The organism is Massilia solisilvae, from assembly GCF_024753215.1.
Classification (GTDB): domain Bacteria; phylum Pseudomonadota; class Gammaproteobacteria; order Burkholderiales; family Burkholderiaceae_D; genus Telluria; species Telluria solisilvae.
Genome location: NZ_JANUGV010000007.1, coordinates 224,879 through 266,510 on the forward strand (window position 1 = coordinate 224,879; position 41,632 = coordinate 266,510).

The 41,632-nt window shown below is 64.7% G+C and carries 35 protein-coding genes (1 of these 35 only partly in view); 22 read left to right on the top strand and 13 right to left on the bottom strand.

From position 1 onward, the window contains the following. The 10 genes from NX773_RS20730 to ftsZ all read left to right on the top strand — a co-directional run. Positions 1-706, top strand: the 3' portion of a protein-coding gene (locus NX773_RS20730; protein ID WP_258858169.1) for a UDP-N-acetylmuramoyl-tripeptide--D-alanyl-D-alanine ligase. It extends 674 nt beyond the left edge of the window; 706 of the gene's 1,380 nt are visible here — the last part of the coding sequence; its start codon lies off the left edge, out of view; the stop codon is at positions 704-706. A 1-nt stretch (position 707) separates the two neighbouring features. Further along, positions 708-1,877, top strand: a complete 1,170-nt coding sequence (gene mraY / locus NX773_RS20735; RefSeq protein ID WP_258823908.1) for a phospho-N-acetylmuramoyl-pentapeptide-transferase — start codon at positions 708-710, stop codon at positions 1,875-1,877. A 1-nt stretch (position 1,878) separates the two neighbouring features. Further along, positions 1,879-3,378, top strand: coding sequence for a UDP-N-acetylmuramoyl-L-alanine--D-glutamate ligase (gene murD, locus NX773_RS20740; protein WP_258858170.1), 1,500 nt, complete (start codon positions 1,879-1,881; stop codon positions 3,376-3,378). Next, positions 3,378-4,598 (top strand): putative lipid II flippase FtsW, encoded by a 1,221-nt coding sequence (gene ftsW, locus NX773_RS20745; RefSeq protein WP_258858171.1) that lies wholly within the window; start codon positions 3,378-3,380, stop codon positions 4,596-4,598. Before murD ends, ftsW begins: the two co-directional genes overlap by 1 nt. Continuing rightward, positions 4,595-5,674 carry an undecaprenyldiphospho-muramoylpentapeptide beta-N-acetylglucosaminyltransferase gene (gene murG, locus NX773_RS20750; RefSeq protein ID WP_258858172.1) on the top strand — a complete coding sequence of 360 codons (1,080 nt, stop codon included), beginning with the start codon at positions 4,595-4,597 and terminating at the stop codon, positions 5,672-5,674. Before ftsW ends, murG begins: the two co-directional genes overlap by 4 nt. Then, complete coding sequence (gene murC / locus NX773_RS20755; RefSeq protein WP_258858173.1) at positions 5,671-7,065, top strand: UDP-N-acetylmuramate--L-alanine ligase; 1,395 nt, start codon at positions 5,671-5,673, stop codon at positions 7,063-7,065. Before murG ends, murC begins: the two co-directional genes overlap by 4 nt. Then, entirely contained in the window at positions 7,062-8,030 is a 969-nt protein-coding gene (locus tag NX773_RS20760) for a D-alanine--D-alanine ligase (RefSeq protein WP_258858174.1), read from the top strand. Before murC ends, NX773_RS20760 begins: the two co-directional genes overlap by 4 nt. Before the next feature lie 20 nt (positions 8,031-8,050). Then, positions 8,051-8,875 (top strand): cell division protein FtsQ/DivIB, encoded by an 825-nt coding sequence (locus NX773_RS20765; protein WP_258858175.1) that lies wholly within the window; start codon positions 8,051-8,053, stop codon positions 8,873-8,875. A gap of 15 nt (positions 8,876-8,890) precedes the next feature. Further along, on the top strand, positions 8,891-10,123 hold the full coding sequence (gene ftsA / locus NX773_RS20770) for a cell division protein FtsA (RefSeq protein WP_258823915.1): 1,233 nt from the start codon (positions 8,891-8,893) through the stop codon (positions 10,121-10,123). A gap of 137 nt (positions 10,124-10,260) precedes the next feature. Further along, the gene (gene ftsZ / locus NX773_RS20775; RefSeq protein WP_258858176.1) at positions 10,261-11,460 is read left to right on the top strand and encodes a cell division protein FtsZ; all 1,200 of its coding nucleotides are present in this window, start codon (positions 10,261-10,263) and stop codon (positions 11,458-11,460) included. Between the two features lie 130 nt (positions 11,461-11,590). Here ftsZ and NX773_RS20780 read toward each other — a convergent pair whose 3' ends face one another. Beyond that, a complete protein-coding gene (locus NX773_RS20780) occupies positions 11,591-12,889 on the bottom strand; it encodes a class I SAM-dependent methyltransferase (protein WP_258858177.1) in 1,299 nt (432 codons plus the stop codon). A gap of 142 nt (positions 12,890-13,031) precedes the next feature. Here NX773_RS20780 and NX773_RS20785 point away from each other — a divergent pair, with 142 nt between their 5' ends. The 4 genes from NX773_RS20785 (at position 13,032) to lpxC (ending at position 15,914) form a co-directional block, all read left to right on the top strand. After that, entirely contained in the window at positions 13,032-13,535 is a 504-nt protein-coding gene (locus tag NX773_RS20785) for a peroxiredoxin (protein WP_258858178.1), read from the top strand. A gap of 26 nt (positions 13,536-13,561) precedes the next feature. Beyond that, positions 13,562-14,029, top strand: coding sequence for a GNAT family N-acetyltransferase (locus tag NX773_RS20790; protein WP_307728722.1), 468 nt, complete (start codon positions 13,562-13,564; stop codon positions 14,027-14,029). 35 nt (positions 14,030-14,064) lie between these two features. Continuing rightward, positions 14,065-14,907, top strand: coding sequence for a DMT family transporter (locus NX773_RS20795; RefSeq protein ID WP_258858206.1), 843 nt, complete (start codon positions 14,065-14,067; stop codon positions 14,905-14,907). Positions 14,908-14,978: 71 nt separating this feature from the next. Next, positions 14,979-15,914, top strand: a complete 936-nt coding sequence (lpxC, locus tag NX773_RS20800; protein WP_258858179.1) for a UDP-3-O-acyl-N-acetylglucosamine deacetylase — start codon at positions 14,979-14,981, stop codon at positions 15,912-15,914. A gap of 111 nt (positions 15,915-16,025) precedes the next feature. On the opposite strand, the gene NX773_RS20805 is transcribed toward lpxC, so the two are convergent. Continuing rightward, entirely contained in the window at positions 16,026-16,526 is a 501-nt protein-coding gene (locus NX773_RS20805) for a DciA family protein (protein ID WP_258858180.1), read from the bottom strand. A gap of 218 nt (positions 16,527-16,744) precedes the next feature. Here NX773_RS20805 and secA point away from each other — a divergent pair, with 218 nt between their 5' ends. Beyond that, entirely contained in the window at positions 16,745-19,522 is a 2,778-nt protein-coding gene (gene secA, locus NX773_RS20810) for a preprotein translocase subunit SecA (RefSeq protein ID WP_258858181.1), read from the top strand. 139 nt (positions 19,523-19,661) lie between these two features. Here secA and NX773_RS20815 read toward each other — a convergent pair whose 3' ends face one another. After that, positions 19,662-21,335 (bottom strand): tyrosinase family protein, encoded by a 1,674-nt coding sequence (locus tag NX773_RS20815; protein WP_258858182.1) that lies wholly within the window; start codon positions 21,333-21,335, stop codon positions 19,662-19,664. Positions 21,336-21,675: 340 nt separating this feature from the next. Here NX773_RS20815 and NX773_RS20820 point away from each other — a divergent pair, with 340 nt between their 5' ends. Beyond that, a complete protein-coding gene (locus NX773_RS20820; RefSeq protein ID WP_258858183.1) occupies positions 21,676-23,853 on the top strand; it encodes a hypothetical protein in 2,178 nt (725 codons plus the stop codon). Positions 23,854-23,895: 42 nt separating this feature from the next. Here NX773_RS20820 and NX773_RS20825 read toward each other — a convergent pair whose 3' ends face one another. After that, complete coding sequence (locus NX773_RS20825) at positions 23,896-24,954, bottom strand: AI-2E family transporter (protein ID WP_258858184.1); 1,059 nt, start codon at positions 24,952-24,954, stop codon at positions 23,896-23,898. Positions 24,955-25,137: 183 nt separating this feature from the next. Here NX773_RS20825 and argJ point away from each other — a divergent pair, with 183 nt between their 5' ends. The 4 genes from argJ to NX773_RS20845 are packed head-to-tail and all read left to right on the top strand — an operon-like array spanning position 25,138 to position 28,991. After that, on the top strand, positions 25,138-26,364 hold the full coding sequence (gene argJ, locus NX773_RS20830) for a bifunctional glutamate N-acetyltransferase/amino-acid acetyltransferase ArgJ (protein ID WP_258858185.1): 1,227 nt from the start codon (positions 25,138-25,140) through the stop codon (positions 26,362-26,364). 4 nt (positions 26,365-26,368) lie between these two features. Then, on the top strand, positions 26,369-27,259 hold the full coding sequence (locus NX773_RS20835; protein ID WP_258858186.1) for an ATP-binding protein: 891 nt from the start codon (positions 26,369-26,371) through the stop codon (positions 27,257-27,259). Next, a complete protein-coding gene (locus NX773_RS20840; RefSeq protein ID WP_258858187.1) occupies positions 27,252-27,668 on the top strand; it encodes an NUDIX domain-containing protein in 417 nt (138 codons plus the stop codon). Before NX773_RS20835 ends, NX773_RS20840 begins: the two co-directional genes overlap by 8 nt. Before the next feature lie 21 nt (positions 27,669-27,689). Continuing rightward, positions 27,690-28,991: a D-amino acid dehydrogenase gene (locus tag NX773_RS20845; RefSeq protein WP_258858188.1), complete on the top strand. Its 1,302-nt coding sequence runs from the start codon at positions 27,690-27,692 to the stop codon at positions 28,989-28,991. 153 nt (positions 28,992-29,144) lie between these two features. On the opposite strand, the gene NX773_RS20850 is transcribed toward NX773_RS20845, so the two are convergent. The 5 genes from NX773_RS20850 to NX773_RS20870 all read right to left on the bottom strand — a co-directional run bounded on the left by NX773_RS20850 (position 29,145) and on the right by NX773_RS20870 (position 32,922). Further along, positions 29,145-30,086, bottom strand: coding sequence for a LysR family transcriptional regulator (locus tag NX773_RS20850; protein ID WP_258858189.1), 942 nt, complete (start codon positions 30,084-30,086; stop codon positions 29,145-29,147). 295 nt (positions 30,087-30,381) lie between these two features. Continuing rightward, the gene (gene yacG / locus NX773_RS20855; RefSeq protein WP_258858190.1) at positions 30,382-30,564 is read right to left on the bottom strand and encodes a DNA gyrase inhibitor YacG; all 183 of its coding nucleotides are present in this window, start codon (positions 30,562-30,564) and stop codon (positions 30,382-30,384) included. A gap of 10 nt (positions 30,565-30,574) precedes the next feature. Then, the gene (gene zapD / locus NX773_RS20860; RefSeq protein WP_258858191.1) at positions 30,575-31,330 is read right to left on the bottom strand and encodes a cell division protein ZapD; all 756 of its coding nucleotides are present in this window, start codon (positions 31,328-31,330) and stop codon (positions 30,575-30,577) included. A gap of 79 nt (positions 31,331-31,409) precedes the next feature. Further along, positions 31,410-32,042 (bottom strand): dephospho-CoA kinase, encoded by a 633-nt coding sequence (gene coaE / locus NX773_RS20865; RefSeq protein WP_258858192.1) that lies wholly within the window; start codon positions 32,040-32,042, stop codon positions 31,410-31,412. A 7-nt stretch (positions 32,043-32,049) separates the two neighbouring features. Next, a complete protein-coding gene (locus NX773_RS20870) occupies positions 32,050-32,922 on the bottom strand; it encodes a prepilin peptidase (RefSeq protein WP_258858193.1) in 873 nt (290 codons plus the stop codon). A 202-nt stretch (positions 32,923-33,124) separates the two neighbouring features. Between NX773_RS20870 and NX773_RS20875 the strand changes: the two genes are divergently transcribed. After that, positions 33,125-33,625: a flavin reductase family protein gene (locus NX773_RS20875; RefSeq protein ID WP_258858194.1), complete on the top strand. Its 501-nt coding sequence runs from the start codon at positions 33,125-33,127 to the stop codon at positions 33,623-33,625. A 15-nt stretch (positions 33,626-33,640) separates the two neighbouring features. Beyond that, positions 33,641-35,017, top strand: coding sequence for an MBL fold metallo-hydrolase (locus NX773_RS20880; protein ID WP_258858195.1), 1,377 nt, complete (start codon positions 33,641-33,643; stop codon positions 35,015-35,017). Positions 35,018-35,066: 49 nt separating this feature from the next. Here NX773_RS20880 and NX773_RS20885 read toward each other — a convergent pair whose 3' ends face one another. The 4 genes from NX773_RS20885 to NX773_RS20900 form a co-directional block, all read right to left on the bottom strand. Further along, complete coding sequence (locus NX773_RS20885) at positions 35,067-36,707, bottom strand: methyl-accepting chemotaxis protein (protein ID WP_258858196.1); 1,641 nt, start codon at positions 36,705-36,707, stop codon at positions 35,067-35,069. 204 nt (positions 36,708-36,911) lie between these two features. Next, a complete protein-coding gene (locus tag NX773_RS20890) occupies positions 36,912-38,144 on the bottom strand; it encodes a type II secretion system F family protein (RefSeq protein ID WP_258858197.1) in 1,233 nt (410 codons plus the stop codon). A gap of 7 nt (positions 38,145-38,151) precedes the next feature. Next, the gene (gene pilB / locus NX773_RS20895; RefSeq protein ID WP_258858198.1) at positions 38,152-39,840 is read right to left on the bottom strand and encodes a type IV-A pilus assembly ATPase PilB; all 1,689 of its coding nucleotides are present in this window, start codon (positions 39,838-39,840) and stop codon (positions 38,152-38,154) included. A 339-nt stretch (positions 39,841-40,179) separates the two neighbouring features. Continuing rightward, on the bottom strand, positions 40,180-41,478 hold the full coding sequence (locus NX773_RS20900; protein ID WP_258858199.1) for an HlyC/CorC family transporter: 1,299 nt from the start codon (positions 41,476-41,478) through the stop codon (positions 40,180-40,182). Positions 41,479-41,632 lie beyond the last annotated feature (154 nt).

Sequence of the window (41,632 nt, forward strand, 5' to 3'; positions counted from 1 at the left end):
CTATACCGCCTTGTGGCAGGAGCTGGCGCAAAGCCGCGGCGAGCGCCGCACCGTCACCTTTGGCCTGGATGGCGCGTGCGACGTGCACGCCAGCTACACACCCACGGGCTTTGGCAGCGAACTCACGGTCGGCATGATCGACGCGCAGTTCACCGTCAAACTGGCGGCGGCGGGGGAGCACAACGTGCGCAATGCGCTGGCCGCGATCGCCTGCGCGCTTGCCGCCGGCATCGAGCAGGACGCGATCGTGCGTGGGCTGGAGAGCTTTGCGCCGGTCGGCGGGCGCCAGCAGCGCAAGCAGGCCGCGAACGGCGCGACCGTGATCGACGACAGCTACAACGCCAACCCGGATTCGGTGCGCGCCGCGATCGACGTGCTCGCGCAAGCGCCGTCGCCGCGCATCCTGGTGCTGGGCGACATGGGCGAAGTCGGCACGCAGGGGCAGCAGTTTCACGAAGAGATCGGTGCTTACGCCAACAGCCGCGGCATCGACAATGTGCTCGTCACCGGGGACCTGACCCGTCACATGGTCGGCTCGGGCGCGCGGCACTTCGAGCAGTTCGACGAATTATTGGCAGCACTGGATACACAACTGGGCAGCGAATCAACCGCGACTGTGCTGGTGAAGGGCTCGCGCTTCATGAAGATGGAGCGCGTGGTCCAGCACCTCGTCGGATCACAAAACACAGGGAAGGAAGCCCACTGACATGCTGCTTTGGCTGGCACAATACTTTCAGCAGGATTTTAGCTTCCTGCGCGTTTTTAACTACATCACTTTCCGTGCGGTGTTCGCCACCATCACGGCGATCACGCTCGGCCTGGGCTTTGGCCCGGCGGTGATCCGCAAGCTGACCGCGATGAAGGTCGGCCAGGCAGTGCGTACCTACGGCCCGCAAACCCACCTGCAAAAGCACGGCACCCCGACCATGGGCGGCGTGCTGATCCTCATTTCGATCGGCATTTCGACCCTGCTGTGGTGCGACCTGTCCAACCGCCTGATCTGGCCGGTGTTCGTCGTCACGCTCGGCTTTGGCGCGGTCGGCTGGGTGGACGACTACCGCAAGGTGGTCTACAAGGACCCCGAGGGCATGCGTTCGGGCGAGAAGTACTTCTGGATGTCCCTGATCGGCATCACCTCGGCGCTGTACCTGGCGTTTTCGGTGTCGGCGGCGACCCCGTGGCAGGTGTGGGAGCTGTTCTTCGCCTGGGTGCAGTCGGGCTTCTCGATGGACCTGCCGCCCAAGGCCGACCTGATCGTCCCGTTCTTCAAGACCATCAGCTATCCGCTGGGCGTGTGGGGCTTCATCGCGCTGACCTACTGCGTGATCGTGGGCGCGTCGAACGCGGTCAACTTCACCGATGGCCTGGATGGCCTGGCCATCATGCCGACCGTGATGGTGGGCGGCGCGCTGGGCCTGTTCGCCTACCTGACCGGCAGCGTCACCTATTCCAAATACCTGTTCATCCCGCACATTCCGGGCGCCGGCGAGCTGCTGGTGTTCTGCGGCGCGATGGCGGGCGCGGGCCTGGCCTTCCTCTGGTATAACGCGCACCCCGCGCAGATGTTCATGGGCGACGTCGGCGCGCTGGCGCTGGGCGGCGCGCTCGGCACCATCGCGGTCATCGTGCGCCAGGAGATCGTCCTGTTCATCATGGGCGGCATCTTCGTGGCCGAGACGCTGTCGGTGATCATCCAGGTCGGCTGGTTCAAGTACACGAAAAAGCGTTACGGGCAGGGGCGCCGCGTGTTCCTGATGGCGCCGCTGCACCACCACTTCGAACAGAAGGGCTGGAAGGAAACGAAGGTCGTGGTCCGCTTCTGGATCGTGACCATGATGCTGGTACTGGTTGGTTTGTCGACCCTGAAACTGCGCTGACATGAACTATCAAGGCAAATTCGCACTGGTGCTGGGGCTCGGGGAATCCGGGCTCGCGATGGCGCAATGGCTGGCCCGTTGCGGCGCGCGCCTGCGCGTGGCCGACACCCGCACCGCGCCGGACCGCCTGCCCACCTTGCGCGCAATCGCGGCCGACGCCGAATTCGTGGGCGGTCCGCTGGAGGCCAGCCTGCTCGACGGCGTGGACTTTGTCGCCGTCAGCCCGGGCCTGGGCCCGAACCGCGAGCTGGCAGCGATCGCGCCGGCAGCGGCCGAACGCGGCATTCCGCTGTGGGGCGAGATCGAACTGTTCGCGCAGGCGCTGGCCGCGCTGAAAGAAGAGCGCGGCTATGCGCCCAGGGTCATCGCCATCACCGGCACCAACGGCAAGACCACAGTCACCAGCCTGACCGGCCTGTTGTGCCGCCGCGCCGGCCTGACCACCAGGGTGGCCGGCAACATCAGCCCGGCCGCGCTGGACGTGCTGCGCGAGGCGCTGAACCTGGACGAGCTGCCGCAGGCATGGGTGCTGGAGCTGTCGAGCTTCCAGCTGCACACCACCTATAGCCTTGACGCCGATGCCGCCACCGTGCTCAACGTGACCCAGGACCACCTGGACTGGCACGGCAGCATGGCGGCCTATGCGGCAGACAAGGCGCGTATCTTTGGCGAGCACACCGTGCGCGTGCTCAACCGCGACGACGCGACCGTGATGCGCATGACCGCGCCGGATGCGAAGGTCGTCACCTTCGGCCTGAACGAGCCCGATGCGGCCGACAGCTCTGGCCTGGTCAACGAGCGCGGCGTGCTGTGGCTGTCCTCCGGTGTCGCATCGAGCGACGAGCCCGAGAAAAAGCGCAAGAAAAACGAGCCGGCCCCGCCGGTGGAGTTCACCATCAGCCGCCTGATGCCGGCCGACGCGCTGCGCATTCGCGGCCTGCACAACGCCTCCAACGCGCTGGCCGCGCTGGCGCTGTGCCGCTCGGTCGGCCTGCCGCTGGCGCCGCTGTTGCACGGCCTGCGCGAGTACGCGGGCGAGCCGCACCGCGTCGAGCTGGTCGCGTCGATCGACGGCGTGGACTACTACGACGACAGCAAGGGCACCAACGTGGGCGCCACCGTGGCCGCGCTGCAGGGCCTGGGCAAGGCTTTCACCAGCGAAGGCCAGCAGATCGTGCTGATCGCCGGCGGCGACGGCAAGGGCCAGGACTTCTCGCCGCTGGCCGAGCCGTGCTCGCGCTACGTGCGCGCGGTGCTGCTGATCGGCCGTGACGCGCCGGCTGTGCGCGAGGGAATCGAGCCGTCCGGCGTGCCGATGTTCGACCTGCCGGGCCTGGCCGAAGCAGTGCGCCGCGCCAGCGGCCTGGCCAAGCCGGGCGACGCGGTGCTGCTGTCGCCGGCCTGCGCCAGCCTGGACATGTTCACCAACTACGCACACCGCGCGCAGGTGTTCGTCGAAGCCGTGCGCGAGCTCGCGCTGGAGAAGGGGCAGGACATCTGATGGCCTTCCAGATCCCCTTCAGTTTCGGCGGCGGTTCCAGCGACGCGGTCGCGGCGGCGAGCGCCGCCCGTCCATCGCGCATGATGGAGTACGACCAGCTGCTGGTCTGGGTCACGGTGATCCTGATGCTGTTCGGGATGGTGATGGTGTATTCGGCCTCGATCGCGCTGCCGGATTCGCCCAAGTTCTCCTACCTTGGCAACAAGACCAGCTACTTCCTGGTCCGCCAGGCCCTGTTCATCGGCATTTCGCTGCTGGCCGGCCTGCTCGTGTTCCGCATCCCGATCGCCACCTGGCAGCGCCTGGCGCCGCTGATGTTCGTCGCCACGCTGCTGCTGCTGGTGGTAGTGCTGGTGCCGGGCGTCGGCGTCTCGGTCAACGGCTCGCGCCGCTGGCTCTCGCTCAAGGTGTTCAACCTGCAGCCGTCCGAAATCATGAAGATCGTCGCCGTGCTGTACGCGGCCGACTTCACGGTGCGCAAGCAGCAGTACATGCACAAGCTGACCAAGGGCTTCATGCCGATGGCGGTGGCCATGGGCGTGGTGGGCATGCTGCTCCTGCTCGAGCCAGACCTGGGCGCATTCGGCGTCATCGTCTGCATCTCGATGGGCATCCTGTTTCTGGGCGGCTTCAACATGGTCTGGTTCGGCGGCATCGGCGCGATCCTGGTGCTGGTGTTCACCTCGATCATCGCGCTCTCGCCGTTCCGCCGCGCCCGCATGTTCGCCTACCTCGACCCCTGGCAGGAAGGGAACGCGCTCGACAAGGCCTACCAGCTGACCCACTCGCTGATCGCCTTCGGCCGCGGCGAGATCTTCGGCGTCGGCCTTGGCAACAGCGTGGAAAAGCTGCATTACCTGCCCGAAGCGCACACCGACTTCCTGATGGCCGTGATCGGCGAGGAGCTTGGATTGGTTGGCGTGCTGGTCGTCGTCGGCCTGTTCTACTGGCTGGTCAAGCGCGCCTTCGACATCGGCCGCCAGGCCATTGCCCTGGACCAGACCTTCGCCGGCCTGGCCGCTAAAGGCATCGGCATCTGGATCGGCGTGCAAACCTTCATCAACATGGGCGTGAACCTGGGCCTGCTCCCGACCAAGGGCCTGACCCTGCCGCTGATGAGCTACGGCGGCTCGGGCGTGCTGTTCAACTGCGTGGGCCTGGCCATTTTGCTGCGCATCGACTACGAAAATCGCGTGCGCATGCGGGGAGGCCGCCAATGAAGCGCCTGATGATCATGGCAGCCGGCACGGGCGGGCACATCTTCCCCGGCATCGCGATCGCGCAGACGATGCGCGAGCGCGGCTGGGAAGTGAGCTGGCTCGGCACCGCGCACGGCATGGAGCGCGACATCGTGCCGCGCCACGGCATCGAGATGGACGTGATCGACTTTGCCGGCATGCGCGGCAAGGGCATTGGCCACACCATCACCGGCGCGTTCAAGATGGCGGCCAGCTTCGGCGCGGTGCTCAAGTACCTGGGCCGCCGCAAGCCCGACGTGGTGCTGGGCATGGGCGGCTATGTCTGCGTCCCCGGCGGCATGATGGCGCGCCTGAAGGGCATTCCGCTCGCGCTGGTCAACGCCGACGCTGCGCTGCTGTTGTCGAACAAGACGCTCGCGCCGATGGCGCAAAAGGTGATGTTCGGTTTCCCGGCCGATTTCGGCGCCGCCGCCGGCAAGGCGGTCGTCACTGGCAACCCGGTGCGCAAGGAGATCCTCGAGATGCCGGCGCCGGCGCGCCGCTTCGCCAACCGCACCGGCCCGCTCAACGTGCTGGTGGTGGGCGGCAGCCTGGGCGCCAAGGTGCTCAACGACGCCGTGCCCGCCGCGCTGGCGATGATCCCGGAAGGCGCGCGTCCCGTGGTGACGCACCAGTCGGGCAAGAAGAACATCGACGCGCTGCGCGCGGCGTACGCCCAGGCGGGCGTGAAGGCCACCGTGCTCGACTTCATCGACGACATGGCGGCCGAATATGCCAATGCCGACCTGGTGATCTGCCGCGCCGGCGCGATCACCGTGTCGGAGCTGACGGCGGCAGGCGTGGCCAGCGTGCTGGTGCCGCTGATGGTGAGCACCACCAGCCACCAGCGCGACAACGCGATTTGGATGGAAAAGCAGAAGGCGTCAGTGCACCTGCCGCAGGCAGAACTGAACGCAGCGCGGCTGGCGCAGCTGCTGCAACAAACTTCGCGCGACGATTGCCTGCGCATGGCGGAAGCCGCGCAGGCAGTGGGTCAGCGCAACGCCAACGAGGCAATCGCTGGCGTACTCGAACAACTGGCGGGGCAGGGCGGATGAAACACAAGATCAAGCACATTCACTTCGTCGGCATCGGCGGCAGCGGCATGAGCGGCATCGCCGAGGTGCTGCTCAACCTGGGCTACAAGGTGTCCGGCTCGGACCTGACGAGCAACGCGGCCAGCCAGCGCCTGACGCAGCTGGGCGCGCGCGTGACCGTGGGGCACGCTGCCGAGAACATCCTGGGCGCTGATGCGGTGGTCACCTCTACCGCCGTCAACGAATCGAATCCCGAGGTGGTGGCCGCGCGCGCAGCCAAGATCCCCGTCGTGCCGCGCGCGATCATGCTGGGCGAACTGATGCGCTTAAAGCGTGGCATCGCCATCGCCGGCACCCACGGCAAGACCACCACCACCAGCCTGGTCGCGTCGGTGCTGGCCGAAGGCGGGCTCGATCCCACCTTCGTGATCGGCGGGCGCCTGAACAGCGCCGGCGCCAACGCCAAACTCGGCTCGGGCGAATACATCGTGGCCGAGGCGGACGAGTCGGATGCCTCGTTCCTGAACCTGTCGCCGATGATCGAGGTGATCACCAACATCGACGCCGACCACATGGACACCTATGAGCACGACTTCGAAAAGCTCAAGGCGGCCTTCGTGAACTTCACCCACCGGCTGCCGTTCTACGGCCGCGCCATGATGTGCGTCGACGATGCGCACGTGCGCTCGATCCTGCCGCAGGTAACCAAGCCCGTGACCACCTACGGCTTCTCGGAAGACGCCGAGGTGCGCGCCCTGAACGCCCGCGCCGACGGCCTGCAGATGCGCTTTACCGTGCGCCAGCAGGGCTACCCGGACACCGAATTCGTGCTCAACCAGCCCGGCATGCACAACGTGCTCAATGCCTGCTCCGCGATCGCGATCGCGCGCGAGATCGGGCTGGACGATGCCGCGACCGCCCGTGGCCTGGCCGAGTTCCGCGGCGTGGGCCGGCGCTTCACCCGTTACGGCGAGATTGCGCTGCCCAGCGGCGGCAGCTTTGCGCTGGTGGACGACTTCGGCCACCATCCGGTCGAAACCCGGGTCACGCTGGCCGCCGCGCGCGCCGCCTACCCGGGCCGCCGGCTGGTGCTGGCCTTCCAGCCGCACCGCTACACGCGCACCCGCGACCTGTTCGAGGATTTCGTGCACGTGCTTTCCAGCGTGGATGTGCTGCTGCTGGCCGAGGTGTATGCGGCCGGCGAGGCACCCATCGTCGGCGCCGACGGCCGTTCGCTGGCGCGCGCGCTGCGCGCCGCCGGCAAGGTGGAACCGATCTTTGTGCAGGCGATTGCCGACATGCCGGCCGCAATCATGAATGCGGCGCGTGACGGCGATGTCGTCATCACCATGGGCGCAGGCTCGATCAGCGGCGTCCCCCATCAACTGACAACCCAAAAGGCTTCATCGTGAGCGTACTTTCCACAACTGACGCCAAGTCGTTCGGCAAGGTCGGCGTGCTGTTCGGCGGCCGCTCGGCCGAACGCGACGTGTCGATCATGTCCGGCAACGGCGTGCTCGAAGCATTGAAGAGCCGTGGCATCGACGCCCATGGCTTCGACCCGGCCGAGCGCTCGCTGGCCGAACTGGCCGCCGAAAAATTCGACCGCGTGTTCATCGCGCTGCACGGCCGCTACGGCGAGGACGGCAGCCTGCAAGGCGTGCTCGAACAGCTCGGCATTCCCTATACCGGCAGTGGCGTGATGGCCTCGTCCGTGGCCATGGACAAGATCACCACCAAGAAGATCTGGCTGCAGCATGGCCTGCCGACTCCGCGTTACGCCGTGCTGGAGGGCGACACCGACCTGGGCAAGGTAGCCGCCGATCTCGGCCTGCCGCTGATCGTCAAACCGCCCCACGAGGGCTCGACCATCGGCATCACCAAGGTGGTAGCGGCCCCCGACATGAAAGCGGCGTACGAGCTTGCGGCGGGCTTTGACGAGGAAGTGCTGGCCGAGGAATTTGTCGCCGGGCGCGAGCTGACCGTGACGGTGCTCGGCCGCGGCAAGACCGCGCGCGCGTTGCCGATCGTGGAGATCGTCGCGCCGGAGGGGAACTACGACTACCAGAACAAGTACTTCACCGACGACACCAAGTACTACTGCCCGGCGCACATCGATGAAGCGACCACCGCCGCGATCCAGCGCATCGCGGTGGACGCATTCAATGCGCTCGGCTGCGAAGGCTGGGCGCGCATCGACGTCCTGCTGCGCTCCCGCGACAACAAGCCCTTCCTGATTGAGGCGAACACCTCGCCCGGCATGACCGGCCATTCGCTGGTGCCGATGGCGGGCCGCGCGATCGGGCTGGAATACGCAGACCTGTGCGTGGAGATCCTGCGCTCCGCACGGCTGAAGATCGGCCAGCAGAAAAAATAAGAAGGAAGCCTGACCAGACCATGTGGCACGACGTCCGAACCCTGAATGCGACCGCCAGCGGCCTGATGGCCCTGACGGTGCTCGCCTGTATCGCATCCGGGGTGTGGTGGCTGTCGCAGCGGCCGATGTTCACGCTGCGCACGGTGCGCGTGGAGAGCATGTACGGCATCGGCCTGAAGCACGTGAACGAACTGACGGTCCGCAACGGGGTCGTGGGGAAGCTCAAGGGGAACTTCTTCACCGCCAACCTGGACCAGGTACGCAACGTGTTCGAGGCGGTGCCCTGGGTGCGCCGCGCGACTGTGCGCCGCGAGTGGCCGAACGAACTGATCGTGGACGTGGAAGAGCACGAGGCGCTGGGCACCTGGGGCGAGGACGGCCGGCTGCTGTCGGTGAAGGGCGACGTGTTCACCGCCAACCTGGCCGAGGCCGACGAGGACCGCACGCTGCCGCTGCCCGCGTTCGACGGACCGCCCGGCAGCGAAAAGGAAGTGCTGGCGCGCTTTGCCGAGCTGCGTGGCTGGTTCGCGCCGATCAAGCTGGCGCCCGAGGCGCTCAGCCTGTCGAGCCGCTACGCGTGGACGGTCAAGCTGGACAACGGCATGCGGGTGGCACTGGGCCGCGAGCAGGACCGCACCACGCTCAGGAACCGGGTGCAGCGGCTGGTGGGGATCTATCCGCAGCTCGTCGCGCGGCTGCAGGAAGGACGCATCGACAGCATCGACATGCGCTACTCGAACGGGCTGGCGCTGGCGTCGAGCGCGCTGATGGTGCCAAGTGACGCGACCAAGCCGGTGAAGCCGGCAAAGAAGACCAATTCAAGCAAGACAACCAAGCATACTTAAAAACAGCAGGCGAAAATGACAAAAGACGCGAAAAACCTGATCGTCGGCCTCGACATCGGCACCTCGAAGGTGGTGGCGGTGGTGGCCGAAGTGATGCCCGATGGGCGCCACGAGGTCATCGGACTGGGGCAGCACGAGTCCAAAGGGTTGAAGAAGGGCGTTGTCGTGAACATCGAGGCGACGGTCGAATCGATTCAGCGCGCGCTCGAAGAAGCGGAGCTCATGGCCGACTGCAAGATCCGCAACGTCTATGCGGGCATCGCCGGCAGTCATATCCGCTCGTTCAACTCGAGCGGCATGGTGGCGATCAAGGACAAGGAAGTCACCGCGACCGACGTGGCGCGCGTGATCGAAACGGCCAAGGCGGTCAACATTCCGACCGACCAGCAGCTGCTGCACACGGTGCCGCAGGAGTTCATCGTCGATAACCAGGAAGACGTGCGCGAGCCGATCGGCATGAGCGGCATTCGCCTGGAAGTGCGGGTGCACATCGTGACCGGTGCGGTGTCGGCGGTGCAGAACATCGTCAAGTGCGTGCGCCGCTGCGGCCTTGAGGTGTCGGACCTGATTCTGCAGCCGATGGCCTCGGCCGACGCCGTGCTCACCCATGACGAGAAGGAACTGGGCGTGGTGTTGATCGACATCGGCGGCGGCACCACCGACATCGCGGTGTTCTCCGACGGCGCCATCCGCCACACCGCCGTGATCCCGATCGCGGGCGACCAGATCACCAGCGACATCGCCATGGCGCTGCGCACCCCGACCGGCGAGGCTGAAGAAATCAAGATCCGCTACGGCGTGGCCAAGCAGGTGCTGGCCGATCCGGGCGAAACGCTCGAAGTGCCCGGCATTGGCGATCGCGGCCCGCGTTCGCTGTCGCGCCAGGCGCTGGCGGCCGTGATCGAGCCGCGCGTGGAGGAACTGTTTGCGATGGTGCACCAGGTGGTGCGCGACTCCGGCTACGAGGGCGTGCTCTCGTCGGGCATCGTGCTCACCGGCGGCAGCTCGATCATGCCGGGCATGATCGAGATGGCAGAAGACATTTTCCTGAAGCCGGCGCGCCTTGGCACGCCGGACTATCGCGGCCAGCTGGCTGATGTCGTGCGCAGTCCGCGCTATGCGACTGTGCTCGGCCTGCTGCTGGAAGCGAAGAAGCAGTATTTGCGCGGGCATATCGTGACTCGTCAGGATGGCTCGATCAATGCGGTGTGGCAGCGGGTGAAGGAGTGGGTCTTGGGGAATTTTTAACGGCAGGCGGGTTCAAGAATTAGGTAATACGGAATAAACAGTTTTTTAAAATAAAACCGCAGTTTTCAATCTCCAGGCCTGATAGAGGCTTATGAGACCTGGCGCTTGGAAACGGCATTTGATATCAGGAGCAAAACATGGAGTTCGATATGGTGGATAACGCAGCCCTCGGGACCATCATCAAGGTCGTTGGTGTCGGCGGCGCTGGTGGTAACGCGGTTCAGCACATGATCAACAAGGGTGTGTCCGGTGTCGAGTTCATCGCCGCAAACACGGACGCGCAGGCGCTGGCGGCGTCCACCGCCCACAACATCATCCAGATCGGCGATTCGGGCCTGGGCGCGGGCATGCGTCCGGACGTGGGCCGCCAGCTGGCCGAGCAAAGCCGCACCCGCATCGAAGACGCGCTGCGCGGCTCGCACATGGTGTTCATCGCTGCCGGCATGGGCGGCGGCACCGGCACCGGCGCCGCGCCGGTGGTGGCGGAGGTTGCCAAGAATATGGGCGCGCTGACCGTGGCGGTCGTTTCCAAGCCGTTCTCTTACGAAGGCGGCAAGTGCATGGACATCGCCGAAACCGGCCTCGAGGAGCTGTCCAAGCATGTCGATTCGCTGATCATCATCCTCAATGAGAAGCTGGAAGACATCTACGAAGACGAGTCGATGCTCGACTGGATGAAGCATGCCGACGACGTGCTGAACAACGCCGTTGCCGGTATTGCCGAGATCATCAACGTGCCGGGCCACATCAACGTGGACTTCAACGACGTGAAGACCATCATGAGCGAGCAGGGCAAGGCCATGATGGGCACCGCCACCGCAGCCGGCGTGGACCGCGCCCGCATCGCGGCCGAGCAGGCGATCGCCTCGCCGCTGCTGGACGGCGTGGACCTGTCGGGCGCGCGCGGCGTGCTGGTCAACGTGACCGCAAGCCGCAACCTGAAGGGCAAGGAGATCAAGGAAGTCATGGCTGCGGTGCGCGCGTTTGCCGCTCCGGATGCCGCGATCGCACAAGGTATCGCCTACGACGACAGCATGGGCGACGACCTGCGCGTGACCGTGGTGGCCACTGGCCTTGGCAAGGGCAAGAAGAACATCCAGCTGGTGCAGACCCCGGTGCTGCGCACGGGCACTCACAATGCCCCGATCATGGCTGCCGGCACTCCGTCGATGGGCAACGGCGTGACCATGGGTTCGGCCGGCGGCGACGCCATGGGCGGCATGAAGCAGCCGGCCGTGTGGCGCCGCGAGCAGGCATCGGAGCAGGTGCAGGCGATGCAGCGCAACGGTGTCGAAACCTACGACATTCCGGCGTTCCTGCGCAAGCAGGCTGACTGATCGCTGGTTGGTCGAAAAAAGACGGGACGGCATGCCGTCCCGTTTTTCTTTGTAGGGTGGGCGGGTCTCCCGCCCACTCGTTCAGGTCAAGCATGCTCCGTTGAACGCGTGGGCAGGAAACCTGCCCACCCTACGTTTGCGCCGGCACCGATGAGTGGCGCAGCAGGATGCGCTCGATCGCGTTGAGCAGCTCATACACCGGTTTGAAATCGGCGAACAGCGTGGCGTTGTCGGGCGACCGGCCGCGCACCTCGGGATCGGCCCGCACCAGGTCGAAGATCTGCCCGAAGCTGCGCTGGCCATCGATATGCCGCAGGATCTTGCCCGAGTACCGGCCCGCGTCCACGGCTGCCGTCATCCCCAGGTGCGGATGGCGCAGCAGCGTCGGCAGGCCATTCTTGGGTGCGAACATGGTTTCGAGCGCGCACGGGTCCAGCGGCTCGTGGAAGTAGAAGGGCACATAGTCGGCGTCCCCGTACGGCGCCTTCGCTTGCGGTCCCCGCGTCAGGTACATGAGGTGGCGCGTGATGTCGCCCATCAGCAGCTCGGACATCGCGTGACGCGCGCGCTCGTCCATGTGCGCCAGCCGCGCGCGCATGCGCGAAGCTTCCAGCCCTAGCGTGAACTGCGGCAGGTACGGAAAGCGGCCGCGGCCAACGTCCGACAATTCGATGGTGAAGCCGTGCCCGTCGGCCAGCCATTCGTACAACTGCGGCACCGTGTACGCCCGGTCCTGCGAATGCAGCAGCGAGTCGTAGATGCCGGCGTCGGTGTCCTTGTCGTTGTAGAGGTTCCCCGCAAGGCCATACCAGTTCCCGGGCGGGAGCGCGGCCAGCACCTCCTTGGCCTGTGCGATCTTCTCGCCCTCGACGCAGTCCTGGTTCGCCAGCCGCAGCAGCTCCTGCATGTGATACACGCCGGTGCGCCCGATCGCGCCGTACACCATCAGCGCAATTGCGCCGCGCTCCTTGAGCACGCGCTTCAACGCGCACAGCCCCGCGTCCGGGTCGGCCAGGTGGTGCAGCACGCCCACGCAATTGATGTAATCGAATTCGCCCAACCCAAGCGACGGCAGGTTGAGGATCGAGTCCTGCACCCATTGGATGTTGGCGAGCTTGCGGATCGCGGCGCGTTCCTTGGCGATGGCGATGCTCGCCGATGACAGGTCCAGGTGCACGACCTGCGCATCGGTTCCGCGCAGCTGCTCGGCCAGGAAGATGGTGGCGTCGCCGGTGCCGCCGCCTGCTACCAGGACGCGAAACCCGTTGCCGAAGGTCTCGCGGCCCTGGAAGCAGTAGTGGTTCATCATCGGCAGGTCTTCCAGCCAGGTGCGCTGCAGCCGCTTGTATTCGTCCTTCGGATCGCAAGGCGGGTAGGGCAGATGTTCGTACTGCGCCTTCACGCCAGGCAGATAGTTCTGGTTGTTCATCGGGCCCACACGTGCGGTTAAGGTGGCCCATCTTCCAATCATTTGGCGGGCTGCGCAAGCGGAAATGGGCCGGTCCCTGCAAGGATTGCGGGGATCGGGCATACTTCGCGATCTTGGCAACTGATTAAGTAAAGGAGACCACATGACCATCAAGATTGGCGACCGTCTGCCGGAAGGCACCCTGTCCGAATTCATCGAGACCGAAACCGAAGGCTGCAGCCTTGGTCCGAACACCTTCAACGTGGCCGATCTGGTCAAGGGCAAGAAGATCGTTATCTTCGGCCTGCCGGGCGCCTTCACTCCGACCTGCTCGGCCAAGCACGTGCCGGGCTATGTGCAGCATGCGGCCGAACTGAAAGCCAAAGGCGTTGACGAAATCTGGTGCATCTCGGTGAACGACGCGTTCGTGATGGGCGCCTGGGGCCGCGAGCAAAAGGCCACCGGCATCGTGCGCATGATGGCGGACGGGAACGCGGCATTTTCGAAGGCGCTCGGCCTGGACATGGACGCCTCCAAATTCGGCATGGGCACGCGCTCGCAGCGCTACTCGATGCTGGTCGAGGACGGCGTGGTCAAGCAGCTGAACGTGGAGCAGGGCGGCTTCGAAGTGTCGAACGCCGAGACCATGCTCAAGCAGCTGGGCTAACCACCTGTGGCCGGGCGCGCCCGGCCTTGAACACCTGCTCGACGATGATCATCAACGCCGAAACCCCCAACCAGCCGGAAGTGCTGGCCATGCTCGACCGGCTGGACGCCTACTGTGCCAGCCTGTACCCATCCGAGAGCAATCATTTGATGGATGCAGCCTCGCTGATGCAGGGCGACGTCCTGTTCCTCGTTGCGCGCGACGTCGATGGCGCGGCGGTCGGCTGCGGCGCGCTCGTCAACCGTGACGGCTACGGCGAGATCAAGCGCATGTTCGTGGACGAACAGCGGCGCGGCCTGGGCACCGGCAAGCAGCTGGTCGAGCAGATTGTGCTGTTCGCATCGATGGCCGGACTGCGCGAGCTCAAGCTCGAAACTGGCATCCACCAGCCCGAGGCGATCAGGCTCTACGAGCGGTGCGGCTTTGCGCGCTGCGAACCGTTTGGCGACTACGGCCCCGATCCGCTCTCCGTATTCATGGAACGGCGGCTGTGAACCGCCGCCAGTCGAACCTGCGCAGCATCTATGCGATGCTGGTCGCAGTTGCCATGTTCTCGGTGATGGACACCACCATGAAGGTGCTGGCCGGGCACTTCCCCGCCATGCAGGTGGCGGCGCTGCGTTCGATGGCATCGCTGCCGCTGGTGTTCGCCTGGGTCGGCTGGCGCGGCGCGTTCGGTTCGGCCCTGCGCGTGAACTGGAAGCTGCAGGTGCTGCGCGCCGGCCTTGGCATCATGATGCTGTCGCTGTTCGCGTTCGGGGTCAGGCAGCTGTCGCTGGCCTCGGCCTATACGATCTTCTTCATCGGCCCGATCCTGATCACGGCGCTGTCGGTCTTCATCCTCAAGGAGAAGGTCGAGACGGCGCGCTGGGTCGCCATCGGCACCGGCATGATCGGCGTGCTGGTCGTGCTGCGGCCCGACGGCTCGGGGTTCCTGAGCATCGGCGGGCTGGCCATTCTGGCCGCGGCCGTGATGTACGCGGTGTCCGCGATTGCCGCGCGCCTGCTCGCGCGCACCGACCGCGCCGAGCACATGATGCTCTGGCTGATGCTCATGATGGCAATCGGCGCTACCGTGCTTGCGGTGCCGGGCTGGATTCCGGTCGCGGCCTCGCACCTGCCGGTGCTGTGCACGCTCGCGGTCAGCGGTTTCTTCGCCCAGCTCGCCATCAACGAGGCGTTCAGCCATGGCGAGGCCTCGGTCGTGGCGCCGTTCGAATATTCGGCGCTGGCCTGGGGCGTGGCGATCGACTGGCTGCTCTGGCACACGCTGCCGGACCGGTACACTTTGACCGGCGCGGCGATCATCATCGCCAGCGGCCTGTACCTGATTCGCCACGAGCGGGTGCACGCCGAGGCGGAGCATCCATGAAAAGCGTCGCATCGGCGCTACCGCCGAGGCCGGGCCGGGCGACATAGCCGACGCTACGATATAATCGGCCAATGCTCAAACAACGAACCGTCAAACAGGTAGTGCGCACCACCGGCGTGGGCCTGCACTCGGGTACCAAGGTCGAGCTGACCTTGCGTCCGGCCGCGGTCGACACCGGCATTGTGTTCCGCCGTGTCGATCTCGACCCGGTGGTCGAATTCCCCGCCAGTGCCGAAGTGGTCGGCGACACCCGCATGGCCTCGGTCCTGGTCCGGGACGGCGCGCGCGTCTCCACCGTCGAGCACCTGATGTCCGCCTGCGCGGGCCTTGGCATCGACAACCTGTACGTGGACGTCTCGGCCGAAGAGATCCCGATCATGGACGGTTCGGCCTCCTCGTTCGTCTTCCTGCTGCAGCAGGCCGGCGTGCAGGAGCAGGCCGCGCCCAAGAAATTCATCCGCGTGCTCAAAGACGTCGAAGTGCGCCAGGGTAGCGGCGCCAACGAGAAGTGGGCGCGCCTGTCGCCGTACGACGGCTTCAAGCTCGACTTTTTCATCGAATTCAACCATCCGGCGGTGGACGGCACCTCGCAGCGTGCCAGTGTCGATTTCGGCACCGTCTCGTACGTGCACGACGTGGCGCGCGCCCGCACCTTCGGCTTCATGCAGGACGTGGAAAGCCTGCGTGGCATGGGCCTGGCCCGCGGCGGCTCGCTCGAGAACGCGATCGTCATGGACGAGTACCGCATCCTCAACGCCGACGGCCTGCGCTACGACGACGAGTTCGTGCGCCACAAGATCCTCGACGCGATCGGCGACCTGTACCTGGTCGGCTATCCGCTGCTGGCCCATTACACCGCGCACAAGTCCGGCCACGCGCTCAACAACGACCTGCTGCGCGCGCTGCTGGCCGACCGCGACGCCTACGAAATCGTCTCCTTCGACGCGCCGGGCACGGCGCCGGTGTCCTATGTGCGCCAGATGGCGCGCGAGTGGGCGCTCACCTGAGCGCGGCTTCGCGTAGGGTGGGCAGATTTCTGCCCACGCGTCCAAACAGTGCGAGCGTCAACGCGGCGTGACGTCGAACGCGTGGGCAGGAAACCTGCCCACCCTACGAAATCATCCCTGCTGTTTGCGCTTGGCCGCCAGCGACCTGATCGCCGCGATCAGGTCCGCATTCTGCGCCGTCTGCGGCAGCGCATCGCCCAGATCCTCGAACGCCTGCACCGCCGTCGGCGGCAGTTCGAGCGTGCGCATCTTCATCTGTTCCGGAACCGGCCGCGTGACCTGAACCTTGAGCTTGATCGAGTCCACTTGCCAGCCGCGCTGCTGCAGCCCGTTCTGCAGCTTGAGCGTCTGCTGCTTGAGCCTCGCCGCCAGCGCCGAACTGGGCACGGCCAGCACCAGCGCGCCCTCCTGGAACGAGAGCACGTCGCACGCCGAGAACATCGCCGGCAGCAGGGCCGCGCAGTCGCTCTGCAGGCGCGCCATGCGCATGGCGGCAGGCAGCAGGGCCGCCATCCTGTCGTTCGCACGCAGGAACTCGGTGGCGCCGAAGGATGTCTTGTGGGTCCGGGTGCCGTAAATGTGGACCGGACGGGCATTGTGGGAGAACTGCATCCCGTCAACATACCACAGCCGGGACCGTCTGGCAGCACCGGCTGGCAGGACAGTTCAGTTTGATAACTTTCTTTGACCCCAAGTACTTGTTATCCCGGCTGTAGCCCCCAAGTGTGGCGACGCCGCATGCTAAAATCAACGGTTTGCGGCCACAGGCGGTCTTCGAGTGATATCATTTTGATATCTATCCCGGCGCGTATTTTTGAAGAATTCCAAGCATGTCATTACTGACCCAGATTTTCGGTAGTCGCAACCAGCGGCTGCTCAAGCAATACCAAAAGACGGTGCGCCAGATTAACGGGCTCGAGCCGCAGATGGAAAAGCTTTCCGACGCCGAGCTGCAGGCCAAGACGCCTGAATTCAAAGCGCGCCTGGCCAACGGCGAAACGCTCGATGACATCCTGCCCGAAGCGTTCGCGGTGTGCCGCGAGGCCGCCAAGCGCGTGTTCAAGATGCGCCACTTCGACGTGCAGCTGATTGGCGGCATGGTCCTGCACTACGGCAAGATCGCTGAGATGGGCACCGGCGAGGGCAAGACCCTGATGGCGACGCTGCCGGTGTACCTGAACGCGCTGGCCGGCAAGGGCGTGCACGTGGTGACGGTCAACGACTACCTGGCCCAGCGCGACGCCGAATGGATGGGCCGCCTGTACGGCTGGCTGGGCCTGTCGACCGGCATCAACCTGTCGCAGATGGACCACGACACCAAGCAGAAAGCTTACGCGTCGGACATCACCTACGGCACCAACAACGAATACGGCTTCGACTACCTGCGCGACAACATGGTGTACGACGCGCGCGAGCGCGTGCAGCGCGGCCTGAACTTCGCCGTGGTCGACGAGGTGGACTCGATCCTGATCGACGAGGCGCGCACCCCGCTGATCATCTCCGGCCAGGCCGAGAACCACACCGACCTGTACTACAAGATGAACGAGCTCCCGCCGCTGCTGGAAGAGCAGATCGGCGAGGAGACCCCGGACGGCAAGGGCAAGGTTGAAAAGCCGGGCGACTACGTCAAGGACGAGAAGGCGCACACGGTGCTCCTGACCGAGGCCGGCCACGAAAAGGCCGAGCAGATCCTCACCCGCATGGGCCTGCTGCCGGAAGGCGCGTCGCTGTACGACGCCGCCAATATCACCCTGATCCACCACCTGTACGCCGCGCTGCGCGCCCACAAGCTGTACCACAAGGACCAGCACTACGTGGTGCAGAACGACGAAGTGGTGATCGTGGACGAATTCACCGGCCGCCTGATGACGGGCCGCCGCTGGTCCGACGGCCTGCACCAGGCGGTCGAGGCCAAGGAAGGCGTGCGCATCCAGAACGAGAACCAGACCCTGGCCTCGATCACCTTCCAGAACTACTTCCGCATGTACGCCAAGCTGTCGGGCATGACCGGTACCGCGGACACCGAAGCCTACGAATTCCAGGAGATCTATGGCCTGGAAACCGTGGTGGTTCCGCCGAACCGCCCGAGCCAGCGCAAGGACCGCCAGGACCAGGTGTACAAGTCGGCCGAGGAAAAGTACCAGGCGATGGTGAACGACATCCGCGACTGCTACGAGCGCGGCCAGCCGGTGCTGGTCGGTACCACCTCGATCGAGAACTCCGAGCTCCTGTCGGGCATCCTGAACAAGGCCAAGCTGCCGCACAACGTGCTCAACGCAAAGCAGCACGCGCGCGAAGCGGAGATCGTGGCGCAGGCGGGCCGTCCGAAGATGATCACCATCGCCACCAACATGGCGGGCCGCGGTACCGACATCGTCCTGGGCGGTAACGTCGAAAAGCAGATCCAGTTCATCGAAGCGAACCCGGACATGTCGGCGGAGCAGAAGGCGGCGGAGTCGCAGAAGCTGCGCGACGAATGGCAGTCGCTGCACGACCACGTGGTGGCGCAGGGCGGCCTGCACATCATCGGCACCGAGCGCCACGAGTCGCGCCGGGTGGACAACCAGCTGCGCGGCCGTGCCGGCCGCCAGGGCGACCCGGGCTCGTCGCGCTTCTACCTGTCGCTGGACGACCCGCTCCTGCGCATCTTCGCGGGCGACCGCGTGCGCGCGATCATGGAACGCCTGAAGATGCCGGAAGGCGAACCGATCGAGGCGGGCATCGTGACCCGTTCGATCGAATCGGCGCAGCGCAAGGTCGAGGCCCGCAACTTCGACATCCGCAAGCAGCTGCTCGAATACGACGATGTCGCCAACGACCAGCGCAAGGTGATCTACACCCAGCGTAACGAGCTGCTGGAAGCGGCCGACATCTCCGAGCTGATCGCCTCGCTGCGCACCGGCGTGTTCACCGACGTGGTGCGCGAATACGTGCCGGCCGAGTCGGTGGAAGAGCAGTGGGACATCAAGAGCCTGGAGCAAGTGCTGGCCAACGACTGGGGCCTGAACGTACCGCTGTCGCAGCTGCTGCAGGACGAGCCGAACCTGAACGACGACGACATCCTCGAGCGCGTGCTGGCCGCCGCCGAAGAGTCGTACAGCGCCAAGGTATCGATCGTGGGCCAGGAAGCGTTCGGCGGCTTCGAGCGCAACGTCATGCTGCAAAGCGTGGACAGCCACTGGCGCGAGCACCTGGCCGCGCTGGACCACCTGCGCCAGGGCATCCACCTGCGCGGCTATGCGCAGAAGAACCCGAAGCAGGAGTACAAGCGCGAGGCGTTCGAGCTGTTCGGGAACATGCTGGACATGATCAAGAACGAAGTGATCCGCATGGTCATGACGGTCCGCATCCAGACCCGTGAGGAAGTCGAAGCGGCCGAGGCGGCGATGGCGGCCCAGGTGGCGCACCTGGAGAACATCAACTACCAGCACTCCGAGTTCAACCCGGCCGCCGCGCCGGAAGAGCTGATGGCGCCGGTGGCGGCCGGCGTGCCCGACCCGGTGGGCAGCGACGCCAACAGCTACATGGGCGTCAAGGTCGGCCGCAACGACCCGTGCCCTTGCGGCAGCGGCAAGAAGTTCAAGCAGTGCCACGGCAAGCTGGCTTGATCCGCCAGCTGGGCAAAGTAAAAACGGCAGGTTGCACCTGCCGTTTTTTTCGGCTTCGGTGAAAACGCAGGGTGGGCAGGTCTCCCTGCCCACGCGTTCAGTCAGTGCGGCCGCGATACTGTATCGTGCGTGGCCACGGTCAGTACACCTCGACGTTCACCGCCAACAGCTCCACGGCGCCCCCATGGCCCATGCCGTCGTGCGCCGCATGCATCGGCACAACGCGCAACCGCACGTTGCCGTCCGCTGCCACCTGGCCGAGCTTCTGCCCGAGAGGTATCACGTAGGACAGCGCCGCACCGTGTGCGTGGTGGCCGAACATGGCGATCGCGCCCACGTAGAACGGGCTGGCCGCATCCACCTGTGACAGGTCGTCCGGACCGTTGACGACGATGACATAGTCGTTGTGTTCCGAATGCGGGAAGTTCAGCGTCAGGTTCGCGACCAGTACGCTGCCCGCAGCTGTGGCCTGCTCGATGGCGCCGGCCGGGAGCTGCACAAGACCACTGGCCGCCTGTCCACCCCGGCCGAGCCGGTCGACGACTTTGCCGCTGAACACGCGCCGCGCTGCCAGCCGGCCTTTCGGCTTGCCCTTCGCTTGCGCGACCACATCCTCGCCCGACCCGGGCTCATAGTCGTAGTGGAAGGCCGCCATCGCCTCGTAGTCGCCGCCGCGCGTCTTCGCCACCGGCGCGCCCGTGCTGTCGACGAAAAACAGCATCGGCTCGCTGGCCCAGCGGTAGTAATCGGTGTTCTTTTCCTCGGGCGATTTCTGGTCGTCCGGCAGGTCGGTCCGCAGTTCCGAGCCGGCGGGCAATGTCGGCAGGCCAAGCGCTTGCTGCTTGCGCGTCCACACGTCCCACAGGCGGTCCATGTTCCCGTGGTGCAGGAAGAAGATCGGATCGACGGGCGAGAGCATGTCGGTCATGAAGCCCATCGCATCGACAAAGTTACAGTCGCGCGAGCCCACGCAGCGGTGCACCAGGTTGTGCGGCTGCGCCTCGAGGATGCCGAAGCCCGCCATCGCGCTGTGATTCGGCGCCTTGAAGCTGCCGAAGGTAGTGAAGTCCTGCGCCGCCAGCGCGGCATGGATGGTGCCGATCGACACCGCGGCTGCCGTCATCGGCGTAAACTCGGGGTGCTCGCGCCGCAGCCCGCGCGCGCCCGGCTGGTCGTAGAACAGGCGGCCGGACGGATCGGTCACGATGTCGAACATCAGGTCGGGGTCGAAGCGCATCCGGCGCATCAGTAGCTGGCCGTATTGCGAGCGTTGCTGGAACACGCCGCCGGGCGAGGTCCAGTAGCCGGAGTTCTCGATCGCACGCTTGAGCCGCGCCTCGAAGTCGGGCGCGGTCGGGATGTAGGCGCTGTGGTTCGGGTCGAGCATGTCGTCGAACATGCCATCCGGGACTTTGGGCTCGGCCGTCCAGTCCCAGTACGGCAGCGCGAACTGGGGATCGCCACTCAGCTCGCGGCAGATCTGCTCGAACCAGCCCAGGTAGCCGCGGTGCCAGGGCAGGAACCACCAGTTGCCGTGCGGGCAGTCCACCGTGTGGATGATGGCGTGGCGATACCAGTTGCGCGGGTCTTCCGGCGGCAGCGCGAGCATGGCGCGCACGGCTTTCGCATAGCTTTTGAGTATGCGCGGGCCGTGCGGTCCCGACGCGTTGTAGCGGCGGTAGCGCACGCCGTTGGCCACCGACTGGCCCAGTGAAGAGGCCAGCGGCAGCATGCTGGCGCAAACGGCAATTCCTGTTTTCTTCAGCGCATCACGGCGTGACACGCTGAACGTATTGCTCGGCGGTTTCATCATGGGTTGCTCCGTTTGAGTGCAGGGCTTGATACGAGCTCAGCCTAGCGTGCGCGGACGCGCGGTCCGTGCCAAAGCTCAAACGGTCACATCAGCGAAGCCAAGGTTTCGCGTCAATTGCCAATCGAAAAGGGAAATGACTTTCCGGCGAAAAACGAGCACTGGCCGGAAAGCGTTCATAGCGCCGAGCGCCCCTCAGCTTTTCGTCATGCAACATCGTGGCGGACCGCCCAAACAATCCTAGCTTCCATTTTCAACGGTCGGCCTAGCGAATGTTCTTATTGCAATCCGTCGACTACAATTCTCCGATTCAATAGCTGACTATTTTTAATGGGATCAATTTATGCGCAACGGAGGAAGTCGTGGGGGTGCGGCGGATGCGCGTAGGCGTCTGAAGGATCTCGAGCCGCTGTCAGAGAAGGAAGCGGAGCTTCTGTCTTCCTGGACGCTCGGATCACCCGTTCCAACAGGGCAGGTACGCCCGGACGCTCCGTCACCCGCCAACATTGTTCGTGCAAATTTCGTTCGGTTCCTGCTACTGGGAGGGATCGATAGCGCGATTAAAGGAAGCGTATTTGAGCTTACTGGTGCTTGGGTCGACGAGGAACTAAAGTTGGCGTCCGCTCACATCGAGTCTACCCTGAAGTTCATCAACTGCACCTTTGCGCAGGCGATCAATTTCGCGGATACGAATATTCGTGGCAGCGTGGTCTTCAAAGGTTGCAAGGCGCCGGGACTTGACGCACAAAGGATCTCTTGCACAGGGGACTTGTGGCTGCGCGAAATGCAGGGTTGCAGGCATTTGTTTTTGCGAGGCGCCCGGATCGGCGGGGACATTAATTGCAACGGATCGAGCGTCTCGGACATCCGCGCAGAGAACGCGATCGTTGGAGGCGGCGTCTTTCTCGCGGGCGGGTTTGAGGCTTCTTTAGCTGTATTCAGCGGTGCCAAGATAGAAGGATCATTGTTCTGCAATGGTGCTCGCTTTCCTGGCCGTGACGGACGCGCCATCCAGGCGCATGGTGCCACCATCGGAGGTGATATCTTTATAGGCGACGGCTGTTCAGCAGGAGGCTCCATTAACTTCTCCGCTGTCAGGCTTGGCGGGAATTTGGATGCGGATAAATTGGTGCTCACAAGCTCGAAGGAGTTTGCACTGAGCGCTGAAGGCATAACAATTGGGGGCGGCTTCACCTGCCGTGAGTCGGAAATTAACGGGACAGTGCGCTTGACGAGCGCGCACATTACCGGCACGCTTAACTTCAATGGAAGCAAGCTGACCGGTGAGCACGGTGATGCGTTTTCGGCGGACAGATCGGTGATTGGAGGAACGGTTTTTCTTTCCAAGGGGTTCTCCGCGTCCGGGAAGACTCGCATCGTCGGCGCGCACATCGCCGGAAATCTGTCGCTCAAGGGAGCAAGCCTATGCGTTGGGGCAGGAGCGTCGTTCGCTGGTGATCGCGCATGTGTTGATGGCAACGTATATTTGTCCGAGGGGTTTGCCTCGGTTGGTGAAATTCGATTGCTTGGCATGCGTATCGGTGGGAGCCTCAGTTGTGCCGATTCGACCTACGAAAATCCAAACGGGGTGGCGGTCTTAGCCGATGCGCTGGTGGTCGAGAAGAGTTTCTTCTTTCGGAGGATGCGCAAGCCAGTGGATGGCGTGATCCTGACGGGCGCTAAGGTCGGCATACTTGTTGACGATGAGATTAGCTGGGGCGGGGGATTGATCCTTGACGGCTTTACCTACGGGAGTATCGCGGCCGCTCCAGTCGATGCGGCAGCGCGACTGCGGTGGTTGGACAAACAAAGGGCCGACCACTCCGGTCTTGAATCCGTTAAAGACGGCTTTAAGCCTCAACCGTGGAGGCAATTGCGCCAAGTTCTGCGACAGATGGGGCATTTCGAGGATGCACGGGAGATATCTATCGCGTACGAAGAGCGGTTACGCTTTGCAGGTTTGATCGGGCAATCCCCCGCTCACCGAAATCCTGTTAGCAAAGAGATTTCCCGTGCGGCGTCGCGGGCAGCCCATTACATTTTCGGTGCGTTGATCGGCTACGGTTACAGACCTCTCCGGCTGGTAAGCTGGTGTGTCCTCGTATGGTTGGTTTGCGCGGCGCTCTACTGGGTTGCTGCACTTCAGGGCGTCATGGCGCCATCGAACCCGCTTGTCTTCCAGAATGAGAAGTATCAGGACTGCGCGACTGATCGAGTCATCAATAAAACCGTAATCCCGGCAAACTGGTATCTCTGCGATCAATTACCCGAAGAATACACAGGCTTCAGCCCATTAGCTTATTCCCTGGATCTCATCCTTCCCCTTGTGGACCTTCAGCAGGAACGGGACTGGGCGCCAAAGGTCCCTACCCCGAGCGAGAGCTGGTGGAAGGAACTGACGGCGCTTAGCCTTAAACACATCGTCCGCCTTGTTGTTTGGATCGAGATACTCTTCGGGTGGATGGCCAGCTTGCTCTTGGTTGCAGTTGTATCAGGGTTAACGAAGCGCGTTGAGGACTAATTTTAAGAGTGCCAGAGATTGCCGCGAAAGACCTGGCGCCCGCTAATGGGCCTGCCGCCGGAACACCTTCTCCTCGTGCCACAGCGTCACGAACAGCGTCATCACCACCGGCCCGACGAACAGCCCGATCAGTCCGAGCGTCTCCACGCCGCCGAGGATGCCCAGCAACACCGCCAGGAACGGCAGCTTGGTCGCATTGCCGATCATGGTCGGGCGCACGAAATGGTCGGCCACGAACAGCACGACGGCGCCCCACGCGATGATGGCGCCGGCGCCGATGGTGTTGCCGTTGTAGAAGAGCAGCGCCGCCACGCTGCCGAACGCGAGCGGCGCGCCGAACGGGATGATCGCCAGCACGCCGGTTGCGGCCGCCCACAGCACCGCCGAGGGCACGCCTGCAAATTCGTACGCGATCCCGAGCAGGATGCCTTCGGCCAGCCCGACCAGCACCAGGCCGTTGACGGTGGCGCGAATCGCGATCGGAACACGGTTCGAATACAGCGCCCAGCGCTGGCTGCCGATCAGGTGGTTGCCGATCGCGTCCAGCTGCGACTGCAGCGCGGCGCCGTCCTTGTAGAAGAAGAACAGGCACAGGAAGGCGAACAGCACGTCGATCATGCGGTGCATGACGCCGCTGCCGAACGTGCGCAGCACCTCGCTCGCGGTATGCATGCGAGTAACCGAGCCGTCGGTGAGCAGGTGCGTCAGGCCGTGCGGCTGGCTGAGCGTGGTCTGCCACCAATTAAGGACGGCATTGCCGATCAGGGGAATGCGCACCAGCCAGTCCGGCGCGGCCAGTCCTTCGTTGTTGGCGCTGGCCACCAGCGCGGCCAGCGCGGGCGCCTGTTTGGCCCCCTGCATGATGCCCAAGGCGAGCGGGGTGATGAACACGACCGCACACATCACCGTGACCACGAGCGCGGCGCCGATCTCGCGTCCTCCCAGCGAGCGCAGCGCCCGTTTGTACAAGGGCCAGGTCGCAATCGCCAGGATGGCGGCCCACAGCAGGGGCAGCACGAAACGCTGGGTCACGAAAATGGCAAAGCCGATGATCGCGAGCGAAAAGACGGCACTGAGCACACTGCGTTGGGTTTCGGACATCCGGTTCTCCATGCGAAAGGCTGCAGGCATTATAAAGATTTCATGTCCTGGTGGCCTTTGTTAAGCCATTAGCTCAGGTTAAGCGCGACCGCACAATCGCTATTGCCGGGAAAAGCTGCACGGCTCTCATTGTTTCGTGGTGGCGGTACAATATCGGATTTCCTATATCCACCTGAGAACGCCATGGCTGTCAATTCTCCCCTGCCTGTCGCGGCAGACCTGAAACCTGTCAACGGTATTGAACTGGGCTTTGCGCAAGCCGGCATCAAGAAGCCGAACCGCAAGGATGTGCTGGTGATGAAGCTGGCCGAAGGCGCTACCGTCGCCGGTGTCTTCACCAAGAACCGCTTCTGTGCCGCCCCGGTCCTGGTGAGCAGGGAACATCTTGCAGCCGCCAAGCCGATCCGCGCACTGGTGGTCAACACCGGCAACGCCAACGCCGGCACCGGCGAGCCGGGCCTGGCCAATGCGCGCCAGACCTGCGCCGAAGTGGCCAAACTGCTCGGGCTGGACGCGCAGCAGGTGCTGCCGTTTTCGACCGGCGTGATCCTCGAGCCGCTGCCGGTGGAGAAGATCATCGCCGGCCTGCCGGCGGCCGTGGCCAACCTCAAGGCGGACAACTGGTTCAACGCTGCCGAGTCGATCATGACCACCGACACGCAGCCAAAGGCAGCATCGGCCACCGTGACCATCGGCGGCCACACGGTCACCATGACCGGCATCAGCAAGGGCGCCGGCATGATCCGCCCGAACATGGCCACCATGCTGGGCTTCCTGGCGATCGACGCCAAGGTGGCGCAGCCGGTGCTGAACGAACTGGTCAAGCACGCGGCCGACGATTCGTTCAACTGCATCACCATCGACGGCGACACCTCGACCAACGACTCGTTCATCGTCATGGCCACCGGCGCCGGATCGCTGGAAGTGAACAGCCTCGATACGCCGGAATACGCGGCGCTGCGCGATGCCGTCACCGAGATCTCGCGCAACCTGGCGCACCAGATCATTCGCGATGGCGAAGGCGCCACCAAGTTCATCACCGTGACCGTCGATGGCGGCCGCGACGTGGAGGAGTGCCGCAAGGTGGCCTACGCGATTGCCCACTCGCCGCTGATCAAGACCGCGTTCTTCGCATCCGACCCCAACCTGGGCCGCATCCTGTGCGCGATCGGCTACGCCGGCATCGATGACCTCGATACTTCCAGGCTCGACCTGTACCTGGACGACGTGCTCGTGGTGAAAGCCGGTGGCCGCAATCCGCAATACCAGGAAGAAGATGGCCAGCGCGTGATGAACAAGCCCGAGATCCTGGTCAACGTGAAGCTCGCGCGCGGCGACGCCAGCGCAACCGTCTGGACCTGCGACCTGTCGCACGACTACGTGAGCATCAACGCCGACTACCGCTCGTAATCCCATGTCCCAGCTCGAACAGTTCCTGCAGCGCGCCGAGGCCCTGCTCACGCGCGTGGAGGCGATGCTGCCGCCGCCGGTGCCGCGCGAGCCCGACTGGAAGCGCAGCGTTGCCTTCCGCTGGCGCAAGCGCGCGAGCGGCGGCGGCAAGTACCTGCAGCCGGTGCTGCATGCCTCCACCATCCGGCTCGAGGACCTGCAGCACGTGCAAGCGCAGAAGCAGGCGATCGAGCAGAACACACGCCAGTTCGTGCGCAAGAAGCCGGCCAACAACGTTCTGCTGACCGGCGCGCGCGGCACCGGCAAGTCCTCGCTCATCAAGGCCTGCCTGAACCAGTTCGCCGATGACGGCCTGCGCCTGATCGAAGTGGACAAGGCCGATCTGGCCGACCTGCCGGACATCGTGGACCTGTTGGCTGGCCGGCCGGAGCGCTTCGTGATCTTCTGCGACGACTTGTCGTTCGAAGAAGGCGAGGCCGGCTACAAGGCGCTCAAGGTGGCGCTCGATGGCAGCATCGCCGCCCAGTCGGACAACGTGCTGATCTACGCGACCTCGAACCGGCGCCACCTGATGCCGGAGAAGATGTCGGACAACGCCGGCTACACGCACGGCGACGATGGCGACCTGCACCCCGGCGAAACGGTGGAAGAGAAGATCTCGCTGTCCGAGCGCTTTGGGCTGTGGGTCTCGTTCTACTCGTTCAAGCAGGACGATTACCTCGACATCGTGGCGCACTGGCTGGCCAGCTTCGGCTGCAGCACGCCGCAGATCGAGGCCGCACGCGCCGACGCGCTGCGCTGGGCCCTGCAGCGCGGCTCGCGCTCGGGCCGTGTGGCCTGGCAGTTCGCCAAGGACTACGCCGGCAAACTGGCGGACGGGCAGGCCGATGACTGAAGCGAAGCGGCCGGTCGATGTCGCGGTCGGCATCCTGTTGCGTCCCAACGGCGACGTGCTGCTCGGCCAGCGGCCGGACGGCAAGCCGTACGCCGGCTACTGGGAATTCCCGGGCGGGAAAGTGGAGCCGGGCGAGGATATCCTGGCCGCGCTCAAGCGCGAATTCGTCGAGGAGCTCGGGATCGAGGTTCTTTCGGCCGAAGAGTGGTGCGGGGTCGAATACGTGTATCCGCATGCGCATGTGCGCCTGCATTTTTTCATCAGCCGCGAATGGCGCGGCGAACCGCAAAGCCTGGAAGGCCAGGCCTTTGCGTGGCAAGGGCAGGTGGCGGTGACCCCGCTGCTGCCCGCAACCATCCCCTTGCTTGAATGGCTCGATCAGCTGCGCTATGCAAGGTCAGGCAGTTAACCAATCTGTTGAAGGACCGCTGTGAAAATCATCGTTTTGGGTAGTGGCGTCATCGGCACGACTTCCGCGTATTTCCTGGCGAAGGCTGGCCACGAGGTGACGGTCATCGATCGCCAGCCGGCAGCCGGCATGGAGACCAGTTATGGCAACGCCGGCGAAATTTCGCCGGGCTATGCAACGCCGTGGGCCGGCCCCGGCGTGCCGGCCAAGGCCGTGAAGTGGCTGCTGATGAAGCACAGCCCGCTGGTGGTGCGCGCGCGCTTCGATCCGGACATGTGGAGCTGGATGCTGCAGATGCTCGCCAACTGCAACCACAAGAGCTACGAGATCAACAAGCGCCGCATGGTGCGCATCGCCGAGTACAGCCGCGACGTGCTCAAGCAGCTGCGGGCGGACACGGGCATCACCTACGACGATCGTGCAATGGGCACGCTGCAGCTGTTCCGCACCCAGAAGCAGCTCGATGCCGCTGCCACCGACATCGCGGTGCTGCAGCAGTCGGGCGTACCGTACAACGTGCTCGACCCGAAGGGTTGCGAGCTGGCCGAGCCGGCGCTGGCCAAAGTGCGCGGCAGCTTCGTCGGCGGCCTGCAGCTGCCCGGCGACGAGACCGGCGACTGCTTCAAATTCACCCAGAAGCTGGCCGAGATGGCCAAGGAGCTGGGCGTGAAATTCCGCCACGAGGTCACCATCGAGAACCTGGTCACCGAAGGCGACAGGATCGTCGGCGTGAAGACCTCGAAAGGGGAGCTCAAGGCCGACCACTACGTGCTGGCGCTGGGCAGCTATTCGCCCTTCCTGCTGCGCAGGATCGGCATCAAGATCCCGGTGTACCCGGTCAAGGGCTACTCGATCACGGTGCCGATTACCGATGCCAGCGGCGCGCCGGAATCGACGGTGATGGACGAGACCTACAAGGTGGCGATCACGCGCCTGGGCGACCGCATCCGCGTGGGCGGCACCGCCGAGCTGACCGGCTTTGACCTGACCCTGCGCCAGGCCCGCCGCGAGACGCTGGAGCACTCGGTGACCTCGCTGTTCCCGCAAGGCGGCGACGTGTCCAGGGCCGAGTTCTGGTGCGGCCTGCGCCCGAATACGCCGGACGGCACGCCGATCGTCGGCCCCACGCCGTACCGCAACCTGTTCCTCAACACCGGCCACGGCACGCTGGGCTGGACCATGTCCTGCGGCTCGGCGCGCGTGACGGCCGACATCCTGTCGGGCCGCCAGCCGGACATCTCGCTCGAAGGGCTGTTCATGGACCGCTACGGCAGCATCAACAAGCCGGTGCAGGTGCCGAGCGGGATCGTGGTCGCGGCCTGACCAACCACTACCCATAAGACCGTCTTCCCGGCGAAGGCCGGGACCCATGCTGAGCCGGCTGACACACGGCTTTAGGCGCATTCGTACTGCAAACGGTCTATGGGTCCCCGCCTCCGCGGGGACGACGTGTCATATTTTTTCGACTGATCTTCGTCAGTCGTGCTCCGACACCGCCGGAATGCGCGTGACCGTCTCGCGCACCCACTTGTGCACCGGATGGCGCATGTCGCGTTCGTGCCAGAGCATGTCCACGTACACGATGGGCAGCTGGAACGGCAGCACTTTCACCTCCAGCTGGTCGGCGAAGTTCGATGCCTCGATCAGGTGATGCGGCACCACCGCGATCAGGTCGCTGCACGCGACCATGTGGAAGGCCGTGGAAAACTGGTTCACCGTCAGCGCGATGCGGCGCGACTTCCCCAGCGTGGCCAGCACGTCGTCCGCCGGCCCGGACGGGCTGCCGGAAAAGCTCACCAACAGGTGCAGCGCATCGCAGTAGCGGTCGATCGTCAGTTCCTGGTCCGCCAGCGGATGCCCCTTGCGCATGATGCACATCGGCTCGCCGCTGTACAGGCGCAGGTGGTGCAGCGTCACGTCGCGCTGCTGGCCTTCGCGCAGCTGCGCCACAATGCCGGGGAACGAGCCGACCGCGAGGTCGGCGTCGGCATTGAGCAGCATCGGGCGCGGGTCGCGTCCGGGCAGCGGGATCATGCGGATGTCGATGCCCGGCGCCTGTTTGCGGATGCGCTCCATCAGCTGCGGCAGCAGCAGGTTGGCGGTGGAGTCGGCCATCGCGATGCGCAGGCTGGCCTTGGCGGTGGAGATGTCGAAGTGCTCCGGCGCCAGCACGTTTTCAAGGCTGGCCAGCGCGGCCCGCACCGTCGGCCACAGTTCTTCGGCGCGCGGGGTCGGCTTCATGCCGCGCGCGGTGCGCACTAGGATGTCGTCGTTGGCCGCTTCGCGCAGGCGCTTGAGTGCGTTCGAAACCGCCGGCTGGGTGGTGGACAGGCGCTCGGCGGCGCGGGTGATGTTTTGCTCGGTCATGACCGCATCGAAAATGCGGAGCAGGTTCAGGTCGAACGTCTGGAAGTTCATCGATAAAGATCCCGGCCGGTGAAAGACTATCCTTGGGTTGAATAGCGCATGCGACCAGTGATGTGGTCGCTGGCAGCCCGTCTCATTATGATGACTCCGGCGACTTTTAACAAATGCGCTGGAATCATGTCGATATCCGGTTTGCGCGCCGGGCGGACGAACGAACGTAGGGTGGGCGGGTCTCCCGCCCACGCGTTCAAGGCAGGCCGCTTCAATTGGACGCGTGGGCAGGGCGAGGCTGGGCAGCGCCCAGCCGAACGCCCACCCTACGCAAAGCCGATGAACGGGAGCGCGCTTACTCGTCCGCGAGCGGATCGTCCTGCTTGTCGGTGGGATTGGCGGCGGGGATGGTGTACTTTTCCTCGGCCCAGGCGCCAAGGTCGATCTGTTTGCAGCGTTCGGAGCAGAACGGGCGGTATTTGTTCTTTTCCGTCCACTCGACCTTCTTGCCGCAGGTCGGGCAGGAGACAACGGTCATCGCAAAAACCTCAGAAGTTGCAGAGCGTGAGCTCGAACGGCACGTCTTCTTCCAGCGACTTGGGCTTCAGGTCGCCGCCCTGGGTGGTAAAGCGCACCCACAGCATGTACTTGTTCGCCGAAATTTCGGGAATCGCGCCCAGCGTTTCGTCCAGCGACAGCCGCAGCATCTGGTACACCTTGCCTTGCAGCATTTGCTGGTAGCTGCCGGCCACCGCGATCATCTTGACCGGACGGCCCGAGTCGCGCAGCAGGCGCAGCACCAGGCCGAGCGCGTCGAACAGCGGGGTCAGCGGCGCGAACCAGTTCATGATGTCCTGGAAGCGCTGCTCGGCCGGGCGCTTTTGCCAGGCGTAGTAAGAGGGTAGGTCAAATTCGCAGGCGCCGCCGGGGATGATCGTGCGGCCCCGGATGCTCATCAGCCATTCGTTGTCGCGCACGTTCTGGCCGGTCTTGCCCTGGGCGCTGACCAGGGCGCTGCTGACTGCATCCAGCTCGGCCAGCACGGCGTCCAGCGCCTCGGTGGCCACGTTCGGGTTGCTGCGGTAGGAAAGCAGGCTCTGCTTCTGGCGCTCCAGCTCCTGCAGCAGGTCGGATTTGAGGTCGGCTCGTCCAGCCACTTCCAGCATGTCGAAGATCGTCGACAGCGCCACGTGATGCTGCATCGCGTGCTCTTGATGCACGAAGAACTTGAACTTCTCGTACAGGTCTTCCAGCCGCAACAACGTGCGAATGCGCTCGTTGAAAGGGTATTCGTAGACGATCAAAATAACATTCCTCTGAATGTAGGCTGGCGAGCAACCCCGTGATTCTGAACCAAGCGGCGCAAAATTACAAACTCTGACGTTACATTGTTGCCATTCTGGCTGCCTGGGCCAGGTAGAACGCGTGTGCGCGCTCGATCTGGGGGGCCAGCAGCTCCATTCCATCGTCGTTGAGGATGACGTCGTCGGCCGCATCCAGCCGCTGTTGGCGGCTTGCCTGCGCCGCCATGATGGCGCGCACCTGGGCCTCCGGCAGGCGGCTGCGCGCCATCACGCGCTGCACCTGCAGCTCCTCGGGGCAGTCGATCACCAGGATGCGGCTGACGCGCCCGGCCCAGGTGCCGGACTCGATCAGCAGCGGCACGACGAACATGACGTAGGGGCCGGTGGCAATGGCGGCCGCCGCGATGGTCGCTTCGCGGATCTTCGGGTGCAGGATCGCTTCCAGGCGGGTACGCGCGCCCGGGTCTGTAAATACGAGGTTGCGCATCCGGGCGCGGTCGAGGGCGCCCTCGGCGGTGGCAAATTCCTCACCGAACTCGGCCAGCAGGGCGGGCATTGCGGCGCCGTGCGGCGCGGTGAGGGCGTGGGCGATCTGGTCGGTGTCGATGACCGAGGCGCCGCGGGCGGCAAACTGGTCGGCCACGGTGGTCTTGCCGCAGCCGATGCCGCCGGTCAGGCCGACGGTGAACAGTTTTCCTTGGCCAGGTTCCATTGAAGGGTCAGGCAGCCAGCAGGGTCTGCGTATAGCGCGCGATCGGGCCGCCGTACAGCAGGGCGATCAGGCCCGCCGCCGCCAGGTAGGGGCCGAACGGGATCGGCTTGTCGCGCCCGCGCCTGGCAAAGACGATCAGGCTGATGCCGACCAGCGCGCCCACCACCGACGACAGCAGGATGATGGTGGGCAGCGCCTTCCAGCCCAGCCAGGCGCCCAGCGCCGCGAGCAGCTTGAAGTCACCATAGCCCATTCCTTCCTTGCCCGTCGCAAGCTTGAAGAGCCAGTACACCGACCACAGCGCCAGGTAACCGGCCGCCGCGCCGATCACCGCATCGGCCAGCGGCACAAAGGTGCCATTCAGGTTCAGCAGCAGCCCGGCCCACAGCAGCGGGTAGGTCAGGTCGTCCGGCAGCAGCTGGGTGTCGTAGTCGATGAAGGTCATCGCCACCAGCAGGTAGGTAAACAGCAGGGTGGCCAGGCCCATCCAGCCGCTGCCGAAGGTCCACACCATCAGCCCCGACAGCAGCCCGGTAAGCAGCTCGATCGCCGGATAGCGCGCCGAAATCGGCGCCTTGCAGGCGCTGCACTTGCCGCGCAGGACCAGCCAGCTGATGACCGGGATGTTTTCCAGCGCCGTGATCTGGTGGCCGCAGTGCGGGCAGCGCGAGCGCGGCACCATTAAATTGAAGCGGTCGGTGTACGGCAGGTCCTTGCCCATCTCGTGCGCGACGTAGTTGTCCGACTCGCGCTGCATCATGACCGGGATGCGGTGGATCACCACGTTCAGGAAACTGCCGATCAACAGCCCCAGCACGACCGCGGCGATGGTCGGCGCGAGCGAGGCGGGCGCGGCGAAGAGTAGCGATTCCGGTGGCATACGGCTCCAGTTTGGTCGAGAAATAATTCTTGTAATCAATCTTATTGTAGGGGGTTTTGGCCGGTTTGGCGAAGCCGGGTTTAGCGGGCTCAGCCTTGTTAAGCGGGCGGCGCCAGCAGATCGAACCCGTTTGTCCGAGATCAGCCGTGACCATGCCCGGCCCCGCTACGCTGCACTCATGCCAACTGCATCGGGGCGGTCCATGACTACGTTAGCAGGGGAGGCACTGGCTCCCGACTTCGATACCGATTATTTCCGCGCCGCGCTGTCGCAGTTTGCTACCGGCATCACGGTGGTCATGACCCGCGCGCCGGACGGCAACCTGCACGGACTGACCGTCAATTCGTTCAACTCCGTCTCGCTGCAGCCGCCGCTGGTGCTGTGGAGCCTGGCCAACACGGCGCGCAGCATGGCCGCCTTCAGCACCGCATCGCACTACACCGTCAACGTGCTCGCTGCCAACCAGCTCGACCTGGCGCTGCACTTTTCGCGCAACGTGGGCAATCGCTTCGAGGCGCTCGACTACCTGTGTTCCGACAACGGCATGCCCATTTTGCCCGGGGTGGCTGCGTGGTTCGAGTGCCGCAACCGCAGCCGCTACCTGGAGGGCGACCACGTCATCTTCGTCGGCCAGGTCGAGCGCTGCCACGTCAACCCGACCAAGCCGCTCGGTTTTCACGGCGGAAAATTCATTGCCATCTGACCCTGGGACGCCATCATGCAACGAAATCGCCTCAGCTTCGTCAACCACGCCAGCTTCATCATCGAGAACGACAGCGCCCTGTTGCTGGTCGATCCATGGCTGGAAGGGCCGGCCTTCAACAACGGCTGGAGCCTGCTCGACCAGTCCACCAGCAGCGAGGCGCTCATCGCGCGCCTGAACAAGGCCGGCCTGCCGGTCTTCATCTGGTTCTCGCACGAGCACCCGGACCATTTCTCGATCCCCTTCCTCAAAAAATTCAGGGAACAGTTCCGCGGTATCGCCACCTTCCTGTTCCAGCACACGCTGGACAAGCGCGTGGTCGGCTACCTGCGCAAGAACGGCCTGGACGTGGCCGAGTGCAAAGAGGGCGTGCCGGTCGCGCTCGGGCACGACATGCGCATCACCGTGTTCCCGTACAGCGACGGCGACTCGTGGTGCCTGATCAACAGCGGCGGGCGCACCATCGTCAACCTGAACGACTGCGCACTGACCACCGACAAGCACTGCCGGGCCGTCAAGTCCAGGCTGGATGCGCTCGCGCCGCGCGTGGATTATTTGTTCACCCAGTTCGGGTATGCCAATTGGGTCGGCAATCCCGGCCAGTCCAGCCTGCACCGTGCTGCCGCGCGCGAAAAGATCAGCCGGATCGCGCTGCAGCTGGAGCACCTCAAGCCCAGGGTCACCGTGCCGTTTGCCTCATTCGTGTATTTCAGCGCAACGGACAACGCCTACCTGAACGAGCAGCAGAACACGCCGCAGGACATCGTGGCCGCGCCTGCGCTGGCGCGCTGGTCGCACACGATCCGCTTCCTGCGCCCGGGCAGCACGGTGGACCTGGACAGCGACAGCGCCGCCAGCCTCACCCGCGAGCACGAGCTGGCGCTGGCGCACTGGACCGGGCTGCTCGACCAGCGCGCACGCCTGCTGCCGGCGGCGCCCGAAGTGCCGCTGGCGGACATCAAATCCGCCTTCCTCAAGTACCGGTCGTCGATGGCCGAAAGCCTGCACGGGCTGCCGGCGGCGCTGGAATTTTCGCGGCGCATCCAGCCGCTGGTGATCCATTTGTCCGACCTGCAGCAGACGGTGCAGGTCTCGTACCGGCAGGGGTGGAAGGTGCTGCAGCGCGACGCGGCCTTCCACGTGGCGATGAGCTCGAATAACGCCGCCTTCCTGTTCAAGAACGAATACGGCTTCGACACGACCCAGGTGAACGGGCGCTTCCGCACCGCGCACGCCCAGGCGCTGGGCGTGTTCAGCCGCTTCTTCCTGCCGCAGCGAATGGCAAAGAACGGCTACGACCGGCGCCGGCCGCTGCACACCGTGCGCTATCTCGCGCGCAATGCCCTGGCGCGGGCCGGGCGTCAGTTGCAGACGGCCTTGCGACTGTCCTGAGTCAACGTTCGCCGCGCGCGGAGCACTCGCCGACGGCAAAAAGCGCGGCTCAGGCAGCCTTGCGCTGGTCTCCTGCGCTGTTTGGCGCCATGTTGCCCGCAGCGGGGTCCCGCTGCGGCATGTCAAGCACCTGCGCCTCGGCCGCCTGGTGCAGCCGGAAGCAGGCGGCCAGGCGCGCCAGTTCCTCGGCCAGGCTGCGCATCTGGGCCGAGGACGTCGCCGCCTGTTCCACCAGCGCGGCGTTCTGCTGGGTCGCGCCGTCCATCTGGATGATGGCCTGGTTGACCTGCTCGATGCCCTGGCTCTGCTCGCGGCTGGCGCTGCAGATGTCGCTCATGTAAAGTGCGACGCGCTCGACCTGGCCGACGATCTGCTCCATCGTCTGGCCGGCCTGCTCGACCGAGCTTGCGCCATCGTCCACGTGCCCGGAGGCGTCGCGGATCAGGTGCTTGATTTCCTTGGCCGCAGTTGCCGAGCGCTGTGCCAGGTTGCGCACTTCGGCGGCCACGACCGCGAAACCGCGGCCTTGTTCGCCCGCGCGCGCCGCCTCCACCGAGGCATTGAGCGCCAGGATATTGGTCTGGAACGCGATATCGTCCACCACCGAGATGATCTCTTCGATCCGGCGCGAACTTTCGCGGATCAGCTGCATCTTGTTGACCACTTCGCTCACGGCCTTGCCGCCTTTGCCGGCCATCTGCGCGGCGGTGGCGATCTCGGCTTGCGCGCGGTGCGCATTGTCCTCGTTGCCCTTGACGGTGGAAGTGAGCTGGTTCATCGACGCAGCCGTCTCTTCCAGCGCTGCCGCCTGTCCCTCGGTGCGCGCGGCCAGGTCGGCATTGCCCGACGCGATACCCGCGGTACCTTGCGCCACCACCACCGTCGCTTCCCGGATCTGCCCGATCAGCACCTTGACGTTGGTTTGCAGCACCCGCAGCGTTTCCGCCAGCTGTCCCGCCTCGTCCTTGCCATCGACGCGGATGTGGCCGGCCATGTCGCCACTGCTCATCCGTGCCACGTCCTCGCGCAGGCTGTGCAGCGGCCGCAGCACGGCGCGCACCAGCAATGCGGCGGACACGGCGCAGATGGTGATGCCCAGTACGCCGGCAACGCGCAGGCCGGTGCCGACGCCGCCCGACAGCACGCCCGGCACGAACATCGCTCCCAGCAACAAGTGGGGCGCCATGATTTTGGCGCGGACCGACCATTGCCCCAGTCGCGACAGCGGGGTGCGCCAGCTGCGCCGGATGACGGCGCCCTCGCGTATCAGGATGTCTTCGCTGCCGGCGTTGATTGCGTGGTAGATCTGCTGCGCAGCCTCGACCTGGTCACGCGCCGGCTTGCTGCGGATCGAGGTGTAACCGACCAGCTGGCCGTTTTCGTACAGCGGCGCCGCGTTCGCCTGCACCCAGTAGAAGTTCCCGTTCTTGCAGCGGTTCTTTACCAGGCCTGACCACGCCTTGCCGGATTTCAGCGTCGCCCACATGTCGGCGAAGGCCGCGGGCGGCATGTCCGGGTGGCGCACCAGGTTGTGCGGCGAGCCGAGCAATTCTTCGGCGGAAAAGCCGGAAATGTCGATGAACTCCTGATTGGCGTAGGTGATTTTTCCCTTGAGATCAGTCTTGCTGACAATTGTCTCGTGATCTTTCAGGACGTACTCAACGTCTGTCACTGGCAGGTTGCGTCGCATGGCTTCCTCCTAAACCTTGGGGTGGCACGGCATGCTGCATGGCAGCATTCGAATGGCCGCGAGGTTAGCAGCGCTGCAACTTGTGTGTACTTGATGTCCATCAAATAGGTACCAAAAGTACCCACGGGAAACAGCCCGGGAAACGCACCACTTGGGTGCGCCTGCCGGGCCGTCGACGAAGCAGGGAAAAGCGCGGGGAGGGGCTTACACCACCGAACCCAGCTTGAAGATCGGCAGGTACATCGCGACCACCAGGCCGCCGATCAGCACGCCCAGAATGACCATGATCAGCGGTTCCATCAGCGACGACAGCGACGCCACGGCCTCGTCCACCTCTTCCTCGAAGAAGTCGGCGACCTTGCCGAGCATGCCGTCCAGCGCGCCCGATTCTTCGCCGATCGCCACCATCTGCGTGACCAGGCTCGGGAACACGTCGGCGTTCTGCATCGCGACCGTCAGGCTGGTGCCGGTGGACACCTCGTTCTGGATGCGCTTGGTCGCCTCGACGTACACGAAGTTGCCGGATGCGCCGCCCACCGAGTCCAGCGCCTCGACCAGCGGCACGCCGGCCGCGAACATGGTGGCCAGCGTGCGGGTCCAGCGCGCGATGGTGGCCTTGCGTATCACGTCGCCAAACACGGGCAGGCGCAGCAGGAAGCGGTCCATCGCGTTCTGCACCTTGACCGAGCGGCGCCACGCCTGGAAGAAGAAGTACAGTGCGCCAAACAGCGACCCGAAGATCAGGTACCACCATTGGACGAAGAATTCCGAGATGCTCATCACGACCAGGGTCGGGGTCGGCAGGTCGGCGCCAAAGCTGGAGAACACCTGCTTGAACGCCGGCACAACCCAGATCATGATCACCGCCGTGACCACGAACGCGATCGCCAGGATCGAGCACGGGTACATCAGCGCCGACTTGATCTTGGACTTGAGCGCGAGCGTCTTTTCCTTGTACACGGCCAGGCGCGCCAGCAGGTCTTCCAGGATACCGGCCTGCTCGCCGGCGCCCACCAGGTTGCAGAACAGCGCGTCGAAGTAGAGCGGGTACTTGCGGAAGGCATTGTTCAGCGCGGTGCCGGTCTCGACGTCGGCGCGCAGGTCCATGATCAGCTTGGCCATCGACGGGTTGGCGTGGCCGCGGCCCACGATGTCGAACGACTGCAGCAGTGGCACGCCGGCCTTCATCATGGTCGCGAGCTGGCGCGTGAACATGGTCAGGTCCTTGTCCGTGATCTTCTTCCCGGTGCGGTAGACCTTCTTCTTGACCTTGGTGACGAGCACGCCCTGGCGGCGCAGCGTGACGTTCACGATCGATTCGCTGGCCGCGCGGATTTCCCCGCGCACGGTGCGGCCGGATTTGTCCTTGCCTTCCCAGGCAAAGACGGTTTCCTTGGTGGCGCCGGCGGCGCTGCGCGATGGTGCGGAAGTGGCCATGGGTTCCTTATTCGTTGGTGCAGCCGAGCACTTCTTCGAGGCTGGTCAGCCCCTGCTTCACTTTCATCAGCCCGGAGCGGCGCAGCGAGTTGACGCCTTCCGCCTCGGCCTGCGCGGCAATCTGCATCGAGTTGCCGTTTGCGAGAATCAGTTTTTCAATTGCCGGCGTGATCGGCATCACCTGGTAGATGCCGACCCGGCCCTTGTAGCCCGAGCCCATGCAGCGCTCGCAGCCGACCGGGCCGTACGGTTTCCAGTCGCCTTCCAGGTCGGACTCGCGAAAGCCCGCCGCCACCAGCGCCTCGCGCTCGGTCTCGAGCGGCTGCTTGCAGCTGCACAGGCGGCGCGCCAGGCGCTGCGCGGTGATCAGGATGACCGACGAGGCGATGTTGAACGGCGCCACCCCCATGTTCATCAGGCGCGTCAGCGTCGACGGGCCGTCGTTGGTGTGCAGCGTCGAGAACACCATGTGGCCGGTCTGTGCGGCCTTGATCGCGATGTCGGCCGTTTCCAGGTCGCGGATCTCGCCGACCATGATCACGTCCGGGTCCTGGCGCAGGAAGGACTTGAGCGCGGCGGCGAAGGTCAGGCCGGCCTTGTCGTTGACGTTGACCTGGTTCACGCCGGGCAGGTTGATCTCGGCCGGGTCTTCCGCGGTCGAGATGTTGATGCCCGGCTTGTTGATCACGTTCAGGCACGAGTACAGCGACACCGTCTTGCCCGAGCCGGTCGGGCCGGTCACCAGCACCATGCCGTACGGCCGCTGGATCGCGTCCAGCAGCAGCGCCTTCTGGTCCGGGTCGTAGCCGAGCGAGTCGATGCCCATCTGCGCCTGGGTCGAGTCCAGGATACGCATCACGGTCTTCTCGCCGAACAGCGTGGGCAGGGTGGAGACGCGAAAGTCGATGGTTTTGGTCGGCGAGACGATCAGGCGCAGGCGGCCGTCCTGCGGCACGCGCTTTTCCGAGATGTCGAGCTTGGACAGCACCTTGATGCGCGAGACCAGCTTGTCGCGGATCGCCAGCGGCGGCTGGGCGTGGTCGCGCAGCACGCCGTCCACGCGCATGCGGATGCGGTAGAACTTTTCGTACGGCTCGAAGTGGATGTCCGAGGCCCCCAGGTTGACCGCATCCATCAGGATCTTGTTGAGGAACTTGACGATCGGCGCGTCCTCGACCTCGGCCTGGGGCTCGGGCGCGGCCGGCTGCTGGGCTTCTTCTTCGGCAAACTCGATCTCGGCATCCTCGCCGGCCAGCTCGTTCAGCGCCTCCTCCGCGCTCTTGCTCAGGCTTGCCAGCAGCGCCAGCAGCGACTCGTGCGCCACGATCACGGGCTCGACCGTGGCCTCGCTCTGGAACTTGATCTGATCGAGCGCCTGGGTGTTGGTCGGGTCCGACAGCGCCACCGACATCTTGTTGCCGCGCTTGGCCAGCGCGATCACGCGCTGCGCCTGCATCAGCTTGGCATCGATCGCGCCGGACGGGATCGCGCCCGGGTTGAACGCGGACAGGTCGAGCTGGGGATAGCCGAAGGTCTCGGCACAGAAGCTTGCCAGCGACGCGCTGTCGATGCTCTTGCTCGCTATAAGCGCGTCGATGAACTGGACCTTTTCGGCGCTGGCGGCCTTTTGCAGCGCGTCGGCCTGCGGCATGGTCAGGCGTCCCGCCTGCACCAGCGCGCGGGCCAGGCCGGACATCGGCGTACCTGTAGTCGCGGTAGGGAGGACTGCTGCCATAAGAGCCGTTTTACAAAACCAGTGGCGGAAAAAACGCCGGGCAGGGCCAAAGCCGCCCGGACGGACTCTTGGATGATGCCTTTGGGAAAAATATTTGTAAAGCGTTGCAGCGCGGGAAGATGCGCTCCTGCCACGCAGACAAAATGGCTATGGTGCGGCGCGCAAGCGGGCGGGGCTTTGCATAAGGTCAACTGAGCTGGCAGTTCAACAACGCCGCGGCGGGCGTAGGGGGCAGCTGTGCCTACGCGGCCACACGCGCCAAGCGAACAAGCGCGTGAGCTCGAGAGCCCACCCTGCGGTTCAAGCGGCCAGTTGCTGGCGCCGTCCCGCCGGCCGCAACAGCTTGACCACCTTGATCGCCTGGTCCTGCGCCTGCACCACCTCGATCACGCAATTGCCGATCCTGAGCGCGATCGGTGCGTCGGGAATTTCCTGCAGCAATTCGAGCAGCAAGCCGTTGACCGTTTTCGGCCCGTCGGTGGGCAGATTCAGGCCGAGCCGCTTGTTGATGTCGCGCAGTGGCGTGGTCCCTTCGAGCAGGCACTCGCCCTGTGCATTCCAGGCGAAGCCGTCGCTGCCGCCCGCGCCCGGCATGGACGTGGTGAAGTCGCCGATCATCTCCTCGATGATGTCTTCCAGCGTGACCAGGCCCTGCACCTCGCCGTACTCGTCCACGATGATGCCGAGCCGCTCGCGGTTTTCCTGGAAATACTGCAACTGGGTGAAGACGCCCGTGTCCTGCGGGATGTAGTAGGGCTCGGTCAGCAGTTCGCGGATGTGTTCGACCTCGAGTTCCTCCGCCAGGTTCAGCAGGCCGACGGCGTTGCGCACGTGCAGGATGCCGACGATCTTGTTGATCTCGCCTTCATAGACCGGCAGCTTGTTGTGGTAGCAGGTGGCCAGCTCGTTCTTGATGTCCTCGATCGGCAGCGCGAGGTTGATCGCCTCGATCTGGGCGCGCGGGGTCATGATGTCCTCGACCGAAATTTTTTCCAGGTCGAACAGGTTGAGCAGGATGCTCTTGTGCTTTTGCGGGATGAAATTGCCGCCCTCCAGCACGATCGAGCGCAGCTCCTCGGGCGACAGGCGGTGCTGGTGCGCACTGGCCCCCGCGCGCACGCCCAGCGGGCGCAGAATGATCGCGACGAACAGGTTGACGAACCAGATGACCGGCTTGGCCACGCTCATCAGTGCCTTGAGGATAAAACTGGCGCCGAGCGAAATATTTTCCGGATAGGTTGCGCCGATGACCTTGGGCGAGATTTCGGCAAACACGATCAGGAGGAAGGCGACGACGGCCGTGGCAACGGTGATCACGCTTTCCTCGTGGCCGAAGAACAAAATGGCGATGGCGGTGACCAGCGCGGTGGCCATGGCGTTGATTGCGGTGTTTGCGATCAGCACCAGCGACAGCAGCTTGTCGGTGCGGTCGAGCAGCCACAGCGTCGTGATCGCGCCCCGGTTGCCGCGTTTGGCAAGGTGGCGCAGGCGGTATTTGTTGGCTGCCATCAGGGCCGTTTCCGCCATCGCGAAAAAGGCCGAGCAGAGAATCAGGAAGACGAGTGCAAGGACAAGCACCCAAAGCGGTACGGTATCCAAGGCTCACCGTAAAGGAAAAGGGAATTCTGGGGCGATGCGCAAAGCATTGCTTGCCAGCACTGGGCGGATCGAAAGCGAAGCCGCAGAGGCCGATTCTAAGTCAAGCTTAATAGGTGTGCAAGTTTGCGAATCGCCACCGTCGTCCCGGCGAACG

Bases quoted from the DNA above. Each gene is read 5' to 3' on its own strand.
- mraY (WP_258823908.1), top strand. From the start codon at position 708: ATGCTGCTTTGGCTGGCACAATACTTTCAGCAGGATTTTAGCTTCCTG.
- murD (WP_258858170.1), top strand. From the start codon at position 1,879: ATGAACTATCAAGGCAAATTCGCACTGGTGCTGGGGCTCGGGGAATCC.
- ftsW (WP_258858171.1), top strand. From the start codon at position 3,378: ATGGCCTTCCAGATCCCCTTCAGTTTCGGCGGCGGTTCCAGCGACGCG.
- murG (WP_258858172.1), top strand. From the start codon at position 4,595: ATGAAGCGCCTGATGATCATGGCAGCCGGCACGGGCGGGCACATCTTC.
- murC (WP_258858173.1), top strand. From the start codon at position 5,671: ATGAAACACAAGATCAAGCACATTCACTTCGTCGGCATCGGCGGCAGC.
- NX773_RS20765 (WP_258858175.1), top strand. From the start codon at position 8,051: ATGTGGCACGACGTCCGAACCCTGAATGCGACCGCCAGCGGCCTGATG.
- ftsA (WP_258823915.1), top strand. From the start codon at position 8,891: ATGACAAAAGACGCGAAAAACCTGATCGTCGGCCTCGACATCGGCACC.
- ftsZ (WP_258858176.1), top strand. From the start codon at position 10,261: ATGGAGTTCGATATGGTGGATAACGCAGCCCTCGGGACCATCATCAAG.
- NX773_RS20780 (WP_258858177.1), bottom strand. From the start codon at position 12,889: ATGAACAACCAGAACTATCTGCCTGGCGTGAAGGCGCAGTACGAACAT.
- NX773_RS20785 (WP_258858178.1), top strand. From the start codon at position 13,032: ATGACCATCAAGATTGGCGACCGTCTGCCGGAAGGCACCCTGTCCGAA.
- NX773_RS20795 (WP_258858206.1), top strand. From the start codon at position 14,065: ATGCTGGTCGCAGTTGCCATGTTCTCGGTGATGGACACCACCATGAAG.
- lpxC (WP_258858179.1), top strand. From the start codon at position 14,979: ATGCTCAAACAACGAACCGTCAAACAGGTAGTGCGCACCACCGGCGTG.
- NX773_RS20805 (WP_258858180.1), bottom strand. From the start codon at position 16,526: ATGCAGTTCTCCCACAATGCCCGTCCGGTCCACATTTACGGCACCCGG.
- secA (WP_258858181.1), top strand. From the start codon at position 16,745: ATGTCATTACTGACCCAGATTTTCGGTAGTCGCAACCAGCGGCTGCTC.
- NX773_RS20815 (WP_258858182.1), bottom strand. From the start codon at position 21,335: ATGATGAAACCGCCGAGCAATACGTTCAGCGTGTCACGCCGTGATGCG.
- NX773_RS20820 (WP_258858183.1), top strand. From the start codon at position 21,676: ATGCGCAACGGAGGAAGTCGTGGGGGTGCGGCGGATGCGCGTAGGCGT.
- NX773_RS20825 (WP_258858184.1), bottom strand. From the start codon at position 24,954: ATGTCCGAAACCCAACGCAGTGTGCTCAGTGCCGTCTTTTCGCTCGCG.
- argJ (WP_258858185.1), top strand. From the start codon at position 25,138: ATGGCTGTCAATTCTCCCCTGCCTGTCGCGGCAGACCTGAAACCTGTC.
- NX773_RS20835 (WP_258858186.1), top strand. From the start codon at position 26,369: ATGTCCCAGCTCGAACAGTTCCTGCAGCGCGCCGAGGCCCTGCTCACG.
- NX773_RS20840 (WP_258858187.1), top strand. From the start codon at position 27,252: ATGACTGAAGCGAAGCGGCCGGTCGATGTCGCGGTCGGCATCCTGTTG.
- NX773_RS20850 (WP_258858189.1), bottom strand. From the start codon at position 30,086: ATGAACTTCCAGACGTTCGACCTGAACCTGCTCCGCATTTTCGATGCG.
- yacG (WP_258858190.1), bottom strand. From the start codon at position 30,564: ATGACCGTTGTCTCCTGCCCGACCTGCGGCAAGAAGGTCGAGTGGACG.
- coaE (WP_258858192.1), bottom strand. From the start codon at position 32,042: ATGGAACCTGGCCAAGGAAAACTGTTCACCGTCGGCCTGACCGGCGGC.
- NX773_RS20870 (WP_258858193.1), bottom strand. From the start codon at position 32,922: ATGCCACCGGAATCGCTACTCTTCGCCGCGCCCGCCTCGCTCGCGCCG.
- NX773_RS20875 (WP_258858194.1), top strand. From the start codon at position 33,125: ATGACTACGTTAGCAGGGGAGGCACTGGCTCCCGACTTCGATACCGAT.
- NX773_RS20880 (WP_258858195.1), top strand. From the start codon at position 33,641: ATGCAACGAAATCGCCTCAGCTTCGTCAACCACGCCAGCTTCATCATC.
- NX773_RS20885 (WP_258858196.1), bottom strand. From the start codon at position 36,707: ATGCGACGCAACCTGCCAGTGACAGACGTTGAGTACGTCCTGAAAGAT.
- NX773_RS20890 (WP_258858197.1), bottom strand. From the start codon at position 38,144: ATGGCCACTTCCGCACCATCGCGCAGCGCCGCCGGCGCCACCAAGGAA.
- pilB (WP_258858198.1), bottom strand. From the start codon at position 39,840: ATGTCCGGCCTGGCCCGCGCGCTGGTGCAGGCGGGACGCCTGACCATG.